Below are 57,671 nucleotides of genomic sequence, written 5' to 3'. Positions count from 1 at the left end.
ATCTAAAAAATATTTGTCCGCCTCCCGATTTCATAAGCCTTTTTTAATGTTTATGCGTTATGCTGAGTGTAACGAAACGTATTGAAAAAGGACGTGGGATCATGGATGACAAAAGAGGCTGGCTGAAGCAGTCATTCGGCAAACGGCTCAATCGGATTCACAGCTGGAACGCGTGGGTTTTGCTGCTGCTGACGATTACGGGCGTCGTGCTCAGCATCGGCGCGATTCGCGGGGATCTCGGCGGCTTCCGGGTGACGCTCAAGCAGCTGCATATTGTGCTTGGCGTCGCTTCGATTCTGCTCATCGCGCTGTATGCGCCGATGATCCGCAAGCACTGGCGGCAAATCCGCGGGCGCAGGGGCCAGCGCGGCAATTTGCTGCTCGTGCTCGCGCTCCTGCTCGGCTGGAGCGCGTCGGGCGTCGTCCTGTGGCAGTTCCGCCACCTGCCGCCGGCCTGGAACAACACGGCACTCCTCATCCATGATCTGCTGACCTGGTTCGGAGTGCCGTATGCCCTCTACCACGCCATCTCGCGCAGCAGATGGCTGAAGCGCNCGCCACCTGCCGCCGGCCTGGAACAACACGGCACTCCTCATCCATGATCTGCTGACCTGGTTCGGAGTGCCGTATGCCCTCTACCACGCCATCTCGCGCAGCAGATGGCTGAAGCGCCGCCAGCGCGCGGAGCAAGCCGCCGCTGCCGCGGCACGGCCCGCCGAGGCCCAGCCATCGGCGGCCGAGCCCGAACCTGCCGCCGCCGAGGCTCAGCCGTCGGCGGCGCACAAGGCAGCGCAGGCGGTCATCGCCGCGCTGAAAGATTCGCCGATCACACGCGCATCGTTCCTGCGGCTTGCCGCAGGGCTGCTGCTCGTGATCGGGGTCGGCCCCGCCTTTTACCGCTGGCTGAAAGGCGCGCTCGACACCGGCGGCAGCGACATCGCCGAGGTGGCCTCGGCCGACGGCAACCGCATGCTTCCGCCGCCGGAGCCCTTGCCCGACTCCGCCGCTGTCATCGGCGGCGGGGCGCAGGGAAATTTCCGCGTGTACACGGTTACGGAAATTCCCGCCTTTTCCTCGGATACGTGGCAGTTCGCCGTATCAGGACTTGTCGAGCGCCCGGCGGTGTGGAACTGGGAGCAGTTCCTGAAGCTCGCGCGCACCGTGCAGGTGAGCAATTTTCACTGCGTGACCGGCTGGTCGGTTTACAATTGCACTTGGGAAGGCATTCCGCTGAAGCAGCTGCTGGCAGCGGCCGGAGTTAAGCCGGACGCCAAATTCGTCAAATTTTATTCCGGCGATAAAGTGTATACGGATGCTTTGTCGCTGGAGCAGGCGGAGATGGACGACGTGATGGTCGCCGTCATGATGGACGGCAAGCCGATCCCGCAAAAGCTGGGCGGTCCGGTGCGCCTGATCGTGCCGAAAATGTACGCCTACAAATCGGTCAAATGGCTGCAGGCTATCGAATTGATCGACAAGGAGCACATCGGATATTGGGAAGTGAGAGGCTACGATAACGATGCGTGGGTGAACCGAGGGTAATATCAAGGGTAAAATCAGGGGAATACCTGACTGACTTTCCCGGCGTTTTTTGATATAGTTATGAAAACGGGCGCTGATCGGAAATGAGGGTATGGTTTATGGAAATTTTGTCTGTTAATGTCGGGATGCCGCAGACGTTTGAGTTTGGCGGAAAAGAGCTGGTTACGGGGATTTATAAATCTCCGGTCAGCTCTCCTTTGCATGTGTCCAAAACCCAGCTTGACGGAGACGGCCAGGCCGACCTGGTCTATCACGGCGGCGAGGATAAAGCGCTATGCGTTTACTGCGTGGAGCATTACGCTTACTGGGAGAGCACGTTGGAAAAGGAAATGACGTACGGAGCGTTCGGTGAAAATTTGACGGTGCGCGGGCTTCTGGAAGAGGAAGTGGGCATCGGCGACACGTATGAGATCGGAGATGCGGTCGTGCAGGTGTCTCAGCCGAGACAGCCTTGTTTTAAGCTGGCGAAGCGGTACGATGTCGTCGATTTGCCCGTCCGGGTGCAGGATAGCGGTTTTACCGGGTATTATTTTCGGGTTTTGCAGGAAGGCGCGATTCCTGTCTCTCCCAAGGTGAAGCTGCTCGCCAAAGATCCCGCAGGAGTAACGGTCGCTTATGCCAACCGGATTAAATATCATGACAAGGACAATGTCGAGGGCATCCGCCGTATTTTGGCCGTAGAGGCTTTGTCCGGCAGCTGGCGGCAGTCGTTTCAGAAGCGGCTTGCCGAGCTGGAGCCATGATCGCCGGCGTCATTTTGGCCGGAGGGCTGAACCGCCGCATGGGCGGCCGGATGAAGGCGCTCCTGCCTTACGGAGGCAGGCCGATGCTGCTCGTACAGCTCGCCGAAATGGCGAAGCTTTGCCGCCGGACGCTCGTCGTTACGAACAGCCCGGAAGCGGTGGAGCCGGTCCTTGCCGGATTTGCGGATACGGCAGTCGGCTGCATCCCCGACCTGTATGTGCAGGCGGGGCCGCTCGGGGGCATACACGCCGCGTGCGTGGCGGCGGAGGCGGAGCATGAGCTGCTGTGGATCGTCGGCTGCGACATGCCGTTCATCTCAGCGGAAGCGGCGCGGGCGATGAGCGAACTGGCTGCACAAGCGGGCTGCGATGCGGTCGTGCCCGTGATCGGCGGGCGCAGGCATCCGCTGCACGGCGTCTACGCCAGGCGGATCGGCGCGGCAGCGGATACTATGCTGCGGCAGAAGCAGCACCGGCTGATGGATTTGCTCGACCGGATCGACTGGTTGGCGGCGGACGATGACTTTTTTCTGGAGCGGGGCATACCGCCGCGGTTTGCGGCGAATCTCAACACGCCGGAGGAGTACGAGTCTGTATTTAATGGAATGAAATCTCACATTGAAGAGTGAGGACAGCTAGTTTCTTTATTTTGACAAGTTTAATTATGAGGATATCTCATTGAATCACTGTGCTTTTGTGAGGAAATATGCCATAATTGACATAGAGAGAAGGTGAACTCTTATGCCAAAACAGCTCATAGACCGATTCGGGCGTGTGCATGATTATTTGCGCATATCCGTTACGGATCGCTGCAATTTACGCTGCGTTTACTGTATGCCTGAAGAGGGAATGGAATTTGAGCCCGAAAGCAGACTGATGACTTTTGAAGAAATTGCGGAAGTAGTGCGCGTGCTCGCAGGTCTCGGCGTCCGCAAGCTGAGATTGACCGGCGGAGAGCCTCTTGTGCGCAAAAATTTGGATCAATTGATCAGGATGCTGTCGGCAATCCCCGGAATTGAAGATATCGCTTTAACGACGAACGGCATTTATTTTGCCTCGCGCGCCGAAAAGCTTCGTGCGGCCGGGCTGACCCGGATCAATATTAGTCTGGATTCGCTGAAAGCGGACCGCTTTTCTTTCATTACCCGCGGCGGCGACATCCGGCGCGTGCTGGAAAGCATCGAAGCGGCCTACCGCTTGGGGATTGTGCCCATCAAGCTGAATGTAGTGCTCATGAAAGGCATCAACGATGATGAAATCGAGGATTTTTTGCAGATGACCATCGACCGCGCCATTCAGGTGAGGTTTATTGAATATATGCCGATCGGGCATCAGGACGATGAATGGAAAAGCCGCTACATTCCGCTAAGCACTGTGCTCGACCGCTGCGCGGCCAAAGGCTGGAGCGCCATGCCGGCTGAAGCGGTGTACGGAAACGGTCCTTCACGGGATTACCGGATCGAGGGGGCGCAGGGCTCTTTCGGGCTCATTCATCCGATCAGCGACCATTTTTGCGAAACATGCAACCGTCTGAGAATGACTGCGGACGGCAACATCAAGCCCTGCTTATATTGGTCGGATGAATTCAACGTCAGAAAATATGTCGGGGATGACGCGGCCGTTGAACAACTGTTTTTCCGCGCTCTGGACATCAAACCGCAAAATCATGAGATGGCTCTGGCGCTGATGAATCAGGAGCAATCCCACATGCCTACTATGCGGCGGATGTCCCAGATCGGCGGCTGAGGACTGGAGGAAGCTATTCGTGAGCAGCAATATGAACTTGAAATTCGGGCGCACGGCGATTTCCGTCGAGCAAGCCCGGGAGCGGCTTCACAGCCACTTGGTCCGCACCGCTATCGAGACGGTCCCGCTGGCTTCCGCATACGGCAGAAGGCTGGCCGGCCCGGTGCATGCGGATCACCCGGTTCCGCACTTTCGCAGATCGGGCGTTGACGGCTACGCCGTGCGGGCGGAAGATATTCGCGGGGCGTCTCCCGAACAGCCTGTCAGGCTCGCCGTCACCGAGCATATTCCAAGCGGTACGATGCCGCGGGAGACGCTTATGTCCGGGGCGGCGGCCCGCATCATGACCGGAGCGCCGGTGCCGGACGGGGCCGACGCTATCGTCATGCTGGAGATGACCGACAGCCTCGCTCATCCCGATCACGGACAAGCTTCGTCCGTGCTTATAAAAAAAGCGCTTCCCGAAGGAAGCAACATAACGCAGGTGGCCGGAGAAATCCGCTCCGGCGAGCTGCTGCTTCGGCAGGGGGCGCGGATCGGCCCGGGGGAAGCCGCTATTCTCGCTTCCTTCGGCTGCAGCCAAGTGAGCGTGTACAAGAAGCCCGTAGCGGCTATCTTTTCCACAGGCTCCGAGCTGCTGAACGTCGAAGAAGCTTTGCAGCCGGGGCGCATCCGCAACAGCAACAGCTACATGCTTGCCGCTCAGGTGGAAGCCGCCGGCGGCGTACCTGTGATCATGCCCGCTTTGGCGGATGAACCGGCGCTCGTCCAGGCGGCGTTGGCCGAAGCTTTTGCCGCTGCGGATCTCGTCATTACGTCGGGGGGCGTATCGGTCGGCGACTACGACGTGCTGGTTGACGTATTCGGGCGCTGGGACGGCAAGCTTTTATTCAACAAAGTGGCGATGCGGCCCGGGACGCCGACCAGCGCTGCGGTATGGCAGGACAAGCTGCTGTTCGCTTTGTCCGGCAATCCGGGAGCGGCCTTCGTCGGATTCGAATTGTTCGTCAGGCCGAGCCTGCTGGCGATGCAGGGCTGCGAATCCCCATATCCGGAAGCGGTCGGCGCTTTTCTCGATGTCGATTATGAGAAAGGCTCGGCCTATCCCCGCTATATAAGAGGTACGACCCGCGTGGAGGACGGCAGCCTACGGGTGAAGCCGGCGGGCATCGATAAATCGAGCATTATGGTATCGATCAAAGAGGCGGATTGCCTCATCTGGCTCCCGGCGGGAGGGAGCGGCAGACGGCAAGGCGATGCGGTACTCATTTATCCGTTATCATGAAAAAAAGCAGCATCGGAGCGGGAGGCTCCAATGCTGCTTTTTTGCATTTTTTTGACCGCATAAAAATGTTTAATTCTTTACAGCGCTAAAGCGCGTAGAACAGCATTCTTATCGGCGAATAAACCTACCTCTTAACGCGGCCCTCACATCCTCGAAAGACCTCGATAGAGGTTTATCTCAGTAGATAAGAAAGTATATGTTTTATACTTTTGCTTCGCATCTACCTTGATAAACGCGCTCGTCCCAAAAGGACGACGGAGTCGTTTATCCTTGACATATAAGAATTTATATATTCTCGGGTTTTGGCAAGCGTAGATTCAATGAACACCGCGGCCCGGCGTCATGAAAGAGGTACCGCGCACTTTTTTAACGCCATCAGGACGCTTTTGCAACACATGTTCTTTTGCCGTCCAAAGACTGTGGTGCTGGCGTTGTGCAATGGCTCTTTCCTAATGAGCGCCTCTCCCGGTGCAGGTTGCAGTACTGCACGGCGGGTGGTCATATGGCGGCTTGGCAGGTTGGTCTGGGGTGAAAAACCTAAGAAAGTCGAGACACTTTGTTAAGGTTAGGGGAATCAGTGGGGGCAGTGGGGCTCCAACGCGCGCCTCTCCCGGTGTAGGTCGTGGAACCGCATAATTGGACAGGAAGCGGCTTGGTAGGGAGAAAACCTGCAAAAGTGCAGGTATTTCCTGCGGAATTGGCTTATTATGGCGGAAAACCTGCAAAAGTGCAGGAATTTTTGCCGAAAGTGAGCCTGTGTCCATGTGTTCGGTGAAAAGCCTGCACTTTTGCAGGAATTGTTCGTGGCCAATGATCATGGACATAAATTCATGTATTTTTGCAGGTTTTCTTCGTGCAGGCAGGCTGTGGCAGGAATTTTCGATAATGGCAAAAAGCCTGCACAAATGCAGGAATGTTTCGTCTTCAGCGTATGAACGAAAGAAAACCTGCACTTTGCAGGCTTTCTTTCTCCGCGCAGCCAGACAGCAAGGCGTTCAGGCCATCCGGCTCTGCGCGAGTTCCACTGTCTGACTTTCGCAGATTTTACGTGCTCAACTGACAGTGGGCAAGTTTTTGGAAAGTCTCTTTTTTGCAGGTTATCTGCGAATGGCTGGTGATATTGGTCATTCATAGGTTTTTCATGCTATGCCGGCATCCTCGAAAGACTTCGATAGAGGTTTTTCTCATTAAACGGCCAATTCCCAAAAATCGATATCGCGAATGAACGTCGATCCGTTTTCCGAAAAAAAGCGGATATCCCTGCTCGTCGGCTCCGGGAATATATATCCGGACATCACATGGTCGCCTTCGTTAACGAACAGCTCCAGTGTCGACCGGTCCAAAAATAAATGCAAAGTCAAAATCCCGTTATCGGACTCCGCTATTTGACACGTTCTGATTCCCGCGACTCCGCCGCCGGAATGCGTTCTGTCGAAAACGACTTGCTTTGCGGCCGCATCGTATCGAATGACCGTTCTCTGCTCGCCGTCTTCCGACGCCCGAACCTGCAAGCCGAACCCGCTCGCATCCGTTTGCTGCAGATCGACCCGGATTCTCAGCTCGACGCATTCGCCGGAAATACCCCGGATGGTATGCAGCCGGCCGGGCGCAACACAGTAGTTGTGCTCGCCAATCGGATTGCGGCGGAGCAGCTTCATTTCGTCGACCGGTTGAATTTGCAGCCCGCGTTCTTCGGAATAGCGAAGCTCTCTCGGAATCGTCATGCAGCCTGCCCAAGTTTTGCCGGTACCTTCCTCCATAGGCATCCAGCCGAACAAAATCCGCCTACCGCGATCATCCGTCATCGTCTGCGGGGCGTAGAAGTTAAACCCCTCATCCAAAAGCCGGAATCGGCCATGCTCGTATGTTCCGCGCTCGTAATCGAGCTCGCCGACATAGTATCCCGATACGTTCGGCGCTCCCCAGCCTTCCACGCCTTGCGGGGAAAAGGCTAAAATATGTTTGCCCCCCAATTCGAACAGGTCCGGGCATTCGTGCATGTACCCCATCGTGCCGTCGCTTTCGGTCAGGACGCCGACAAAATCCCAGCGCGTCAAATCGCTCGACCGGTACAGGATCACTTTACCGCGTTCGTCTTTTTTCGTTCCGAGCACCATGTACCCAATTCCGTTATGTTTCCAAACTTTCGGGTCGCGGAAATGATTGGTTTGGCCGATATCGGCCGGAGGAGCGGAAATCAGCGGGTTCACGCCGGCTTTCGCAAATTCGATTCCGTCCGCCGACACCGCCATGCACTGCTGCTGGAACAAATCGTCGGGCAAACCTTGAGGCGAAGTAAATATATTTGCGGTATAAAATACGTATAACCGGTTCTCATGCTCTATTGCACTGCCGGAGAAACATCCGTCAATGTCATACTCTTCATTCGGGGCCAAAGCAATGGGAAGATGCTCCCAATGAATCAGATCTTTACTTTTCATGTGCGCCCAGTGAATGTTTCCCCAAGTCGGAGCATACGGATTATGCTGATAAAACAAATGATATTCGCCATTATAAAAAATCAAGCCGTTCGGGTCGTTCATCCAATAGACCGGCGGACTCGCGTGATAAAGCAGCCGGTGCGGGTCCGGAATGTCTTTGGCGAGCGCCGCTTCAATCGAAGCCTGGGCTTTTTCTATCGCTTCCTTATGCGTGAATTGCGTTAATCGTCCCACTTGACATACCTGCGCTTTCCGAAATTATTTGATCGCACCCTGCGTAACCCCTTGAATAATGTAGCGCTGGGCAAACATATAGACGATGAACAGCGGAAGCACAATCATCAAGACTGCCGGCAAAAACTGCTCGTAGTTGGTCGAGTAGGTGTCGCTGAACACTTTTACCGCGAGCAGTAAAGTCAGCTTGTCTTGCCCCGCATTTTGCAAAATCAAAACGGGAAGCAAATAGTCGTTCCAGATCCACAATATGTTCAAAATGCCAATCGTGACGGTAGTCGGCGTTAAGATCGGCAGCACGATTTTGAAAAACGTTTGCCGCCGGTTGCACCCGTCGATCAGCGTCGCTTCTTCCAGCTCAAGGGGAATCCCTTTCACAAAACCGTGGTAAATGAACACCGAGAGCGAACTGCCGAATCCGAGATACATGAAAATCAGCGTCAGCTGCGGCTGCGCTTGAATCCACCCGAGCTTTTGGCCGTATACGGAAACGAGCGGGATCATAATCGACTGGAACGGGATGATCATCGAGGAGACCATCATGAAAAAAAACGTGTTGTTCAGCTTCGTATTGTTCCGCACGAAATAATGAGCGGTCATGGAGGTCAGCAGCGAGATCAATACAACGCTCAGGAGCGTGATCACGACCGTATTCCACAGGCTGCCCCAATAATTCATTTTATCCATGGCAATGGCGAAGTTCGTAAAATGAAGCGAAGTCGGCAAAGAAACGATCGATTCGACGATTTGCGCGTTCGTTTTAAACGAATTCAGCAAAACCAGCAAAAAAGGGAAGCCAAAAACGATCAGCGCCACCGATAAAATGATATAAATAAGTGTTTGTTGAACGAGATGACTTGCTCTCATTAGGCTTCAACCTCCAATTTTTTGCTGAAATAAACTTGAAGGGTGGTTACGCCTGCGACCAGGAAGAACAAAATGAAAGCTTCCGCCTGACCCAATCCGTAATCGTGAGCCTGAAACGCTTTGTTATAAATGTGCATGGAAGCCATGATCGTGCTTCCGAACGGGCCGCCTTTCGTCAGCGCCAAATTCAAGTCGTAGATCATGAATCCGTTTCTCAGCGTCAGGAATATCGTCACGATAAACGCCGGCACCATCAGCGGCAGCACCATGCGGGTAAGCCGGGTCCAACTGCTTGCGCCGTCAATCGTCGCCGCTTCCAGTATATCTTTCGGCACGCTCATCAGACCGGCAATGAGAATAACCATCATGTAGCCGACATTTTGCCAAACCGTAACAAGGACAAGCGCCCAAAAAGCTTTATGTTCATCGCCCAACCAGGAGGTCGCGAATATTTCCAAAGCAAATTTTTGACCGATGGCAACAAAAAAGCTGTTGAATAAAAACTGCCAAATAAATCCAAGCACAAGCGCGCCGATCAAATTCGGCACAAAAAAGATGGTGCGGAAAAAATTTTGCCCCTTGTTTCCCGAAGTTACGAAATAAGCCAATAAGAAAGCTATTGCATTAACTAGAGCGACAGTGATAACGACGTATTTGAGGGTCAGCCAAATGGCGCCCCAAAATTTGGAATCATGAAAGACGGCGATATAGTTGTTCACGCCCACAAAAGGCATCTCGGTCGCGATTCCGTCCCATTGAAAAAAGGTCAAATAAATGCCGTATATAAATGGAACGACGACGACCGCCAAAAACGCGAAAAGCGTCGGGCCGGTAAAAAAAAGTTGATGGCCCGCTCTCTTGAATGCATTTTTTTCAGAGATCACGCGGTACTCCTCCGCTTCGATATGAATTGAGAGTCGATGGACAAGACCATGGGTCCCATCCATCGACATGAAATGTTACTTCACATTTTTCCAGTAATCTTCGATTTCAGCCGCTAGAGCAGCCCGGTCATCCTTGCCCACGAGATATTTTTGCATCGAAGCGCCAAGCACTTTCCAGTGGTCGCCAGGTACGTAGTTGCCTGCAAAAGGAATGGACTTGCCGGCATTGTTGTAAGCTTTGATCGATTTGGCAAGAGAATCTTTAGGCTCGAGCGTAATGTTTTTGAATGCCGGAATGATGCTCGCCTTGTTGACGAGGAAATCCTGGCCTGCCTTATCGTACACGATCCAGTTGAGGAACTTTTTGGCTGCGGCTTGCTGCTCCTCGGTATTTTTCGTTTTATCGATAAAAATTTGTTTGGTCGCGCCGATTGCGATGGCGGAATTTGCTTTGTCGCTTGCGTTGTTGCTCACCGGCACCGGAATGAAGCCGTATTCGCCGCTCGCGCTCGTTTTTTGCAATTCGCTGATCATCCAGTTGCCGTTAAACGTAATGCCGGCCTCGCCTTTGGCTACGGAAGCCGCGGTTTGCTCGTAAGTAACGGAAAGGGGATCGTTTTTCCCTTTGTTGTATTTTTTCATGACGTCGAAGGTGTCGATTAGCCCTTTGTACGCTGCGTTGTCGGCTATTTTGACACTGCCCGACTTTAAGCCGCTGAGGAACTTGTCCACGTTGCCGTCCGGCTGCGCCGCGTAAGCGAGAGCCAAGAAGTGGTTGCCGAGCGACCAATCCATGCTGCCGATCGTCAATGGAGCAGGGCCGGACGCTTGAATTTTTTTGAAAAGCTCTTCAAGAGCGGCAGTCGTGTTGATCGTAGCCGGGTCGAAAGTGCCGCCGACCGCTTTGTCAAGCACGGCTTTGTTGTAAATAAGGCCGTATCCTTCGACCGAGAACGGGAACGCCAACGTTTTGCCGTCAATCTGGTTAGGCTGCGCCAAATCGCTTACCCATTTTTCGCCGGAAAGATCGGCGGCTTTGTCTTTGAACTTGACGATGTCGCCGGCATCGAGCATGGCGAGCGTCGCAGGCGTGCCTGCCGCATAAAGCGTAGCGGCTCTCTCGTAAGGAGATTGACCGTCTCCGGTCGACATAACTTCAACGGTAATGTTCGGGTTCGCTTTTGTGAACTCTTTGCCGGCATCGGCTAGCAGCTTCGTAACTTCGCCGCCTTTCGATTCGAGAAGCGTGATTTTAACCGGTTTGTCGGCGGAGCCGCCGCTGCCGCCGGGCGTCGAAGAAGCTGTGCCGCCGGAACTGCTTTTCCCGCAAGCGGTTGCAATCATTGCAAATACAAGCATTACTGCCAGTGAAATAACAAGACCTGATTTTTTCATGTCGGTTTTCCCCCTAAAATAAAATTGTTCATGCATATACGGTTGCTGCTTTAAAACGATGTCCTTCAATAACTTCGCCCCGGATCACCTCCTTAAAATTTCCGAATAATGGGACATTATTCATATATAATTCAGGAAAAGGTTTTCCCGAATATCCAAAAAAATTTTACGGCTCCCCGTTGGCTTTCACGCTGTCTCTGATCACAAGGGTTGTCGGCACGATAATGCTGCTTTTCAAGTTTTTCGTATTGTCTTCCAGCATCTCGAGCAGCATATTCGCGGCTTGGGTGCCGAATTCCGCATAGTTAACCTGGACGGTAGTTAATTTGGGTTGTACCAGGGAGGCGATTTCGATGTCGTCAAAGCCGATAATCGAGCAATCCTGCGGAATTGTCCAGCCATGATCATACAAATAATTCATCGCCCCGAGCGCAAGTCTGTCTGTCGCGGCAAATATCGCGGTAGGTTTAAACGTATGCGCTAACATTGCTTTCGCCGCTTCGTATCCGCTGCTTATTTTGAAAGAATCGGCGTGAACTATGCTTTGTTTGGATACGGATATGTGCCGGTCCTTCATGGCCTGTTTGAAGCCTTTCAAACGGTCGACCCCGACAGCCAGGTCATAGAGCGGAGCTGAAATGAATCCGATTTTGGTATGCCCGTTATCGAGCAAATGCGTGGTTGCCTTATGAGCGCCCTCGACATTGTCGATGCCCACGGAAGGCAAGCCTTGAAGCTGAAATTGCTGGCCGATGACGACGGCAGGGATTTGCTTTTTGCTGAAAAATTGCTTATGGCTGGACGAATACTTCACGCCTGAAAGGATGATCCCGTCAATTTTTTTATCCTCGAACAATTGAAAATATTTCAATTCTTTTTCTTCGTTTCCGTTGGTGATGGCCAAAAAAATGCTGTAGCCTTCGGCATCCAAAATGCTTTCCAGGCCGTTGATCACCTGGGCGAATATTTCGTTGGATACTTCGGGAAGCATCACGCCGATTACATGAGTCCGCTTGTTCACGAGCCCGCGCGCCAATGCGTTGGGTCTGAAGCCGGTTAATTCGACGGCTCTCATCACTTTCTCCCGCGTTTCGGGATTCGCGCGTTTCGTTCCGTTCAGCACTCTGGAAACGGTCGCAATCGATACGTTTGCCATTCGGGCAACATCTTTAATCGTATAATCGGCCATTAGTTTATCTCCAATTTCTTAAAGCTAATGAAAACGGGTAAACGTTTTCACATAATGAGATTATCATAACCGCGTTGTTTCGTCAACATCGGACATGGAAGAAGAAGCAGATCATAACGGCCCGCGTTATTGCCTGCTTCCAATTTATAGTTCTATTGGCATATACGATTTGTTTCTTTACAGATTAAATATGAAATGTGCGGAGAATGATGACAAGCAGGATAAACAGGACAAGAATTGTTGCCGGCGAAGTCATAAAACCTCCTACAGGAGCTCCGCAGCCACAACCATGGCCACCATAGCCACCATAGCCACCATAGCCATATGAATACGACATATTATTCCCTCCCGGATTGTAAAGTAAAGGTTTCAAATTTCTTGTATAGTGTATGTGCGGAGCGGATGGGTTGATTGGACACGTGTCCCGTAGGCCTTGATCCGACGGTTCCGGATTTCGTCTCGTTCGAAGCCGGATTTTCACGCAGCCGCGAAATGCTGCCGCTCTTTGTGTTACTATGAAATTGCCGAAGGATACGGGCTAATAATCGAACGAAGAGGTGATCGCCATGGGCGAGATTCGCGCATTAAAGCGGGAAGAAGTGGCGGATAGCGTCGCGCTTTCCGAATTTGCTTTTCAATTGGAGCTTACCCCGGAGGAATTTCAGGATCGAATGGACTTGACCGATCCGGACGCCGTTCTGGGATATTTCGCGGACGGGCGTTTGGCGGCCAAACTGACCTTGCTGGATTTGGAAACGTGGCTGCACGGGCGCAGCTTTGCAATGGGCGGCATCTCGGGTGTAGCGACATGGCCGGAATACCGGCGGGGCGGCATGGTATCCGAGCTGCTCGTTCTCATATTGAAAAAGATGAAAGAGAAAGGTCAGACGCTCTCCTTTTTGCATCCGTTCAAGTTTGAGTTTTACCGCAAATTCGGCTGGGAAATGTATTCGGAATACTGCAAATACGAAATTACGCACGACAAGCTCCCCCGCTTTCAAGCGGCCGCAGGCAGCAGGGTGATGCGCATCGGGAAAGATCCGGAGATTTTGAATCCGATTTATGAAAAGCACGCGGTCCGCTATAACGGCATGCTGAAGCGGGACCTGAAATGGTGGAACAACCGCTGGTTCAAGTTTAAAAAAGGAACGGTTGCCGTCCATCTTAATGCCCGCAATGAGCATACCGGCTATGTATTTTATCAGGTTAAGGACAAAATCCTGACGATTCATGAGCTTGTGTTTCTGGACGAGGAGGCACGGCGCGGATTGTGGAAATTTATAGCGGATCACGATTCGATGATCGACAAGGTGCTTGTCCAAGCCCCCGTGAACGACGCGCTCCCGTTTTTGGTGCCTAATCCGGCATTCAAGCAGGAGAGAGTTCCTTACTTCATGGCCAGAATCGTCGATGTGGAATCGTTCCTGGCCCAGTACCCGTTCCGGACGGACGGAATCAAGGAGGCGCTGTACTTGCGGGTCGCTGACGAGCATGCGGAATGGAACAACGGCGTGTTTCAAGTGCGGGCGGATGCACAAACCGGCGCTGTGGAAGTAGTGAAGCTCTCCGGGAGCGTCCTGCCGAATGAGGAGCAATTGCTCAGTTGTTCGATACAAACGCTGACCACTTTGTTTATGGGTTATCAAAAAGCCGTCTTTTTGGCGGAGACGGAACGCCTGCAGGGCAGCCCTGTGACGGCTAGGCGGCTGGACTCGGCGATACCCGAACGGACTACATATTTGGCGGATTTCTTTTAAATAACGGAAAAAGGCGGCGCAGCGGACGATGAACCGTGAGGCCGTCTTTTTGCGCTGCTTATTTGTTCATTTTCGAAATCAGGTCGGTGACCGTTACGAATTGATAGCCCTGCTTTTTAAGCTCGGGCAGCACGATTTTGAGAGCTTCCACCGTTTGCGAGCAGTCTCCCTGCAAGTCGTGGAACAAAATAATATCGCCGTTGTGAATGTTATTGAGCACGGACCGGACGATTTTGTCGACGCCCGGCTTCCGCCAGTCTTTCGTATCCTGGTACCAGGACCACATCACAACCGTGAACCGGTCCTGCTTGGCCAATTCGATCAGCGATTGATCGTAAAAGCCGCCGGGCGGACGGAACACGTGAGGAATTTGCTCGGTAATGTCGAAAATAATTTCCTGCGTCTGTTCGATCTCCTCTTTCAATTTGTCCGGGCTGACATGTTTCAAATAATGATGATCGTACGTATGATTGGCAATCTCATGCCCTTCGTTCACTTCCCGGATGGCGATTTGCGGATACATCTGCACGCGCTTGCCGAGCACAAAAAAAGTCGCTTTCGCGTCGTACTGCTTAAGAACGTCCAGCAATTGGGGCGTATACACCGGATTGGGCCCGTCGTCAAACGTCAGCGCGACCAGCTTTTGATCGGTCTGCACATTCCAAACGACCTCGCTTTGCGGCACCGGCATGGCGGCGGTCGTCACATTCAAAACGACGGCAAGCTGCGCGGCGGCAATCATCATGCGATGGAGTTTTGGCATAAGTCTCCCCCTTAAAGTTTGAAGCAGGCTTGCTTCCAAACAGTCTGAGGTTATTGTCTGACCTGCCAACAGAACCTATGCGGAGGAAAAGAGGCAATATTTGTGAGGCAAATTCGCTCAAATACAAAAAGCAGGCCCATGGAGAATAGGATCTCCATGGACCTGCTTTGTCGAAATTAACTGGGCAAGCGGAACACTTTCACGTTTTGGATGCCGAATTGCTGCAGCGATTCTTTGGAGCCGGGGATAAAGATGTCCACATGATTGCCTTTTACGGAACCGCCTGTGTCGGTTGCATAGGCATACATGCCGCCTACCGGCAGTCCGTCGAAATTGTAGCCTTCGATGTAAAGCTTGGTGCCGAGCGGAATGACCGTCGGATCTACGGCGACTGTCCCCAGCGCCAGCGGATTTCCCATGTAGTCGACGGCGCCGAAGCCGCCGTTCTCGGAAGGATCGGCCGAGTAAGCGGTTGCTTTAAAGCTTTCAAACTTGGGCGCATATTGGCTTCCGTCTTTGCTTAAGATGGCCATTTTGCTGTCCGCATCCCATTGAATCGGAATTTTGGAAGCGTCGCAAATGAATCGCAGCGGAACGAACACTCTGCCGTCCTGAAACCCGGCATGGGTGCCCATGTCGACGGGGGTGTTGTCGATGACCGCTTTTTGATCGCCTGATGCCAATGCAATCGTATGTTTGCCGTTGTTTAAAGTTACTTTAATTTGATTGCCCTTTTTTTCCCATTGGACCGTATAGCCGAGTTTTTCGGTTACGAAGCGAATGGGGACCTGCGTGGAATGATTCGTGTCTAAATAAGGTTGTGCATCCGGAAAACCGACAAGGTCATTGTCTACCTGCACTTTTACTTCCATTTCGGCCGCTTTGGCATGGTGCGGCGAAAGAAAGCCTCCTGCCAGAACTGTAATAGATACAGCAAGGCCAGCGAGTCCTTTTATAGCCGTATTCAATTCGCTATTCCTCCTTCTTATTAAAGCCTCCGAGGTTAGTTGACGGGTTCGGGAAGAAGGTTCTCCCTAGTCTGCTTCGACAATCAGCAAATATTCACCCCAATTAAATCGTCCCCCGTACCGATGCTGGAACACACCGGATTCGGCTCCAATTATTTTAACATTGGTATTTTGCCTGAAACAACGGCCAAAATGTGGAAGGTCTGAGAAATACCTAGACTTTGGTCCAGGTCGAAAAACAGTCGCGGGTCCGTTTTGCTTCTTGTCTCTTTTGTATACGCTAGTAGCATAAGGAATGAGCGAAAGGCGGGAACGTGCATGTCCATGAAAGGCAATAGAGGATTAGCTTTGATTTTTATTGCGGTCGGCTTGATCATTGCATCCCATATAATCGGAATTCATCTTCATCTTATGGGGTACCTGCTGCCGCTTTCGATGGTTGGGCTCGGCTATGTCGGCATTTGCAACGGGAAGAAGATCGGCTGGCTGATCGCCGCCGCGGGAGCTTTGATCCTGGCCGTGAAATTGTCGGGCTTCATCGCGTTCGCATTGGCGATTGTGCTGATCGGCTATGGATTCAGGCTGCTGGGCAGACGCACGCATTCGGATCGGTTCGATCTGTAAACTTAAATAGGCCGGGGTGGGGTTAATGAAGGTATTGAACAGAATCGGTAAAATGGCTGAAACGGCTTGGCACGATACCGCCGAGCGCTTTTCGATGAATGAGCAAGGAGGGGGCTTCGGCTCGCAGACGGGAGCAAGCGGGCGGATCCGGGCGCTGGAGCAGCGCTACGAAGAGACTTTGCAGCGGACGTTCGAGCTGCGTCAGCACTTTGTGAACGCGGAGGAGCTCGCTCGGCTCCGCGCGGAGCAGGCCGAGCTGGCGATGCGCGCCGGCGAGGAAGAGCTTGCCCGGGCGGCGCTGCAGGAGAAGCTGCGCCTGGAAGCGGCGTGCGGGCACTACCGCACGCAGTACGCGAGCTCCCAGGACGAAGTCCTGGCGCTCGCGGAGGAACTGCAGCGGCTGCGCGCCGCCGCTGCGGACGATGTGCAGCCGCATGGCGGGCTGCACGGGGCCCAGGCCCGCGACACGCTGCGCGAGCTGGAAAACGCGGGCCGCGAGGCTTGGCAAGGGCTGCGCGAAGCGGGCCGCATGTCGGCCGAGACGCTGAAGGAGGCGGGCTGCAACGTCAAGCAGGAGCTGCGCACGATGCGCGTGAAGCTCCAGAAGGAGTGGCAGCAGAGCCGCAGCAGCGGCGAGAGAGGCGGCCCGCGCGCGAAGTAGCGCGGGGCCGTGCATTGGCTGGGCGCACGAGGAAAGCGGGAGGGGCCCCCTTGGCGTAACCGCGCGCAAATAAAGGCCGAGGCTGGGCGTGCCCGTCGACCGACCGCCGTCGTGCAGCGAAACACCGCGCGCTGGGAGCTGCGCTCGGTGCGACCTCTCCCGGTGCAGGTCGTGGAACTGTACAACTGGGCCAGGGACAGCTTGGTAGGGAGAAAACCTGCAAATGTACAGGTTTTATTCGCAGAATCGGCTTGTTTTGACGAAAAACCTGCAAAAGTGCAGGAATTTTCGCTGAAAGTGAATTTGAGTCCATGTGTTCGGTGAAAAACCTGCACTTTTGCAGGAATTCATCGTAACCAGCGGTCAAGGACGCAAATTCATGTATTTTTGCAGGTTTTTTTCGTGCAGACGGGCAGATTGTAGTTATCTCCTCTAACGTGGGGGTTTTACTAGCTTCTTGTTTGTTGATAGCGCGGCATTCCTGCAATTGTGCAGGCTTTTTGCCGGGTATAGGGGGGGATTCGTTCTGTAGGGTGACGTCTACGGCGTCATGGGGGTTCGCAGGTCCTGTCTCCGGCCCGGGTCGGCCAGTCGGGCCTGCCAAGCTCAGCTCAGCCCAGCGAAGCCCGGTCCGGTCTGCCGAGCCGCTTCATAACCGGCCACTGTACGGAGGGCGCGTCCCATACCGGGAAGGCAAGGAGCGGCAGCGCTAGCATCGTCAATTTGCTTTCTGAGCGTCGTCGCCGGCCCCTTGCATCTGCGTCAGCACCGGCCCGGCGCCGGCGGGTGCCCTGCCGCCTCAAGCATTTGCATCTTGGAGGCCGTACATTGTTATGGTATGCTAAGAAAATGTGGCCATAACCGGGTATCGGGCCGGCCGGCTTTCGTTTTGCTGTCATTCGCTTGCAAAACATACTTACTATCCGCGCAGCCAGAGGAGGTGCAACATGGGAGAAGAAACCAAAAACAACCGCAGCCGGAATACAGCGCTTTTGCTGATCGGAGCCGGTCTTTTTTTGCTTTTGGATCACCTGATCGGCTTTTTTCCCATACTTGCGGCTGTCCTCATCCTGCTCGGCATCCATAGGCTACGGTCGCACAGAGAGTATAAGGGCTACGTATTGATAGCAGTAGGCGCTATTATTTTGTTCGGCAATCATTTGTCGATCGTGCTTTCCGTCGTGTTGATTTCCTTGGGGCTGTACTTCATCCGTTCGAAGCGTCTGCACAAGGACGATACGTACATCCAGAAGCATAAGATTATAGACAGCATCCGGCTCGGCAGAGAGCCCTGGATTTTACGCAACAGCAGCATCTGGTACATGATCGGGGAGACGTATATCGACCTGTCGCTGGCCATTTTGGAGCAAAAGGAGACTACGGTCATTCTGCAGGGCGTCATCGGCGACGTTGACATCGTAGTGCCGGAAGATATAGGCGTTTCCGTAACTTCGTCGGTCATGCTGGGACAAATTATGGCGGACAGGGAAAGAGAAGCCGGCGTCATGAACAAGCTTGTTTGGAAGTCCCAGAATTTCGAGCATACGGACCATCGCGTGAAACTAGTTCTTTCTTACATCGTAGGAGATGTCGATATCAAAATTTTGTAATCGCTTTTTAACCGGTTTTGGGAGGGACAATCGCGCTTGGACGGCTATAAAAGAAAACTTACGAATATGATATGGCGCAGCATGGGCGAGTCGATTCTCTTCAGTCTGGTCATTTTCGGCGTCATTATATATTTTCTGAACTCGCGGAGTTTGATCCAGCCGTTCCGTTCCTGGCAGGAGGGCGTTCAATTCAGCCTTATGGCGTTCGGCATCGTGATCGGGATCGGGGCGGCGTACGGCTTCTGGAACAGCAACCGCATAACCCGCAGGCTGGGACCGCTGATGGAAACGATGGTGCAGCTCGAGAAAGGGAAGTTCATCCGGACCGGGTTCGAAATCGGCGAGGACGAAATCGGGCGGCTCGGCGAGCAGCTCGGGCGAGTTATGATAAAATGGGAGGAACAGGTGACTTCCCTGCAGCGTCTGTCCAACGATAATGCGGAGCTTGCGGAAAAAGCGAGATTTTCCGCCATTATCGAGGAGCGCCAGCGGCTGGCGCGCGAGCTTCACGATGCGGTCAGCCAGCAGCTGTTCGCCATCTCGATGACGGCTACGGCGGTCGGCCGGACGCTCGATAAAGATTTTGAGAAAGCGCAGCGGCAAATTTTTCTCATCGAGGAGATGGCGTCCGTTGCGCAATCGGAGATGAGAGCGCTGCTGCTGCATCTGCGCCCGGTTCATCTGGAGGGCAAGCGGCTGTCCGAAGGGCTTGTCGAGCTGCTGAAGGAACTGTCCGCCAAAGTGCCGATGGACATTTCGTGGGACATGGACGACGAAATCCGGCTGCCGAAAGGGATCGAGGACCACTTGTTCCGGATTGTGCAGGAAGCGCTCTCCAATGCGCTGCGCCATTCCAAGGCGAACAAGCTGGAGGTCAAGCTGCTGCACCGCTCCGACGGCATCCGTCTGGCGATTCGCGACGACGGGGTCGGGTTTGAACTGGACGCAAAGAAGCATACGTCGTACGGAATTGTGTCCATGAAAGAGCGAGTCAACGAAATCGGCGGCAATCTGCACATCATTACTGCGCCGGATCGGGGAACCCGGATCGAGATTCGTGTGCCGATCTTAGCCAATTCAGGAGGAGAAGCGAATGGACTCGAATATTAAAGTTTTGCTGGTGGACGATCACGAGATGGTGCGGATCGGACTGGCGGCCGTGCTCGGCACGGAAGAAGGCATCGAAGTGGTCGGAGAGGCCAGCAACGGCCTGGAAGGAATACGGCTTGCCCAGGAGTACAGGCCCGACGTCGTGCTGATGGATCTCGTCATGGAAGGGATGGACGGCATCGAGACGACGCGAAAGTTGCTTCAACTGTATCCGGAGTGTAAAGTAATTGTATTGACCAGTTTTTTGGATGACGAAAAAATGTATCCGGTTATCGAAGCGGGCGCGTTCAGCTATTTGCTCAAAACGTCGCGGGCTTCCGAAATCGCCCAGGCGATCCGCGCCGCGGTCAAAGGGCAGTCGATTTTGGAATCTCAGGTTGCGTCCAAAATCATGAACCGCTTTCGCCAGCCGAAGGCGGAGACGGCTCCCCATGAAGAATTGACCGAACGTGAGATGGAGGTGCTGCGCCTCATTGCCAAAGGCAAGTCGAATCAGGAATTGGCCGACGAACTGTTCATCGGCGTAAAAACCGTGAAGTTTCATGTCACGAATGTGCTTGCCAAATTGGGCGTTGAAGATCGAACGCAAGCGGCCATCTATGCTTTCAAGCATGGCTTGGCGGAATAACGGCCGAACAAGGGAGCGTTGCAATGGTGAAATTGTTGAAACAAATATGGAGCTGGTTCGGCTCCATCGCGATCTCATTCGTACTCGTCGTCATTTTAGGTGTTTTTGTGTTTCAATCGACCAAAGTAAGCGGACACTCCATGGACCCCACACTGCATGACAACCAGAGGGTGTTTGTGTCCAAGATCTCCCATACGTTCTCTTATGAGCCGAATTACGGAGATATCGTCATCATCGACAGCCGGGTTGACCTCAAGCGATCGCTCAAGAACGATTTGCTGGACAGTCCGCTGCTCAGCCTGTTCTCCCGTTCTGACGACAGGCACATTTGGATCAAACGCGTGATCGGGAAGCCCGGGGATGTGCTGGAATACAAGGATCATCAAATATACCGCAACGGCGAGCCGCTTGACGAACCTTACCTGAACGAGAAAATGCGGGAGGATTCGAGCAAAACGTGGACGGTTCCGGCGGATCACATCTTCGTCATGGGCGATAACCGCAACAACAGCATGGACAGCCGGGTCATCGGCTTTATTCCGCTGGATCATGTGCTTGGCAAAAAGATGTTCTAGTATTTCGTTAATAGCTATGAAAACCTTCCGGCCCCAGGCCGGAAGGTTTTTTCTTTTGGCCGAAACGGTTGAAGCGGCGCGAAGCGATGTGAGGAAAACTCCGTTTTGTAAGCGTTTGAGTGAATTTAAGCTTAAATCTTCAGTTATTTTTGTAATAAAACCTTACATTTTATATTGAAAATGAGCCTGCTTCTCTATATAATGAATTAAACGAAATATTCGCTATATATTCATTAATTAGTTTTAGAGGGGGACTAACATGGCAGCCATACAGCAAGCAAGCCCGGGATCGGAATTCGCACAAAAAGGAATTTTTCGATGGGTCGAGAAAATCGGCAATAAAATCCCGAATCCGTTTCTTTTGTTTGTGTATTTAATCGCTATTTTGATGGTCATCACGTTCTTGCTGTCTTATTTTCAAATTTCCGCTTTTGATCCCGTCAAGAAGGAAGCGGTTTATGTCAAAAGCCTGATCAGCGCCGAAGGCATTCAGTGGATTTTGCCTAATGTGATCAAAAACTTTACGGGCTTTACCCCTCTCGGCTACATTTTGGCGCTGGTCATCGGCGTCGGTTTGGCCGAAAAAACCGGTTTGCTGGATGCTGTCATGTACAAGATGGCTTCCATGGTGAACGCCAAATATGCCAGCTATTTTGTCGTCATTATCGCCTTCTTCAGCCATGTTTCCTCAGATGCCGCCGTCGTTATTATGCCGCCGCTCGGAGCTTTAATGTTTCTGGCCGTCGGGCGTCACCCGGTTGCAGGCTTTCTGGCTGCGCTGGCCGGGGTAGGGTCGGGGTTTACGGCCAATATGCTCATTGTGACCACGGATGTGCTGTTATCCGGGATCAGCACGGACATGGCCAAATCCATCAATCCGGCAGTTTCCGTATCCGTGCTGGACAACTGGTATTTTATGAGCGCCTCGGTCGTTGTCCTGACTTTGCTGACGGCTTTCATTACGGATAAATTCATCGAACCCAGACTGGGCAAATACCAGGGTGAGCACCAAGCGGAGCTGGAGCGGCTGACACCCCTGCAAAATAAAGCGCTGCGCATCACAGGCATTGTCGCCTTGGTTTATATCGCCGTCGTAGCCCTGCTTGTCGTGCCGAACGGGGCGCTCCTGCGCAATCCGGCTACAGGCGGCGTCGTGCCTTCGCCTTTTATGTCCGGCATCGTTCCCTTGATCATCATGTTCTTTTTTGTCATAGCGCTTGCTTACGGTATTGTCATAGGGGCTATCAAGCACCAAAATGATATTCCGAAGCTTTTGCAGGACCCGATGAAAAACATGGCTAATTTTATTATTATGGTATTTCCGCTTTCCCAGTTTGTCGCTTTTTTCAATTGGAGCAATATCGGCAAGTTTTTGGCCTTGAGCATCGTCGATGTATTGGAAAAGCTGAATTTGACCGGCGCGCCCGTCTTCATCGGTCTGGCCTTTCTGTCGGCGCTGCTAACGATGTTTATTGCCAGCGGTTCGGCGATCTGGTCCATTTTGGCGCCAGTGTTTGTGCCGATGTTTATGATGCTGGGCTTTCATCCGGCTTTCGCGCAAATCGTATTCCGGATCGCGGATTCCTCGGTTATCCCGCTTGCGCCTATATCGCCGTTCCTGCCTCTATGGCTGGGCTATTTGCAAAAGTATAAAAAAGACGCACAGCTTGGCACCTACTATTCGCTTATTCTTCCGTATCCGATCGCATTCTTCCTTGTATGGATAACGCTGCTGGTGATCTGGTATTTTGCGGGTCTTCCAATCGGGCCGGGCGTGTATCCGAAAATGTAATGCCGCTGTCATCCGAATGAAACTTGACCACAGATAAGAATACAGGAGTGATTTATATGGATATTATTGCACTGCGCCGCGATCTGCACGCTCATCCCGAGGTCGGATTCACTGAATTCCGCACGGCTTCGCATGTTGTTCGCCAGCTAACCGCATTAGGCTATGAAGTCATATATGGACAGGACGCTATGGACGGCGAATCGCGCCGTGGTCTGCCTGAGGAAGACGCGCTGGAGGAAGCTTATGCGCGAGCGCTGCGCGACGGCGCCGATCCGGATATTGTCAGCCGGATGAAGGGCGGCTACACCGCGGTTATCGGGACTTTGAAAGGCAAAGCTCCCGGCCCGGTCGTCGCGTTCCGCTTCGACATGGATGCGCTGCCGATCATTGAAAGCAGGGATGCGGGCCATGCGCCGCAGGCGGGAGGCTTTCGCTCCGCGTATGAGGGGAACATGCACGCCTGCGCGCACGACGGGCATACGGCGATCGGCCTGGGGCTCGCCGCAAAGCTGGCGGACGGTCAATTTCACGGTACCGTCAAGCTTATTTTCCAGCCGGCGGAGGAAGGCGTCCGAGGCGCCTATGCAATCGTACAAAAAGGCCACCTGGACGACGTAAATATGATTTTTTGCCACCATCTGGGAACCGGCGTGCCGAGCGGGGAGTTTCATGGCGGAGCTGAAGGATTTTTGGCGAGCACGAAGCTTGCGGCTCATTTTCACGGGGTAGCCTCCCATGCCGGGGCCAGTCCCGAGTTAGGGCGGAATGCGCTGCTTGGCGCGGCTACGGCGCTCCTTAACATTCATGCGATCCCAAGATTCAGTACGGGCTCGACGCGTGTAAACGTAGGCGTGCTGCAAGGCGGAACGGCCGCCAACATTATTCCCGACTATGCCAAAATGATTGTTGAAACAAGATCCGTTTCCCAGGAAGTGAATGACGAGCTGGAGCAGCGGGTCCGCCGCATTATTGCCCATAGCGCCGAGATGCACGGTCTGGAGCACCGTGTGGAAGTGATCGGCGCAGCGATTCCGATCGCCTGCGATCAAGAGCTTGTCGCGATTGCCGTTGAAGAAGCTGCGCATATCGAAGGCTTCACCGCCGTCAAAAATGGGGAAAGCAGCGCGATGGGCAGCGAAGACGCCAGTTTCATGATTCGCCGGGTTCAGGATTTGGGCGGCCGGGGAACCTACATGATTATCGGAGCCGATCTGCCTGCGCCGCATCATCATCCGCGTTTTGATATCGATGAATCCGTGCTGCCTCATGGCGTTCGGCTATTGGAACGAATTGCCAGAAGAATGCTCGCTTGATCGTCAGCTTGCTCCCGGCATAACACAATCACCATGGATCGCCGGATGCTGCCTGCCTTTCTTTCTGCCTCAAAGTAATCTTGCTATAATCATTAGAGTAGGAAAGTCTGGCGATGAAGGAGCAATTCGCGCATGGTTTACCGTTTCGGAGTTATCGGCCCCGTGCCGTCTGTTAATAAAATTTTGGAGGTAGCCCGCGAAGCTGCCTATCCGGTCACGTTTACCCCTTATCCGTATTATCATCCGCAAGAAACGAGAACGATTATCGAAACGCACCGACATGAAGTGGACGGCTGGTTTTTTTCGGGGCCTATCCCTTATTCGCATGCAAAAGACATGCTGCAAGCAAGCGCCAATGTCGTTTATTGCAAGCCGACCGGGGCCAGCCTTTACAAAGCTTTGCTGCAAATGCGCCAGGAACAGCGGGGCGATAAAAGCCGGTTTTCCATCGATATGATCGGGTCGGAGGAGTTGGATTTCAACGAATCGCTGCAGGAGGCCGGGGTGCCGGAAGCTTGTTTTGATTTGCAAATGTTCGATTACAACGACCCGCAGCTCATCGTCGATTTTCATTTAAAGCAGCTGAGGGAAGGGAAGACGCAGGGAGCGCTCACCTGCATGAATTACGTGTACACGCTCCTCAAAGAAGCGGGCGCGCCCGCATACCGGATCGAGATGACGAGGATGGATATCCGCCAGGCGATCAAGGTCATGGTGGAGCAGGCAAAAAGTTCGTATTTCAAGGATACGCAAATTGCGGTGGAAATCATTTTATTGGAGCAATATGACCTGATCGCGGAAAAAGCGGCTACACGCTACCATATCCAGTATCTGGAGCTGAAAGTTAAGCAGATGCTGCTGCAGTTTTGTGAAAAAATCGACGGCTCCCTGATGGAAATCGGGGACGGGAAGTATCAGATTTTCAGTTCCCGCGGAGCCATTGAACGCGAAATGAAGCTGTTGAACGATACGGTAAGCCAAATTTCGCTTGAGGCGGGCGTGCCGGTTTCAATCGGGATAGGCTTTGGGCAAACCGCTTTGTCCGCCGAGATTAATGCGCGCAAAGGATTGCAGTACGCCAAGGAGAAGGAAGGCAAGGGCATCGTTGTCGTGCAGGAAAACGGCCTGATTACGGAAGGCGTCGGCAGTGACGCCGAATTGACCTATACGTATCGCTCCAATGATAAAGCGCTGCTGGAAAAGCTGAACAAGGGCAACATCAGCATCAAAACGTATAAAAAAATCGAAGCGCTGGTGCAGCGGATGTCCTGGGACGGGTTTACGACCTCGGATCTTTCCGCGCACTTATCCATGACCAAGCGGAATGCGCAGCGAATTATGGTCAGCCTGTGCGAGCTTGGCCTGGCCGAATACGAAGGCGAAGAGCTGCAGTCGGTCAGAGGCAGGCCGCGCAAAATATACCGCTTAACGAAATGACGGCTGAAATGACTTAAAGCGGATCGCAAAAGGAGATGACGGAATGCTCATGAACGGTTTGCAAAAAATCGCCGAATTGATCGAGCGAAAACGGGACGTTTATTGCCAAATCAGCGATGCCGTCTGGGAATACGCGGAGACGCGCTTTGAAGAATTCCGCTCCGCCGAGCTTTTGAGCGGCATGCTGGAGAAAGAAGGCTTTGCAGTGGAGCGGGGTGTCGGCGGCATCCCGACGGCTTTTGTGGCGAACTGGGGCACAGGCGGGCCTGTTGCGGCTTTTCTCGGCGAATATGACGCGCTGTCGGGAATGAGCCAGAAGCCGGGCTCGCTGGCGGAAGAGCCGCTCATTCCCGGGGGCAGCGGCCACGGCTGCGGCCATCATTTACTGGGAACCGGTTCGCTTGCCGCTGCGGTTGCGCTTAAGGAATGGATGGAAGAACGGGGAATTGCCGGAACGGTCCGTTATTATGGCTGCCCTGCGGAAGAAGGCGGTTCCGGGAAAGCTTTTATGGCCCGCGAGGGGCTGTTCGACGATATTGATTTTGCGGTTTGCTGGCATCCGATGGATTACAACAGCGTGATGTCGGTCGATTCGCTGGCGAATTACCAGGTCAGCTATCGGTTCAAGGGCAGAAGCGCCCATGCCGCCGCCAGTCCGCACCTTGGGCGCAGCGCTCTGGATGCTGTGGAGCTGATGAATATAGGGGTCAACTATTTGCGGGAGCATATTGTGCCGGATGCGCGAGTTCACTACGCGGTAACCCATACAGGAGGGCTTTCTCCGAATGTCGTTCAGGCCCATGCTGAAGTGCTGTATTTGATCCGGGCTCCCCGCCTCGACCAGACGCAGGAAATTTACGAAAGAGTTTGCGATGTCGCCCGCGGTGCGGCGCTCATGACCGGTACGGAAGTGAGCATTGTATTTGACAAAGCTTGCTCCAATCTGGTGCCCAACAATACACTGGAGCGGGTGATGTTCGAGTGCTTTACACAGCTCGGATTACCGGATTTTGACCGGAACGAGCTGCAATGGGCCGGGCAATTGCGGGAAACGCTGACCGAGACGGAAAAAAACAGCGCCCCGAATATTCCCGCCGGGATGCGGGATAAGGCTCTGGCTGACCGGTTGAATCCGCACGACGGCCCCTCCATGCTTTACGGTTCGACGGATGTCGGCGACGTAAGCTGGATCGCGCCTACGGTTCAATGCACGACAGCCTGTTTCGTCGTCGGCTCGCCGCCGCATTCGTGGCAGTGGGTAACGCTCGGCACTTCTTCCATCGCCCATAAGGGAATGCTGCATGCAGCCAAGGTTATGGCGGCTGCGGCGCTGGACGTATTGCTGCAGCCGCAGGTTCTGGAGGATGCCAAGCGGGAGTTGAAGGAACGTCTGAACGGGCGAAGCTACGTTTGCCCCATCCCGAGGGATGTAAAGCCGTCCGCCAAGAAGCAGCCGGTTCTGCCGGTTTCATAGGAATTTGCGGAATGGCTGAAGGTTTTGCTACAATGGTAACTAACGGATTTATAATGAAAATACCTTCCACCTTCGAAGGTATTTTTCGTTTGAGCGGAAAAGCTTGCTGCTTGTTTCCGTACAGTATCGTTAGCTATATTGCCGACTAATTTAATGGGAAAAATAACAGTTTGAATCGGAGGAATGAATATGAGCAGACCCCCTATCGCCAAAAACTTGACGGAGCTGATCGGCAATACGCCTTTGCTTGAGCTTGCCGCATACGGAGCGAGCCACGGGCTTGAGGCGGACTTGATCGGCAAGCTGGAATATTTCAACCCGGCCGGGAGCGTCAAAGACCGTGCCGGCTATGCGATTATCCAGGATGCCGAGGAGAAAGGATTGCTGCACAAGGACTCGGTCATCATTGAAGCTACGAGCGGCAATATGGGAATTGCGCTTGCGTTTGTCGCGGCGGTCAAGGGATACCGCCTTATCATCGTTTTGCCGGAGACGTTCAGCGTGGAGCGCAGAAACGTGTTGCAGGCTCTGGGAGCGGAGCTGCTGCTTACCCCGGGAGCCGAGGGCATGCTCGGCGCTTTGAGGAAAGCGGAGGAACTGGCGAAGGAAATTCCGCACGCGTTCATCGCCCATCAGTTCGACAACCTGGCGAACCCGGACATTCACCGGCGTACGACGGCGGAGGAAATATGGAGGGATACGAACGGCGAGGTCGATATTTTTGTTGCCGGCGTCGGTACAGGCGGCACGATTACGGGCGTCGGCGAGGTGCTGAAACAGCGCAAGCCGTCTGTGCAGATCGTTGCGGTGGAACCGCACGATTCCCCGGTATTGTCGGGGGGCAAGCGGGGAACGCATCAGATTCAGGGCCTGGGACCGGGCTTCGTCCCGAGTATTTATGACAAATCGGTCGTAGATGAGATTTATTTGGTGAAAAACGAGGAGGCGTTCGAGACGGCGCGCGAACTGGGCAGAACGGAGGGACTGCTCGTCGGCATTTCGTCGGGTGCAGCCGTATATGCGGCGGCGCAAATTGCCCGAAGGCCCGGCAGCAAGGGCAAAAAAATCGTCGTGCTGCTGCCGGACACCGGGGAGCGCTATTTGTCGACACCGCTGTTCCAGGCGGAGCTTCCGGACCCTGCTCACATCCGCTCGTCGAGCAGCAGTCCGGTCATCGGCACCGGAAGATAAGTTTGCAGCTGCGGGCGGTATTGGCCGTAAGGCTGCAAAGACGAGCGCTGCATCTGAAAGAACGCATCCGTCGGAAGCTGTCCGAGCTTGTCGGCGGTGCTGCTGAGCAGCGAAGCGAAGCCGCTCAAGCTTTTCAGCTTCTTCGACACGTCGGCGAAGCGCCCGGATGCCTGCTTTTTAAACTCATCGACCTGAAGCAGCAGGCTTCCGTCCTCCTGCGGCGTAATGCCGAGGCTCTCCAGCTTGTAGGATTTGGCCGCCTGTTCCATCCCCAAGGCGAGCGTTTGGTTCAGCTGCCCCTGAGATTCGCTCAGGCTTTTTTGAAACTCGTTATAAGAAGCTACGAATTTCTCCAGGGGGGCGATTGCTTTTTCGCTGTCGGCTTCCGAACGAAGATCCAGGCGGGCGCTTTTGCTTAGCCAAGCTTGTGCGGACTGCTTGGCGTTCTGGGCGGACTGGACGAGCCCGGACAAGCTTTGCGCCGCCGACCGCGCCAACTGCTTGTAGGGCAATTGCTCGTACGGCAAATTCAGGAATTGCCGGGATGTGTACGCGCCGCTGCCGCTAACGCTGCGGACCGCGCTTACTTTATAGTAATCTTTGGTTGTCTGGTAGCTGTTCAGCATCGTAATAGGGTAGGCATTAATCATAGTTGATCACCTCTCTTCTCATCTTTTATCCGAATATTCCGCCTACTTCTACTATATCACCGCTTCCGTCTGGGGTAAATTGGCTAATTGACCGTCAAATAATCCGATCTACGGAACAAGAGGCTGGGTCAACGTGCGAATCGCGATCATAAGATAGCATTATTGCTTCTTGTGAGGGCGGTGCAGCATGATTCGTAAACGAATAGCTTCCTTGGATGATTCCGTCATTCATCGCTTGGTCGTCGATCAATTGGTTCCTTTTTCAAAAACGGCGAACGCCGGCGCTTCAGCTACAGTAGCGGAAATTCGCAAGAGGCTGAGCAAATGCGCCACGTTGGTCGCGGCGAAGGGCAACCGGTATCCTTTTGGCTTTATTTCACTGATCTGCAAGTCGAGTGTTTTGTATATAGACATGCTGGCGGTGGCCCCCAAAGACCAGAGCCGCGGCTGGGGGCAGAAGTTGATGAGCGCCGGCGAAGCATACGGCAAAGCCAAAGGGTGCCGAACCGCACGGCTTTTCGTAGATGACAGCAATCCGAGGGCATACCATTTTTATTTGCGGAGAGGATATGAAGTGCAGGAGTATTATCCGGAGTTGGGCTGTTATATGATGAGCAAGTCTATCCGCTGAATAGGACAATCGTGAAAAAACGCAGGGCCGTGGATTTCCCACAGCCCTGTTTCGGTTCTCGTATGAGTTTTGTGCGGTTCAGAAACCAAGCGCGAACAAAACGGCAATCGTCCCCAGCGGAACGGTTGTCGGGCGGCCGAAGCCTTCGAACGGGGGCACTTCGCCGAAAGGCTGCGGGAACGGTTCGGCCGGGAAAGCCTGGACGGACGCTTTGGCCGCCGATTTTTTGCCCTTGCCTTTGCTTTTGCTTTTACCGGACACGCGCTTCCCCTGATCGAAAGTGAAATTGGAGACGCCCGCCGAAAAATCGTTGAGAATGAACTTGCCTTTCTCCACGCGGCTCAGCAGGCCGGTAACTTCCGAACCGTCTTTTAAATAAACGAGCACCGGTCTGCCGTACAAGGCTGAACAGGTTTCCTCGGTTATGGGATACACTCGCTGCATGATCGTATTACACCTCCGGGTCAGTTGATTACTATAGCCTATTCGCCCGGCTTTGTTTCGGTATGGACAGATGTCTATTTATCAATAAAATTTAGTCGGGTTATTGAGAAAATTGATGAAAAGAAAAGTTGAATCCCTCACCTATTTTATGTATGCTATGCTTAATACCCAATCCCAATAAAGAAAGAATGATGCATAGATGAGTGGAGCTGTATTCTATATTTTCGGCGCTACAGGAGATTTGGCCAAAAGAAAGCTGTTCCCCGCCTTCTACAGCTTGTATCGCGAAGGCAAGCTGGGCGAAAACTTTGCGGTAGTAGGTCTGGCTCGAAGACCCCGCTCAAATGATCAGTTCCGCGACGACGTGCTGCATTCCATCAAGGAATTCGCCCGCTATCAAATCAAAGACGATGCCGAATGGGCGAACTTTGCACAGCATTTCGAATACATGTCGCTGGATATTAACAACGTGGCGGGTTTTCACGAGCTGAACAAATTGACGGCCAGGCTGGATGAGCAGTTCCAAACAGGCGGCAACCGTCTGTTCTATTTGGCGCTCGCGCCCGAGCTGTTCGGCAATGTGTCCTATAACCTCCGCGAAGGCGGTCTGCTGGAAACGCAAGGCTGGCACCGTCTGGTCATCGAGAAACCGTTCGGATACGACCTGGCTTCCGCCGAGCGTCTGAACGGCCAGCTGCGTCAAGTTTTCGAGGAAAAAGACATTTACCGCATCGACCACTACCTGGGCAAGGAAATGGTGCAAAATATCGAGTTTGTGCGCTTTGCCAATGCGTTTTTCGAACCGCTGTGGAACAATAAGTACATAGCCAACATCCAGATTACGCTGAGCGAGACGGTCGGCGTCGAGGAGCGGGGCGGGTACTACGATCACTCGGGAGCGCTGCGCGACATGGGGCAAAACCACATGCTGCAAATGCTCATGATGATGGCGATGGAGCCGCCGAGCCGTCTGCATCCGGAAGATATCCGGGATGAGAAGGTGAAGGTGCTTCGCTCGCTGCGCCTCTTCCAGTCCAGCGACGAAGTCCGCGAGAACGTCGTCCGCGGCCAGTATACGGACGGCACCGCCAAAGGCAAGGCGCTTCCCGCTTACCGCAGCGAAGATTCGGTGAATCCGCAGTCGACGACGGAGACGTATTTTGCCGCTCGCGTGTTTGTGGACAACTTCCGCTGGGCCGGAGTTCCGTTCTACATCCGTACGGGAAAACGGCTGCCGGTCAAAACGACCGAAGTTGTCGTAGAATTCAAAAACATTCCGAACAACGTCTATTTGGCGAAAAAGCACGATTTGCAGCCGAACCTGCTCGTATTCCGCGTCAACCCGATGGAAGGCATTTATTTGAAAATGAACGCCAAACAGCCGGGCTCCGAAGGCGTGATCGTGCCGGTCGCGATGGATTTCTGCCAAAGCTGCCAAGTCGGGTTCAACACGCCGGAAGCGTACGAGCGTCTGCTGTACGACGCGACCCGCGGAGATTCCACTTACTTTACCCGCTGGGACGAAGTGGCTCTCGCCTGGGAGTACGTGGACAAAATCGCCGCGGCATGGGCGGAGAGCCCGGGCGATTTGCGGCCGTATCCGGCAGGCTCCTGGGGACCGGAACAAGCGCAGGAGCTGCTGGCGCAGGACGGCTTCAAATGGTGGCCGATCAACGGGCAAAACGAAGGGGAAGTCGACTGGGTAACGGAACCGAAGACTTCGGTTTTGACATAATCGATGCCGCTGTAATCCGGCGGCTCTGCGCAGAGGGCGGCTCTCGATGGAGAGGCTGCCCTTTGCGGCTTTGTGTCCGATGGAAGGGGATCCATCACATTGCGCGGCAATTTTATGATATAATTAAGTTTGCTTAAATAGGCTTCGTTACGATAGAGGTGCGGAATGTCGCGGAGAGCGTTTCTCAGATGGCTCATGTTTATAGGGGCGGGTCTTATTGGCGCCAGTGCTTTTTTCAGCCAATTGGTGAAGAAGAAATTTCTCCCCGAGGAGGAAGCCGTTTCCGCCCATGCAGCGGATGGGGAGCCGATTCAGGGCGCTGCCGCTGCGGAACCGCCGCAGTCGGGGCTGCTTATGTCTTACTTTATTTTGAGCGATCTGCATGTCACGGCCGGCGATCCGCAGACCGTGCGCAAGCTGAGGCAGGCGCTTGACGATATTACTCATTACGATTCCCCCGTAGATGCGATCATCATTACCGGCGATTTGACGGATACGGGTACGGAACGGGACTACAAGGAGCTGAAATCCATTGTAAACGACTATAAGCTGCCGCCGGTACATGCGAACATGGGGAACCATGATTACTATACGATCTGGATCAACAAATCGAATAGTTGGGACCAGAAAGCGGTGCCCAACGGCAAGACCGACGCTCTTTCACGAGAGCAGTTTATGAAGTTTTTCGGATACGGCAAGCCGTACAATGAGTACACGGCAAAAGGGCACACAATGCTGCTGCTTTCACAGGAAGCGTACGTGCAGGAAAAACCGGACGTCGGCGAAGGCGCCTGGTATTCCGATGAGCAGATGGCCTGGTTCAAGGAGCGGCTCAAAGCTTCTTATGTGCCGGGGAAACCGCTTTTTGTGATGACACACCAGCCATTGCCGACGGGCGATACGAACGGGGCGTCGCATCAATTGATCCGCGCCAAGGCATTCAGGGAAGCGCTGAAGCCGTACAAAAACGTGTTTGTGTTCTGCGGGCACCGCCACATGGATTTTCAGAACGGCACCCCGCATTATGTGCAGGAACATTTTCACTATTTCCACAATTCCTCTGTCGGTCGGCCGCTCAATCGCGCCTATCAGCAGGAGGCCAAGAACAAATCGCAAGGTTTGTACGTGCAAGTATATGCGGATAAAGTGGTGCTGCGGGGCAGAGAATTCAGCAACCGCACCTATATCGGGGAAGCGAACTGGACGGTTCCGCTGCAGAAGGCGAATGTGTAGATTCGGATTGCAAGGCAAGGTAAGGGATTGCCGGCTTAGGCGATCCGGAAATGTCGAATGAAAGGACTAACCAGATGACGACGCAAGTCAATAAAGTTTTGGAATCGGAGGTCGCCAAACGGCGCACCTTCGCGATTATTTCCCACCCGGATGCCGGGAAAACGACGTTAACCGAGAAGCTGCTCCTGTTCGGGGGAGCTATCCGGCTGGCGGGTACGGTAAAAGGCCGCAAGGCCAGCAAGCACGCCACTTCGGACTGGATGGAAATCGAGAAGCAGCGCGGAATTTCCGTTACGTCCAGCGTGATGCAGTTCGACTACGAAGGCCACCGCGTGAACATTCTCGATACGCCCGGTCACCAGGACTTCAGTGAAGACACGTACAGGACTTTGACGGCGGCTGACAGCGCGGTGATGCTGATCGACGTAGCCAAAGGGGTCGAGGCGCAGACGAAGAAGCTGTTCCAGGTGTGCCGGATGCGCGGCATTCCGATTTTTACATTTATTAACAAATTGGACCGCGAAGGCCGCGATCCTTTCGATTTGCTGGAAGAGCTGGAGGAAGTGCTCGGCATCCGTTCTTATCCGATGAACTGGCCGATCGGCTCGGGCAAGCAGTTTTGCGGCGTCTACGACCGTGAGAAAACGCAGCTCGAACTGTTCCAGGGCGACGATCACAAGCAGATCGAGGTCCGCAAAGTCAGCGGTGTGGACGATCCGCTTGTCAAAGAGATTGCGGGAGAGTTCCTCCACAAGCAGCTGAGCCAGGATATCGAGCTGCTGGATGTGGCAGGCGATCCGTTCGATATGGAGAAGGTGCTCAAAGGTGAGCTGACTCCGGTGTTTTTCGGCAGTGCGATCAACAATTTCGGCGTGCAGACGTTTTTGGAAAACTTCCTGCAGCTGGCGCCGAAGCCGGAGCCGCGCAGCAGCACCGCGGGCGTCATTCAACCGACGAAGGAGAAGTTCTCGGGCTACGTTTTCAAAATTCAGGCGAACATGAATCCCGCTCATCGCGACCGCGTAGCTTTCCTGCGCATCGTATCGGGCAAATTTGAGCGCGGCATGACCGTGAAGCACATTCGCGCCGGCAAAGATATCAAGCTGTCGCAGCCGCAGCAGTTCCTTGCGCAGGACCGCGACATCGTCGAGGAAGCGTTCGCCGGCGACATCATCGGCCTGTTCGATCCGGGTATTTTCCGGATCGGCGATTCGCTCAGCCAGGGAGAGGAGATCGTTTTCGACGAACTGCCTACTTTCTCGCCGGAGCTGTTCAGCAAGGTGACGGTCAAAAATGCGCTGAAGCATAAGCAGTATCAAAAAGGAATCGACCAGCTGACGGAGGAAGGGACGATTCAGGTGTTCACGACGATCGGCTTCGAGGATACGATTCTGGGCGTCGTCGGGCAGCTGCAGTTCGAGGTGTTCGAACACCGCATGAAGAACGAATACGGCGTCGATATTCAGCTGCAGCGGCAAAACTTCCAGTTTGCCCGCTGGATTGTCGACGAGAAGATCGACCCGGGCAAGTTCCGCATCAATTCCCAGCTTGTCAAAGACAAGAAGGGCAACTATGTCGGCTTGTTCGAAAGCGAGTACGCGCTGCGTTCGGCGATGGAAAAAAATCCAACCGCCCAGTTTTTGACGAACGCGCCGTAAGCGAGAACCCGGTGATCAAAAAAGAAGCTGCACCCGAGCTTGGAGCTTGGGCGCAGCTTCTTTTTTGTGCCCGCGAGGGCGGGCGCCGCGGGAGGTGCGGAGGCCCCCGCCACGAGCAGAGCCGGGGCCCGCGCCGTGGGCAACGCCGAGGCTCCCGCCGCAGCCACTTGATAAAACCTGCAAAAGTGCAGGTTTTCTTCGCAAAAATGGTTCATTTTGGCAAAAAGCCTGCGATTGTGCAGGAATTTTCGGTGAAAATGAACCAGAGCCCCTGTTCGCGTCGAAAAGCCTGCACATTTGCAGGAATATGCCGCAGCCAGCGTATCATCCGGGCAAAAAACTGTATTTTTGCAGGTTTTTTCCTTGCATCGCCGGAGCCCCCGCCGCAGGCAACGTCGAGGCTCTCGACGCGAGCATAGCCGAGGCCACCACCGCATGCATCGCCGCAGCCACTTGATAAAACCTGCAAAAGTGCAGGTTTTCTTCGCGGGTTGTGCGACCGGCTCTGGCGTGTGGGTTTCTGAGCACACAGTTGACCTGATTAGGATGAAATCCACGGTGGTATGAGAGCGCGCTAAGCGCATGCGTAGTCGGCCGCCCGATTTTGGCCTCGAAAGAGGCTTATCCGATATGGACGGGATGAGTCGCCAAAACGGCCGGCGCTTCATACAATAGGTACAGGTTCAAAAAAGCGCAGGGCGAACCCTGCAAGGAAGTGGCTCCCTTCCGTGAACATTTTGATTGTCGCTCCCGAGAAATATCCGGTGCCGCCGCTGCTTGGAAACTCGGTGGAAATATGCATTTACGCCATTGCCCGCAAATTGGCTGAGCACCATCAGGTAACGGTTATCAGCAGACGGAATCCCCGTTACAAGCGTATTGCCAAGCAGGGCTCCTTGACGATCGTCAGGGTGCCGGGGGGCAGTCCGGATACGTATTTGCAAGCCGTACTGGACGCCATTCAAGGTCAAGCGTACGACCTGATTCAAGTGGACAACAGACCGCAGTACGCTGCCGCGATCAAAGAGCTTTTGCCGCATACGCCGGTGTCTTTATTCCTTCATTCCCTGACCTTCGTCCAGCCGCCGCACACCTCCGTCGAGCTTGCGGATGCCCAATTGTCCCGGGTGGACTGGATCGTTGCGAACAGCGGCTCGCTTCAAGATGAGCTGGCGGCCTTGTTTCCGAACCAGGAGAGCAAGCTTGCCAAAGTTCACCTTGGCACGGACGTCGCCCGTTTCCGCCCGGCGTCTCGGGCAAAGAAGGAACGGTTTCAAAAGAAATACCGGCTTCGCGGAAGCTTTCAAGTGCTTTTTATCGGCCGGATTATCGAGAGAAAAGGGATCTCCGTACTGATCAACGCTGTCCATTCAGCCAGAAAAAAAGTGCCCGGAGCCCGGCTGCTTATTGCCGGCAAAGCCCGGTGCAAGAGCTATAAAACCGAGCTGGGCAGGCAGGCCGGAAAACTCGGTGTACCTGTGAAGTTTTTGGGCCACATTCCTCACGCCAAGCTGCATGAAATTTACTGGCTCGCGGATTGTTTCGTATGCCCGTCGCAAGAGCATGAAGCTTTCGGGCTTGTCAACGTGGAAGCTATGGCTTCCGGCATCCCGGTTGTTGCTTCGGCGAACGGCGGCATCAACGAAATCATTCGCAGCGGCCATAACGGAATTACCGTCAAAGATTATAAAGATCCGGAATCATTTGCAAGAACGATCGTGGAAGTCGCAGCAAATCAAGCATGGGCGAAAAATCTGGCAAAACAGGCGCGCAAGGACGCCGTACAGCGCTTCAGCTGGCAGGCGGCGGCCCAGTCATTAGCCGAGTTTTACAGAACGCAGCTGGAGGAAGGACATGAAGCAGAAACTGCGAAGATATATTTACAGCAAATGGGCCAAAACGGTAGCGATTCAAGCTTCCGAGAAGCTGAGGCCGAGCATTCCCGCGACGAAGCGGATGACCGGCGAATCGCTGGAGCAGATGCTTGGCAGCCATAAAATGGTCTATGTCAAGCCCGACGTAGGTACGTTCGGGAACGGGGTGATGCGGGTAGATTGGCAGCCGGAGGCGGAGCATCCTTACTCGTATCAGTCCGGGGAAATCAAAAGACGCTTCAAGCATTTTGACAAGCTGTACGCTTCAATTGTTCAAAAAACGCGCAATCGTCCTTATCTCGTTCAAAAAGGCATACATTTGTTAACATATAAAGGGAGCCGTTTTGATCTAAGAGTCATGGTGCAGCAGTCCCCCCAGCGGAAATGGGAAGCGACCGGAATCATCGGGAGGGTGGCTCATCCCCGTAAAATCGTGACGAATTTCCATAACGGCGGAACGTTGAAACCGGCGGAAGCTCTGTTTGCCGGCTACATGAACGCAACCGAGCGGGAGCAGTTTATCGGCCGTCTGCGGACGTTGGGAGTCCAGGTTGCCAGAGCCATGCATGCCCGGCACCCGGGAGTTAAGGAAATCGGTCTCGACGTAGCGGTCGATAAAAAGCTGCACCCGTGGATTTTGGAGGTCAACACATCGCCCGATCCGTACATTTTTCGCAAGCTGAAAGACAAGCGCATTTTCGCCAAAGTGATCCGGTACGCCAGATGGCACGGCCTGTACACTCCGGTGAAGAAAAAAACGCCCCTGCGCAAGGGGCGATAAGGAACTGTCAGAGCTGCATCCTCCTTGGGGTGCAGCTTCGCTATTGCAGCGTTAAAGATTTGCAGGAAATCAGCGTCTCCAGCTCGACAGCCGAGACCGGCGGGCTTAGCAAATAGCCTTGAATCGTGTTGCATTTCGTTTCCCGCAATATTTCCAGCTGGCTGATTTCTTCGACACCCTCGGCGACGACCTGCAGATTGAGCGTATGGCCGAGATGGATAATCGCGTGCGTAATCGCCAGATCGTTGTGGTCTCGAGGACGAATAGCCGATGCCAAAATCGTCGATCGAAATGGAAATGCCCAGCGTGCTTAATTTTTCCAGAATCGACACGGTTTTGTCCAGGTTGTGCATGATCGAGCTTTCCGTAATTTCGAATTCCAGAAAACTGGGATCCAGGCGGGTCTGCTCAATAACGCGAATGACTTTATCGGCAAAATCCGGCTCCTGAAATTGGCACGGCGAAATGTTGACGGCCAACTGGTAGTTGATGATTCCGGCTTCCAGCCATTTTTTCTTTTGCAGGCATGCATGGCGCAGCACCCATTCGCCCAGCGGTATGATCAAACCGCTCTCTTCGGCGAGAGGAATGAATTCGCTTGGCTGAATGATCCCGTGAATCGGATGGTTCCATCTGACCGGCGCCTCCAGGCAAATGATTTCACCGCTCGAAAGATCGAGCCGGGGCTGGTAGTACAGCGTCAGTTGGTCCTTCTGGATCGCCCTGCGCAATTCGGTCTCCATGCGGACTTGCCGGATGGGATGCACCGCCATCATGCCGTCGAAGGCGACCTGCTTGTTTTTCCCCGTATGTTTGGCGGCAAAAAGAGCAAGATCGGCTTGCTTGAGCGCTTCTTCCAGCGTATCGGGACGGATATCGATCGTGCTGCTGCCGATGCTGGCATTGACGTAGCATTCTTCGCCCGCAATGTCGAACGGCTGTATAAAGACTTGCTGCACCTGTTCCAGGCCGGCGGCCAGCTGCCGTTCGGATGGCGCCTGCATAAGCAGCAAAAATTCGTCGTCACCGGAGCGGATCGCATGTATGCACGAAGGAACGGCGAGCAGCCGGCGGGCGACTTCCTTCAGCAGGAAATCGCCGGACAAGTATCCGAGCGAAATGTTCAGATCGCGAAAACGATCGATATCGAGCAGTATAATAGTCCGAAAAGAGGCCGCTTTTCCTTGCCGAAGGACGCGGACGGATGAATCCAGCAAAGCCAGCAGCTCTTTCCGGCGATGAATCCGGGGTACCGTTTGGAACGAATGTTGTGCGGCAGCAGGCCGTTTATCTCCCAGGACGGCTCCTAGCATTCTCGATGCGGCTTCACGCAACAGGCTACCGACTGATTTCAATAAGATCACTCATTCCACTTCATAATTAGTCATTCAATAATGATAAAACGAACTGCAAACGGATACAACATCACAATCAGGTGGTAATGGAAAAATATAGTCAATTAAACATACAATTTGTAATTGATTGGCGAAATCCGGCTGTCTGAAAAAAATATTGTGTTGCTTTCGCCTTGCATATTGACAAAATCGGGAACCGGATGAGAAAATGTACGCGTGTACATTTTAATGAACGGCTCCCTTTTTGAAGCAGGTTAGGGAATCGTCGTGGAGGCTTGACATGGTAACAAGAAAAGAGGTCGCCGAGCTGGCAGGGGTTTCTGAAGCGACTGTATCCCGGGTATTCAACGGTGTGGGGCCGATGAAGCCCAAGACGAGGGAGCGCGTGCTGCAAGCGGCCAAGGAGCTTGATTATCACCCGAATGCGATCGCGCAGAGCTTTGCCCGCAGGCGCAGCGGCAATTTGGGTGTCGTGCTGCCGTACGTGCCGAAGGTGCATCTTTTTTCCACGTATTATTTCTCGGAAATATTGAGCGGCATAGGCGAGGAAGTGAAACAGCAGGGCTATGACATGCTGCTTATGTTTCTGTCGCCGGACGATGAGATCGACTACACCCGGCTGCATCGTTCGCAGAAGGTGGATGCCTGCGTCATACTCGGCTCCCAGGATACGCCGGCCCAGCGCCAGTCGCTGCAGCAGCTTCATGAGCAGAGGTTCCCTTTTTGTCTCGTTAACCAGCGTTTTGAGGGGATGCCGCTGAGCGTTGTGGACGCGGATCATGTGCAGGGCAGCTACCTGGCGGTCCGCCATTTGCAGGAATCCGGCTTCCGCCGGATCGCTTTCCTGAACGGTTCGCCTCCTTATTCGAACAGCAAGGACCGGCTGGAGGGGTACTTGAAAGCGATGGACGCAGCGGGGCTGGACGTATCGCCGTCATGGCTGCTGGAGGGCAACTACAGCAGAAAGAGCGGCTACGAAGCCGCTGCGGCTTTATGGGAGCGGCGGCACGAGGTGGACGCCGTCTTCGCGGCCAACGACCGCATGGCGATCGGGCTGATGCAGGGGCTGCGCGAGCGGGGCTGGACGGCGGGGCGGGATTTTGCCGTTGTCGGCTGCGACGACTCCGATGCCGCGAAGCTGAGCGATCCGCCGCTGACCAGCGTGAGCGTGCCCTTTTTTGAAATGGGCAAGAGAGCGGCGCGCGGCGTGCTGGAGCAGGTGCCGGGCGGCGTCGAAGCGGCCGGGCCTTTTCAGATCAAGCTGCCCACCGGGCTTGTGGTGCGTCAATCTTCGCAGAACAACAACTGAGACATTTCCAGGGGACTATCCGGGGCCGCGGTTCGCCGGTTCAACGGACAGAATTCCGGGACATGCATGAATCCGATACCGAAGAGGAGGAAATGGGAATGAAGTCTTTTAACGTAGGTATGGTCGGTTACAAGTTTATGGGGAAGGCGCACAGTCATGCGTACCGGGATTTACATATGTTTTTCCCGCAAACGGCCGTACCGAAAATGAAGCTCATCTGCGGCCGTGATGAAAACGGTGTCAAAACTGCAGCCGAGCAGTTCGGCTGGGAAGGGCACGTCACCGATTGGCGCGAGCTGGTCACGCATCCGGATATCGACATCGTCGATATCAATGCGCCGAGTGACGCGCACAAGGAAATCGCGCTTGCTGCGGCCAAGGCCGGCAAGCATCTGTTCTGCGAGAAGCCGCTGGCGCTGACCCTTGCGGACGCAAGGGAAATGCTGCAGGCGGCTGAGACGGCCGGGGTGAAGCACATGGTCGGCTTCAACTACAGGTTCGCTCCGGCGGTGCAGCTGGCGAAAAAGCTGGTGGCCGACGGCCGGCTCGGCCAGATTTATCATTTCCGCGCCTGGTTCCTGCAGGACTGGATCGTCGATCCGGACTTCCCGCTCGTCTGGCGCTTGCAGAAGGAAGTCGCCGGTTCCGGCTCGCACGGCGACCTGGGCGCACACCTGATCGATCTGGCGCACTTCCTGATCGGGGAAATGACGGAGGTCATCGGCATGAGCGAGACGTTCATCAAAGAACGCCCGATGCCGGCCTCGATGACAGGTCTCAGCGCGAAGGGCAGCAAGGATGCCCCCCGCGGGCCTGTTACGGTCGACGACGCGACGCTGTTCATGGCGCGTTTTGCCGGCGGCGCTCTCGGCAGCTTCGAAGCGACGCGTTTCGCTCCCGGGCACCGCTGCACGAACGCTTTTGAAATCAACGGCAGCAAGGGCAGCGTGAAGTTCGACTTTGAGCGGATGAACGAGCTGCAGGTTTATTTTACGGACGATGCGGAGGATGTGCAGGGCTTCCGCCGCGTGCTGGCAACCGATCCTTCGCACGCCTACATGGATGCCTGGTGGCCTCCAGGCCATACGATCGGATACGAGCATACGTTCCTTCACGAGGTTGTGGAGCTGATGAACGCGCTGTCGGAAGACCGCCAGCCGGTTCCGAATTTTGTGGATGGCGTGAAATGTCAGGAAGTGCTGGAAGCCGTCGATCAATCGATCGCCGAGCGCCGGTGGGTGCGAATCAGCGAAGTTTAAAACAGATTGGCCAGAAACGAGAGGAGATTGCCGGATATGAGCAAACAAGCGTTAGTCGTATGGGGTGGATGGGACGGCCATCAGCCGGAGGAAGTAGCGGGCATTTTGGGCGGCGTATTGCGCGAAGAAGGCTTCCAGGTCGAAATTTCCGACACGCTGGACAGTTTCAAAGACGCCGAACGGCTGAAAAGCGTCGATCTGATCGTTCCCGTCTGGACGATGGGCAAGATCGAGAAGGAGCAGCTTGCTCCCATGATCGCCGCCGTTCAGGAAGGCGGTACGGGAATTGCCGGCTGCCACGGCGGAATGGGGGATTCGTTCCGCAACGAGGTGGAGTATCAGTACATGGTCGGCGGCCAGTGGGTAGCCCATCCCGGCAACGACGGCGTTACCTATACCGTGCGAATTAAGGACGCAGCGCATCCTTTGACCGAGGGGATCGAAGATTTTGTCGTTGTCTCGGAAAAATATTACATGCATATCGACCCGGCGATTCAGGTGCATGCCGTGACCGATTTCGGCGATGTGGAAATGCCGGTGGTCTGGACGAAAACGTACGGGCAAGGCAAGGTTTACTATTGCTCGCTCGGGCACCAGGCGAACATAGTAAGCATGCCGCAGACACTTGAATTGATGCGCCGCGGGATGCTTTGGGCGGTCAGATAAGCGACAGATCAGGAGGATGGAACTGGAATGAAGAAGATCAAGGTTGGCATCATCGGATGCGGCAATATCAGCGCGATATATATGACCAATATTCCGAAATTCGCTCATTTGGAGCTGGCTGCATGCGCGGATTTGGACCTCGCGCGGGCCAAAGCGAGAGCGGAAGAATTTGCGATCGCCAAAGCGTATTCCGTTAGCGAGATTTTGGCCGATCCGGACATAGACATCGTGATCAATTTGACGATTCCGGCGGCGCACGCGGAAGTGTGCCTGCAAGTGCTGGAAGCGGGCAAGCACGTATATGTGGAAAAGCCCTTGGCGGTAACCCGCGAGGACGGGCAGCGCATTCTGGAGAAGGCGCGCAGCAAAGGGCTGCTTGTCGGCAGCGCGCCGGACACGTTCCTCGGCGGCGGCATTCAGACGTGCCGCAAGCTGATCGAAGACGGCTGGATCGGCACGCCGGTGGCGGCGACAGCCTTCATGATGGCCAGGGGCCACGAGTTCTGGCACCCCGATCCCGAGTTTTATTATCAACTGGGCGGCGGGCCGATGTTCGATATGGGGCCGTATTATTTGACGGCGCTCGTTGCTTTGCTGGGACCGATCCGCCGCGTGACGGGTTCCGCGGGCATCAGTTACCCGGAGCGGACGATTACGAGCCAGAAGAAATACGGCCAAAAAATCCAGGTCGAAGTGCCTACGCACGTAGCCGGCGTGCTTGATTTCCACAGCGGAGCGATTGCCACGCTGGTCACGAGCTTCGATATTTCGGGAGGCACCAAGCTTCCGAATATCGAAATCTACGGCAGCCGCGGCACATTGCGCGTCCCTGATCCGAATACGTTCGGCGGGCCGGTTTATTTGCACAGGCACGGCGGCGACTGGGAGCCGATTCCGCTGACTCACGGCTATACGGACAACTCGCGCGGGCTGGGCGTAGCCGCGATGGCTCATGCGCTGCTGGACGGCGACACCGGGGCGCACCGCGCGAACGGCGAATTGGCGTACCATGTACTGGAAGCGATGCATGGGTTTCATGACGCATCTGCCGAAGGCAAGCACTACATCATGCAAAGCAGCTGTGAAAAGCCTGCACCCCTTCCGGTATTTTCCGGACTATAATAGTTTTACAACACTCCCCTCTCCTTCGTGCGAGGGGGTGTTTTTTTATGCGGAGCGATAGGCGGTGGCGAGGGATAAACCGGTGCCGGAGTAACACTGAATATACATGTATCAGTAGTAGTTATTTTTAAAAGTATTCAGGCTGTTGAACCCCCCCCGCGTTAGTGGCGATAACTACAATCTGCCCGGCTGTACGAAGAAAACCTGCAAAAATACATGAATTTGCGTCCTTGATCGCTGGCCACGAACAATTCCTGCAATTGTGCAGGCTTTTCAGCGCGGACAGGGGCTCAGGTTCACTTTCAGCAAAAATTCCTGCACTTTTGCAGGCTTTTCGCAAAAATAAGCTAATTTCGGAGGAAAAACCTGCACTTTCGCAGGTTTTTCCCTACGACGATGTCTACTGCCCATTTTGTTCAGTTCAGCGACTCACAAGAAGAGACTAACGCCCAGAAAAAGCGGCTGTCCCTCCAATTAGTGCCTCACTGTTTCCCATAGCCCTAACTGAGTGTCACGACTTTCCAGGGCAGCCTGAAAAACAGCAACTGGACAGAGCTAATAAAGAACGTGTCCGACGGTTAGATCAATTAGGCTTAAAGCTCGACAATATCCGGTCTGTGCAGAACGATACCAATTTGTATCATAAACGTTTCCCGTATAAATAAGATGTTCGGACAATGGCATGATGATGGACGATTTTTAGGGTATTAAACAGCGGCAGTTTAGGACTGATTGTCCCGTCCATGGCTGCCGCTTTATGCGCCCGGCCCCGGGGCTCGATTGGCGCGCGGATTATTCCAGATGTTCCTTAAGTGTGTCGACAAGCCCGTTCTGGATGTCTGCGTTGCTGTGCTGCCAAATAATTTCAAAAAGAACGCCCAGCCCCGGAAGCACGCGTTCTTCTCCGCCGATGGATTCCTCAATAATTTCCTGAAGCTCGTCGTTCGATTTATTTTGGACGCGCTGGATGATAGCCTGTCTTAAGGTGATGTTCATGCAAGAACCTCGCTTCCCTTTCGTTATCTTTTCTAATATGCTCAAGTTTGCGCGGCTTCATGCTTTATGCTTTTTTTCGAAAGTGAGATGCCGCCTGATGTATGTTATAATTGAACTTATGTCAAAAGCAGGGAAGGATGGACGCGAATGAAGAAACAGTTCGCCGTTATCGGCATAGGCAGGTTCGGTTCGAGTGTTGCCAAAACTTTGTCGCAGTTCGGATTTGAGGTTCTTGCCATCGATGACCGGGAAGCGGTCGTACAGGAAATTTCACCTCTAGTCACTCATGCGGTTCAAGCCGATTCGACGGACGAGGACGCGCTCCGGGCTCTAGGCATACGCAATTTTGACGTTGTTATCGTAGCGATCGGGGAGGACATCCAGGCCAGCATTTTGACTACGCTCATTTTAAAAGAAATGGGCATTGCTACGATCGTAGTGAAAGCTGTGAACGAACTGCACGGAAAAGTGCTGAAAAAAATCGGCGCGGATAAAGTCATTTTTCCGGAAAGAGATATGGGCCAGCGCGTCGCTCACCACCTGATTTCATCGAATATTTTGGACTATATCGAGCTTTCCGCCGATTACAGCATCGTGGAGGTTCAAGTTTCGCGGCAAATGATTGGCAAAAGCCTGCGGCATCTCGACATTCGCGCCAAATACGGCTGCAACGTCATCGCTATCAAGCAGGGCCAAAACCTGATCATCCCGCCGAGCGCTGAAGAGCCGCTTAAGGAGCATGATATTTTGGTCATCGTAGGGAAAAATACGGATCTTCAAACTTTTGAAGTGACTTTTGCGGAGTAGAGATCATGATACATATTGAAATTATGTCGGTACAAAACCCCCGCGTCAAAGAATGGGCGCAGCTGCTGGATCGCCGCGGCAGGGACAAGCAGGGGAAATATTTGATCGAAGGCTACCACTTGGTGGAGGAAGCGGTTCGGGCGGGAGCACCCGTGCTGAGCGTTATTTACAGCAAGGAAAAAGGTTTGCCCGGCAGCCTGGCGGAAGCGGTACCCGCTCATGTGGAGCGGATAGCGGTGAGCCAGGCTGTGCTGGAAAAATGCTCGGATACGCAGACGCCGCAGGGGGTTTTGGCCGTTGTAGCCAAGCAAGGCCTGACTGCGGAGGAGCTGCTTGCGGCCGGGCCGGATTTGGCGGTCGTCCTGGACGGCGTCCAGGACCCCGGCAATCTCGGCACGATCATACGCAGCGCGGATGCGGTCGGCGCCGGCGCCGTCGTGATCGGCCGCGGCACGGTCGATCTGTACAATCCCAAGGCGATCCGCTCGACGATGGGATCGCTTTATCATCTGCCGATCGTGGAGGCAGATTTGTTGGAGCTGCTGCCGCGCGCGCACGAACGCGGTGTGCGGCTTGTCACCACGAGCCTGCAAGCGCAGCGCTCGTGCTACGAAACGGACCTGCGCCGGCCAACATGGCTGGTCATGGGCAACGAGGCCAAGGGGGTCTCGCCGGAGGTGGCGGCGCTGTCGGATGTGCAGGTCATCATCCCGATGCAGGGTCAGGCCGAGTCGCTCAACGTCGCCATGGCCGCGACGGTGCTGCTGTTCGAGGCTTCGCGGCAGCGGCTTGTGTGACCAAACAATAATTCCTGTGTGTGTGAGTTATAACCTAAATTGAGACTGATTATAAGATAGTTTGAGACTGATTATAACATCAAAACGAGACAACCAGATGGCATCAAAACCCTTGTAATACAAGGATTTTGATGCCATCTGGTTTATATATGAAGATGATGCGGAAGCGACGCCGAAATCCAAAGCGAACGCGTATGGTTCATGAACCGCGCGCCTAATGTGCTGACGGTGACTTTGCCGGTCACCATACATCTGACTTAAGAACTTGAACCAAATATAGGACTGACTGTGAGTTGGTTTGACATACTTTTCCTTTTTTTGAATATATAATTATCGTTACGAGCAGCGGTACGATGTCTTGCCCTTAAGTTAACATAACTTTTGACTGCTGCATCATTTATAGGGGGGTGACCCGAAAAAAGGCTGCACCAAGCCAGTTGGTATTTATTCTACACTCCCACGGGGAGATCATCATCATGGTGGCGATGGGAGCGGATCGGGAAGAAGCGCTGTTGAGTGCCTTGCAGTCGAAAAGCTGGACGACCTTCCGCGATACCGCATTTGCCGCTTGGAAGGCCAAGCACGCCAGACTCCAGCCGAGCGCATCGGTTGTGGATGGATTTGGAGGGCAAGGATACTTTGACGCTTCGAAGCTTCGAAGCCTGGAACGAGAGGAACTGATTCGCCAAACGCTGTATTGGATCATCGGCGTGCAATTCGATCCCACGCCTTCGGAAGTCGGACAGATTGTGGAGAAGCTCGTCCGCATAGAGCAGGCGCAATTACCCGACATGTTCCGGCACCTCTCGAATGACGAATGGGAGACGGCAGGCAGTGATTTCCTCGCGTTTCTCCAACTGATTAAAAAAAGGAGTGAGGTTTTTATGGCGTTAGTATTTAATAATGCAAATGTTGAACATGGGAAGTCTTACACTTTCACGTTCAACCAGAAGGTTTCTGATGTAACCGTGGGAATTCAGGGCTATTCTGTGAGATATCCTAGTAGTGACAACCATGTCCGGAAAATCAATGTCAACGCAGAAATTGCAAGTATATCTGGACAACAGGTGACAGTAACCGCAACCTGTGTAATGCATGACGATTCCAATAACTATGCCTATGGAAGTGTTGATATCACATGTATAGCAGTTGTATGATACCTCCTGCATGTTTCTCGTTGATGTATAAAATCAGAAAAGGAGTGGAGTGAAATGGCTTTTAAGAGTCTGAGTCAAACAGTAGGACATGGTAAGACACATACCTTTACGTTTCCATCAAAGGTGGCAAGTGCTAGTACATTAGTGCAAGGATATACGATGGAATATTCTAATAGTGACAACCATGTCAGAGAACAGAAAGTCAAAGCATCAATTATTTCCGTATCGGGAAATAATGTATCGGTATCTGCTACATGTGAGATGTATGATGATTCCAACAATCGTGCACCTGGAAATGTTGATATTTTATGCCTGGCTGAGCTTGAATAAACTAGGACGGCCTAACCTGCTATAACTCAAGAAGTAAAGGAGTGGAATATGATGGCGATAGTATTTGTAAGTCAGGCTGTAAGCAACGGAGATTCCGCCACATTTATATTTCAACAAGAATTGTTAAGCGCAACGGCGTTTGTACAAGGGTATCAACTTTCATATCCTAGGAGCGACAACCACTTAAAAAAGGCAACTGTCAAATGTGAAACTACTGTTAAAGGTAAACAAGTAACAGTAAAGGCAATATGTCAGGGAAATGATAGCAGCGGCAACAATGCAACCGGTACTATTAATATAACGTGTGTCGTAGAGATGTAATTAATAAATAAGGTACACAGCGAATAATAATAGGGTTTCATATGTAATCAGCATATGGAGCCCTATAATATCGTATCCAAGCTAAGTGGGAGGCTTGACATGGGAGAAAAAAATAACACCATGAATCAAATTCAGATACCTGAAATACGAACATTCCAATTTGACAGCAAATCGGTCGGCGATATAAAAAACAGTGTCAACCTTTTTCGTGGAGATGTCAATTTCAGTGAGAATATCGTCAGCTTGAGCGGCAGAAACGGATTGGATGTCAATGTGACCGCTATTTATCTTAGCAATGTCCAATCACAGATAAACAAAACAAATGAACAAGCCCCTACCGGAATAATGGGGTTGGGCTGGGAGATGCCATATGACAGGATTTACAGGGAAAACAGCAATGCCTATGAGACTCCTGACATCAATTACACGCTGGAAACGGGCGGAAATGCTCTGGCGTTGGTCAGGACAACAGTAGAAATATCTTTGTTTGATTTGCCTTCTACTTCAAAATTACTTCTGGCAGAGGGAAAAATATCACATGAACTAGCCGGTCTATTTCATAAAAACGGGATACGTATAGGTACTAATGCCAAGGTATGTTATCGGCAGGCACATGAAAATTGGCTTGTAACCGACTATGCGAATGAGACGCAGTATAAAATCCTACCGAAGGATGAGAGGTTGCTGGTATACGATGGAGGACTGGGGTATGAAACGGTAGACTATCAATTCTGGAAAATATCCTACTATCCCGACTTTGAACGCTGGGTTGTAATAAAAGAGAATGGAATCACCTATTCCTTTGGCGGAGGGGTGTGCATAGACAATAATGGCAATAAGACCTGTGGACAGAACCAGATACAATGGGGGGTGCGCTGGGGCAACTGGATAGGAAGCAGCAGTCTTACAGATGGCCAGGAACAGTATCCCAGAGTATGGAATATGCATACTGCATCAAGCCTTTGGGGTGATACCATTCAATATGAGTACGAAACTGTAGAGCAAAAGGTTGGAAGCGAAAGTGGCAGGGTATATACAAAGGCGTGCTACTTGAAAAGTATAACTGACGTATTTGGGAGGAAGGTCATTTACTTTTATAGAGACAAGGAAATCACGGAGTATGCTGATCCTCATAAGGAAGTACCGGATAACAGTCCCAATCCCTATCAGGATTGCTATGAGACCAAGTATCTTGACAGCATCCAGGTTCATGGCGTAAACGGGCATCGTCTTTTCTCGGTGCAATTTGATTTCAGCATCAAAAATGTATCGGATGACAGCAGCAACCCTCACTTCAATAAGCGCTATTTGACAAATATGGTGAGAAAAAACCCTGATGGAAATTCACTGCCGGGCATCCTATTTGAGTATATCTGGACGAATGACCCCAATCAGCATAGAGGGGGCGTCAGGAAAATCACATATCCCGATGGAGGAAGTGTTACATACACATACGAAAAAAATGTACTGAAGCTGTGTGACAGGAGCATGCAGATTGATAACCCATGGCCGGGCAAAGGTTCTCCAAGAATATGGTATGGCAGCGATTATGCTGTAGTGATATGGTACAGTGAGGACAACAGCATCATGCGTTTGACGGTATATTCCTGGGTAGGGAAATGGTATGGATGGTCATGGGCTGTTAATGGCAGTGGAGATATTCAAGAAAACATAGATATTGAAAGCTTGAATGTGCAAACGGGAGATGATTTTTTTGCATTGCTGTACAAAACGGAAGGCACTTCGTTTCCAGTGAACAAGGTCTTTGTATTTCACAAAAACGAATGGTGCCAAGGACAGTGGCATCTGCCTTATGAAGCGAGTTTTAATTACAATAAATGGCTTCCGCAGTCTGTTGCGGGAGACAGCTTCGTTATTGTATATAACGCGTCAGAGAATGCCCCGGATAACAAAATGACAAGACTGAGTTGGGATATGTTGCAAAAAAAATGGATAGAGGAAGATTTGGGAGCATGCCCCAATCCTAATCGCAGTGATGTTTCTTTGACCGCAGGAAACGGGTATTACATTGTTATGGACTGCCCCCGAAATGATTCGCAAAACAACAGAATGCAAATGTTCTACCGGGATGGTAAAGGCGAGTGGCATAATGGTCCACAGTACTCTCCCACCCAGATAAAACTGGCCAGAAATTCATCGGGTAGTCCTTTTTACCAGTGGGCAGCAGGGCAGTCCATGGCAGCGTTTGCATATATAAGCTATTATTATACCACCGGTTGTGAATATAACCTGTTGATATTTCAATGGGACGAAGGATTCACAACGATCCGGCAGCAGACGCAAGCACAGAAATTTTACATGTACACCTCCATACTGCCTTGGATTTCGACGGGGATTATCGAGGACAGTCTTGTTGCCAGTGGCCCGTTCCTGTACCGCTATAATGGGGCTGAGTGGAAAGGGAAAAGCATGGATCAGGGCTCATCGGACAGCAAAATGGTATTTAATTGGTATGGCTATGCCGAGGATTTGATTTTGTCTTCAAGAGTGGATCAATCCTACCATACCGATCCGGTAGCTAAGTACCATTTGTACCAGCCTGCATCAGGCACCGGTTCATATGATATGCCCGGCGATATGCCGTGGCATGACAAATATAAATATAAGCTGCAATACTACCCCACAGCTGGTGCAGATTATGTGACTTTCGATAAGGAAATTTTTTATCGCGGTACAAACTGGGTTAAGCCGGACGGTAATAATCCCATACAGAATCCTGTTTATATCATGCCCAATATAGTGGATACCCGGGCGGTAATAAATGTTGCCCCTGAGATTATAATAGCCCTGAACTGTAACGATGAGGGTAATCCCATAAGCACTACGGCTTATTACTTGTCGGATGGCAAGGTAAGCAGAAGTGAGAATATCTATATCAACCGGAATGGCAGTATGAAAGATGCCGTGTATTACCAGATTGTCGGGAAAATAGCCGAAAGCATACAAACAGGTCTTGAAGTAAATTTAAATGGCAAAGCACCTTCAAGGGGGGGAATGCTTGCGCTATATGCCAAAGGTGAAAAGTTTGAAGAAGCCGGCAGCATACAGCTTAATAAATACATCAGCAATCATATTGCAGGAAGTATTGAGGATTATCCGGTAACCTCCATTGCGATCAATGACGGATATAACACTGACTATACAAGCTACCAGTATAATTTCCAGAGTGCTTTGGCAGACCCCTCATGTACGGTTGCAAAATACTATGAGGTAAAAGCTTTATACGGAAGCGGAACCGGCAAATATGGATATACGGTCTACAATTATTTCAATGGAATTATGCCTGATGTGAACACCCATGCATATCCATCCACTTTGGAAGGAAATGACGAGCAGAATTATTACAGCTTGTTAGATGGCATGCTATACAAGAAAAAGTCATACAACAATGAAGATAAGTGTGTGGAAGCTGTCACCACTTCGTGGAGGGCATATACAACAAGGTCGGATGGACAGAATCTATATACATTGGTTAACGGGTATGTCAGGATGCGTGGTGAAACGGCTATAACGGATGGGGTAGAGAACACTGCGGTATACCAGCAAAACCTTGTAAACGGTCAGGATTCACTTGTGCAAACAAGCAATTATAATGTAAATGGGCAAGAGGAAATCATCAGCACAGAAAACAAATACCTTTTTGAAGGATATGAAATTGCGACAGGTTTAAACTATCTTACTCCTGTGATCCAGGAGAAAAGCATGGTAGATGGAATTATAATCGGTGTGAAAGTGGAAACGTGGAAATTATGGGAACAGGATACAGGCGAAGAAATCCTTCAGATTCCTGCATCATGGAAACAGTATATGCTGAGTACATATACCGACACACCCGATTTCCCATTCCAAAGTGAAAGCATACCTACCCAATGGGTGCAGGTAGCTGAGACGGTAAAACGGACCAGTAAAGGCTTGCTTTGCGAAATGATTGATATTGACGGCATAAAACAGGTTGCAAAGTATGATGAGAAACAAATGCTGGCAATTGCAGGTTTTGTAAATGCAAATGCAGATGAGGTGCTGTTCGGCAGCTTCGAAGAATATGAGAATACGCATGATTGGCAGTTTGATGCCAATGCCCGATTGGTGATAGGTGAGGGCCACTGTGGCAAAAACAGTGTAGAAATAAGGCCGGGAGCAGCTTTAGATGGTCTCAAGACCAAGCTGGAGATAGCTAGGTGCAGCAATGCTTACCTTGTGAGCTTTTGGATAAAGACACCGGATGGCTTTGATGGCGACACAGGAGAAGCGGGCTGCCATGTCATACTGAAAAAAGATCAGCAGGAGATATCAAGACAGATATCGGTCATACCACCTACAAGTATGGAGTGGAGCTATATAAGCAGCAGGATTGCTGTTCCACAAACGGAGGAGGGGGGAAGACTTGAGATTGAAATCTACTTTGATAACAACAAAACAACCCAAAGTTACCTCTTGGATGATATAAGGTTTTCACCTTTCCTGTGCACGTACAACGGTATGGTGTATGATCCGGATTATTGCCTTACACTTGCCCAGTTGGGTTCAAACAGAGAAGTAATTCGCTATATATTTGATGAATATCAAAGGACGATAGGCATACAAGGGCCTGATGATAATATGGCGAAGGTTTCCAGTACAGCTTATTCAAGGCAAAGAAACCATTCATTTGATCCCTTGTATCCCAATAGCACCTTGGAAGTTCAGGCACGTTTGGGCGGTAGGTACATTGATTTCTACAGCTATCCTGACTGGCAGCAGTTTTTTGAAACTGATGTCCCTGGGCAGTTTGAAATAAATGAAGGTACACTTTGCTATCTCGGACATGAAAGCATAAGTCTTGATATGATAAGGCCAGACTATCAGAATAACTATTGTGTCTGTATTAGTATGGAAGGATTGTCACAAAAGGAAAGCATACAGATGGACGAAGATCGTATAGCACAAATGAACAGCGGTGGAATGCCGCCAAAGCTGATGGAGAAATTTGCTTCACTGGCAGCTAAAATCAGCATACATCCTGTGATCATGGACAGAAAATGGCAGATACAATTATCCGACCGTCCCGTCCTATGCATAGACTATGATGGAAAAGAATTTATCATCACCAGAGAAGCACCTATCATTACGGATGTAGGGGTACGTATAGGCGATAGTATGCAGGTATTATGGAATGCTGCCTCAGGACAGTGGGAGCTGTACGACTATTCTGTATCAAGCTCTGCTGTTATGACAAAGCTGCAGCCGGAAATGAAAATAACCAACTGGCTCGTCATTGTGTCTCAAAATACCTTATTGTTTTATGGAGACGGCATCCAGATATTTGGGTATAACGCGCAGCAGCAAATATCCGGAAGGTTTGGCCTTTTGCTGTCCCAACCTGTTGCGCTGAGCAATATCATGGCTGTAAAAGAGCCAATTACAGGTTTAGTATATACAGACGGATCAGGCAAGACAAGGCAAACCCAACAGCTAATAGATGGAAAATCTCTAGTATCGGGAGTCGTTTATGATGATATAGGGCAGGAGGCATGTACGACAAAAGAAGCACAGCTGGCACCGGAAGAGGCAATATCCGTATTAGCCTATCGCAAAGACTTTGCTGTCATGAACTGGGAAAATGGCACAATGGGAGGAGAAGTAGGCCTTTATTACAGCCCGGGTGGTGATGGCTACTCTGACGATGAAGGCTATCCATTTTCACGAAAAGTCTATGAGGCATCACCCTTGGGGCGTGAAATTGCTGTAGGAAAGCCGGGCAGCACCTATGCAGTCAACCTGGCGAGCAATCATTACAAGACCATTACCTATCATGCAAATACAGGGCAGGAACCGCTCCAATTGCCGGTTGGACAGTATCTTGTCCAGACAACAAAGGATGAAAATGGCAGGGTACAAATGCGTATAACAGATAAGCGCGGAACCCAAATTGCCGAGATTAAAAACGCGCAGCAGGCCGATAATGCCATAAGCACCTATGAAGAGCATTATTCCTACACAGCAGAGTTTTCTGGAGTTACAAGAACAATTTTGCCGCCTAACTGGTATCGTTCACCACAAGACGAGAGCAGCAAAACTGTCATGAAAATCCAAAACAAGTATAACCTGTTGGGTCAACTGGTAGAAAAAAGGATGCCGGATGCCGGTTCTGAGCCTGGAAACGGTATGTATAATTATGTATACACCACTTCCGGAAAGCTGCGATTTATGCAAAACCCGGAGGGCTATGCAGCAGCCAGGCCGTATATTTTATACTGGCTGTATGATACGATAGGCCGTGTTCTCGCTGTAGGAGTTTCATATTATAATGGCAGCCTTGATACACTTTGGCAGTATGCTGATGAAACGGGATGGCTTCCCCCAGATACAGAATACCTGCATTTCAAGCAATACGTATATGACAGCAATCCCGGCTGTCCCGATGGAAATCCAAATCCGGATCAAATAGGCAGGATGACCGAAGTTACTGTATATGAACAGGAAAGTAATGGTGAGATCATGTCAGTGGAAGAATTCATGTATGATATAAACGGCAATGTGACCGACTACTCCATATACGCTCCTTCCTTTGGCAATGAGAAGTATTTGACAAAATACCAATACGATAACCTTGGAGATGCAGTCGAAATACGGTATCCCGCAGGGGATATCAACATCTGCTACAGCTATGACAATATAGGCAGGTTGTGTGCGATAGGAACAGAAGAGCAACCGAATTGCCATGCTGAACTTGCCTATTCCGCTTATCAAATGCTCGGCTCTGAAACCATACACGGAGCTGGGGATATGAAAATTCAGAGGAATTACAGCTACAATTCTCCAGGGTGGATAACCGGTACGGAGGACAGGTATTTTAGGGAAAGAATCTATTATAGTGAAAATGGATACAATGGTGCGGCATACTACAATGGAAGGATTGCCTCAGTAGAAAGCCGGTATTTGATGCTCGATACCGAAGGATTATTTCCGCCATCCTATGAATACCGTTATGCCTATGATGGATTAGGGAGGCTGGGAACAGCACAAAACACAGCCGACGATGAATGGAGTATAGGGACTGTAACTCCTACAACTTATGATGCCAATAACAACATTCTGGCAATAAATGATGGAGTAACAGAGAATACTGAATATATATACCAGGCCGGAAGCAACAAAGTGATTGAAATGATTGGCAGTAACAGTCGGCGCTGTGAATATAATCTTGACGGAGCCATAGCAAGAGTACCGGGCAGATTTGAACAGCTTAATTATAATAAATTCAACAGTCAAGTGACCCGCATAACTGACGCCGATGGGGATACAGTTTCTTTTGGATATGCCGGAAGAGAACAGAGGGTATTGAAAACCACTGCTGCATGTAAAAAACTTTACATCCACGGCTTGAACAACTATCCACTGGTTGAATTGACCAAATTTGGGGACGGCAGCACAACAGTGACCAGTCATATATATGGTCCGAGAGGGCTTATTAAGCAGTACAAGGATGCGCGGGAGCTTTTATTTATTAATGACCATCAAGCTTCGGTAAGGGCTGTCGCAGATGGCTTATCCGGGCAGGTACTGGCAGCCTATGCATATAGTCCTTTTGGGGGTATGATGTGTACTCCATATGGGGAAGGCAGTATTTCGGATTACCTGTATACAGGACAGGAACTGGACAGACAAACAGGTCTTTACAACTACCGATCTAGGATGTATGACCCTTCAATTGGACGTTTCTATTCAATGGATTCTGCCGGGCAGTATTTCAGTCCCTATATATATGCAGGAAATGACCCCATATCTCTGGTTGATCCTGACGGACAAATGGCTTTTGCTACAATTGTTGCCATAACTGCGGCTACAGGGGCGGCATTAGGGGCTGTCGGAGGCGGAATATATGCAGGTGTAAGTGGACATTCAGGAGGGCAGATAGCCAAAGATATCTTTGCGGGACTTGGAATTGGTTTCCTTGCAGGGCTGCTGGCAGGCACAGGTGTGGGGGCTTATGCCGTTGCAGCAGGTGCTACAGCAGGTGCAGTTGCGTCTACCACTGTTACATCTATGCTGACAGGTTCGGTTATTGCTGCTGGTGTAAACGCGGGAACCTCTCTGATTAAGGCAGGTGTTAGCGGTGATTGGTCTGTGACGGATATATTTGCGTCAATAGGAGTTGGCGCAGTGTCAGGTGCAGTAGCATGGGGGGTCGGATCTGGTGTAAGCAGCAAGCTGACTTCAACAGCAGCATCCAGAGTTGGACAAATGTCCTCGAAACAGCTTTATGCCCTGGGCAGCGGTATAGGCGCCGTATCTGATGGGGTAGGAACTGTAGTGGGGCAAACTGTGGCAAATTTGATGGATATGGCACAGGGAAACGATGTAAATTGGGGTAAAAGCCTTGGTATAGCGGGAGGAGTAGGCGGTTTCTTTGGGGGTATAAACGGCGCAGCGGGAGCAAGATTCATGTCCACCAAGCAAACCAGCATAACAACAAGGGTTTTCTTACCTGATGATACCATATACTACACTTTTGAAGGGAGCGGCTTTTTGCAATTTACAACCAGCTATGAGAACTTTGCCGAAAAATATGGGACAGCAATATCTAGAGCTATAGGAGTTTTTGCTGGCTCTACACAAAACGGAGTGTCTGAAGCCACCTGATGATTATGCTGAGCCGTAAAAAATAGAAAATATTTTTCACCGCCTAATTGAAGAGCTAGGAAGCAGAGGGGCTGTTTCCTAGCTCTTTATGTTGTACGTCCGGCAATCCAACCGGGGATGAGCATTATTCTGTAATATTGTGTTCCTTATAGGTTTTGCCATTGTCTACATACAGTTGGGTGTAGGCGTCAAATAAATTCCTGTTCTCAATCGGCGATTTTCTATGACTGGGGGCATTACACATGGTTTTTTTTAATTGAAAAACGTGATCAAGGCTTAAAGACAATGTTTTTTTGATTGTTTGTCTGAGCTTATCTTATAAAAATATAAGGTTTGTCCAATCGTATGTTATAAACAGTCTCAGGCAATCTTATAAAAACAGCCCTAAACGTGTTGGTTTTGTCTCAAATGATCTTATAACTCACACCAGCCCACGTCCCCAAATAACTGTCCAGGAATACTGCTGAATACATGTAAATGTGCGATTTTACGAGGGTTAAGCAATTAAAAGCATGTTAAAGACGGAGAAAACCGCCCATCAAAAGGACGGTTAATTAAACTATCATTCTCAATATCTGAAAGAATCAGATTACTGATAAAATTTGATTTTTGTGATGAATGTCATGTTCGATAAATTCGTGGATGATGTAGAGCAAGGAGTAGGGCGTGTTTGTATGTGGGCAATATTCTACGCCGTTTGCGGGCACATGTTTAGTAGCGATATCTGGCTCAGTTAGCAGTATGTCAACCAACTGACGACGGGTTTGCTTAAATTCGTCAAGCATACTTATTTTGGAAATTCCCGAACGGGCATATTCATAAGCTTTTTTGTTAAACGAATCGAAATTTGGAAAGAACATTCCTTCGCCATTTTTAATTGCTGGGATAATCGTATAGATGAGGTAATTATCCCAATTTTTAAGATGTGAAACAATTTCCGCTACTGATGCTTTTCCTTCAGCAATTGGAATTAACCAAATGTTTTCGTCCAAATCACGTGGCATAGAGAAGTAAAGTGATGGATGATTATGTATCGGGTGAAAACGTGTCTTCTCGGAAGTGAGTAGTATTTATGAAAAGGAAAGGCCTAGCGTGAAAGGGAATTCAATGAAAAAAGTAAATGAAAAGCTTATAGAAGAACTCTGTCGTTATGAAGATGACTTTCCAGAGGGGGTGTTTGCAGTTCCACCTTCATCGGATGCCCCAAAAGTAAAGGTTCGGGCTTTGATTGTGGTTCTGAAGAAAACAGTATTGAGTACTATTTTTAAAACGTGATTTCAGCTTTTCAATTTCTGAGATCGAAAGAAGATTTTACCTTACCATATCAATTGTTTCATTTTCCATTCCCAGTCCTATCCAGAAGTCTATCTCGTCTTTGGATTCGCATATGCAACTTTGCTGTCATTTGGGACCCCTCAAAAGAATTTTTTTCAGAGCAGAAGTTTTGTATCGTGTAATCGGCGGTTGTGTGTGCGTAAAAATAAAGTTCAGATACGAGCAATAACTTGCCGTAGCTTACCTTCGAGCATCTGCTCCAGTTCAAGTAATTGCTCATTTTTTAGAGCATTTTCGGTTCTTCCCAGTTTAGCATGACAATAAGCCGTCAATCCTTGTAATAGAACCCCGAAGGGAGATATCTGGGATGACGGAAAACGATATTTTTAATAGAGCTTT

At 51.9% G+C, this 57,671-nt stretch carries 48 protein-coding genes, 1 pseudogene and 1 riboswitch; of the genes and pseudogenes, 34 read left to right on the top strand and 15 right to left on the bottom strand.

All coding sequences use genetic code 11. From position 1 onward, the window contains the following. Positions 1-621: 621 nt before the first annotated feature. From AC6RNO_RS31560 to AC6RNO_RS31540, 5 genes are all read left to right on the top strand, one after another. Entirely contained in the window at positions 622-1,542 is a 921-nt protein-coding gene (locus tag AC6RNO_RS31560) for a molybdopterin-dependent oxidoreductase (RefSeq protein WP_497107875.1), read from the top strand. A 98-nt stretch (positions 1,543-1,640) separates the two neighbouring features. After that, positions 1,641-2,285, top strand: coding sequence for an MOSC domain-containing protein (locus tag AC6RNO_RS31555; RefSeq protein WP_474679878.1), 645 nt, complete (start codon positions 1,641-1,643; stop codon positions 2,283-2,285). Beyond that, a complete protein-coding gene (gene mobA / locus AC6RNO_RS31550) occupies positions 2,282-2,914 on the top strand; it encodes an NTP transferase domain-containing protein (protein WP_497107874.1) in 633 nt (210 codons plus the stop codon). Before AC6RNO_RS31555 ends, mobA begins: the two co-directional genes overlap by 4 nt. A 112-nt stretch (positions 2,915-3,026) precedes the next feature. Beyond that, positions 3,027-4,031: a GTP 3',8-cyclase MoaA gene (gene moaA / locus AC6RNO_RS31545; protein ID WP_497107873.1), complete on the top strand. Its 1,005-nt coding sequence runs from the start codon at positions 3,027-3,029 to the stop codon at positions 4,029-4,031. A gap of 19 nt (positions 4,032-4,050) precedes the next feature. After that, positions 4,051-5,316, top strand: a complete 1,266-nt coding sequence (locus AC6RNO_RS31540) for a molybdopterin-binding protein (protein ID WP_497107872.1) — start codon at positions 4,051-4,053, stop codon at positions 5,314-5,316. 1,187 nt (positions 5,317-6,503) lie between these two features. Here AC6RNO_RS31540 and AC6RNO_RS31535 read toward each other — a convergent pair. The 6 genes from AC6RNO_RS31535 to AC6RNO_RS31510 all read right to left on the bottom strand — a co-directional run bounded on the left by AC6RNO_RS31535 (position 6,504) and on the right by AC6RNO_RS31510 (position 12,663). Then, positions 6,504-7,991, bottom strand: coding sequence for a glycoside hydrolase family 32 protein (locus tag AC6RNO_RS31535; RefSeq protein ID WP_488435349.1), 1,488 nt, complete (start codon positions 7,989-7,991; stop codon positions 6,504-6,506). 24 nt (positions 7,992-8,015) lie between these two features. After that, the gene (locus AC6RNO_RS31530; protein WP_474679883.1) at positions 8,016-8,858 is read right to left on the bottom strand and encodes a carbohydrate ABC transporter permease; all 843 of its coding nucleotides are present in this window, start codon (positions 8,856-8,858) and stop codon (positions 8,016-8,018) included. Beyond that, on the bottom strand, positions 8,858-9,742 hold the full coding sequence (locus AC6RNO_RS31525; protein ID WP_474679884.1) for a carbohydrate ABC transporter permease: 885 nt from the start codon (positions 9,740-9,742) through the stop codon (positions 8,858-8,860). The genes AC6RNO_RS31530 and AC6RNO_RS31525 overlap by 1 nt, the downstream gene beginning before the upstream one ends. A gap of 75 nt (positions 9,743-9,817) precedes the next feature. After that, entirely contained in the window at positions 9,818-11,137 is a 1,320-nt protein-coding gene (locus AC6RNO_RS31520; RefSeq protein ID WP_488435347.1) for an ABC transporter substrate-binding protein, read from the bottom strand. 166 nt (positions 11,138-11,303) lie between these two features. Next, positions 11,304-12,326, bottom strand: coding sequence for a substrate-binding domain-containing protein (locus AC6RNO_RS31515; protein WP_497107871.1), 1,023 nt, complete (start codon positions 12,324-12,326; stop codon positions 11,304-11,306). A gap of 184 nt (positions 12,327-12,510) precedes the next feature. Beyond that, positions 12,511-12,663: a sporulation protein YjcZ gene (locus AC6RNO_RS31510; RefSeq protein WP_497107870.1), complete on the bottom strand. Its 153-nt coding sequence runs from the start codon at positions 12,661-12,663 to the stop codon at positions 12,511-12,513. A 229-nt stretch (positions 12,664-12,892) separates the two neighbouring features. Between AC6RNO_RS31510 and AC6RNO_RS31505 the strand changes: the two genes are divergently transcribed. Next, positions 12,893-14,083, top strand: coding sequence for a GNAT family N-acetyltransferase (locus AC6RNO_RS31505; protein WP_497107869.1), 1,191 nt, complete (start codon positions 12,893-12,895; stop codon positions 14,081-14,083). Positions 14,084-14,141: 58 nt separating this feature from the next. Here AC6RNO_RS31505 and AC6RNO_RS31500 read toward each other — a convergent pair whose 3' ends face one another. Both AC6RNO_RS31500 and AC6RNO_RS31495 read right to left on the bottom strand, forming a co-directional pair. After that, a complete protein-coding gene (locus tag AC6RNO_RS31500; RefSeq protein WP_488435344.1) occupies positions 14,142-14,846 on the bottom strand; it encodes a polysaccharide deacetylase family protein in 705 nt (234 codons plus the stop codon). Positions 14,847-15,022: 176 nt separating this feature from the next. Further along, positions 15,023-15,814 carry a stalk domain-containing protein gene (locus tag AC6RNO_RS31495; protein ID WP_474679890.1) on the bottom strand — a complete coding sequence of 264 codons (792 nt, stop codon included), beginning with the start codon at positions 15,812-15,814 and terminating at the stop codon, positions 15,023-15,025. Between the two features lie 9 nt (positions 15,815-15,823). Continuing rightward, positions 15,824-15,972: riboswitch (cyclic di-AMP (ydaO/yuaA leader) on the bottom strand. Between the two features lie 160 nt (positions 15,973-16,132). Here AC6RNO_RS31495 and AC6RNO_RS31490 point away from each other — a divergent pair. The 11 genes from AC6RNO_RS31490 (at position 16,133) to cysK (ending at position 28,229) form a co-directional block, all read left to right on the top strand. Continuing rightward, positions 16,133-16,438 (top strand): LiaF transmembrane domain-containing protein, encoded by a 306-nt coding sequence (locus tag AC6RNO_RS31490; protein ID WP_474679891.1) that lies wholly within the window; start codon positions 16,133-16,135, stop codon positions 16,436-16,438. A 25-nt stretch (positions 16,439-16,463) separates the two neighbouring features. Then, positions 16,464-17,099 carry a PspA/IM30 family protein gene (locus AC6RNO_RS31485; protein WP_488435343.1) on the top strand — a complete coding sequence of 212 codons (636 nt, stop codon included), beginning with the start codon at positions 16,464-16,466 and terminating at the stop codon, positions 17,097-17,099. A 947-nt stretch (positions 17,100-18,046) separates the two neighbouring features. Then, positions 18,047-18,709 (top strand): cell wall-active antibiotics response protein LiaF, encoded by a 663-nt coding sequence (gene liaF / locus AC6RNO_RS31480; RefSeq protein WP_474679893.1) that lies wholly within the window; start codon positions 18,047-18,049, stop codon positions 18,707-18,709. 36 nt (positions 18,710-18,745) lie between these two features. Beyond that, positions 18,746-19,819 (top strand): sensor histidine kinase, encoded by a 1,074-nt coding sequence (locus AC6RNO_RS31475; RefSeq protein ID WP_474679894.1) that lies wholly within the window; start codon positions 18,746-18,748, stop codon positions 19,817-19,819. Continuing rightward, positions 19,803-20,447, top strand: coding sequence for a response regulator transcription factor (locus tag AC6RNO_RS31470; protein WP_474679895.1), 645 nt, complete (start codon positions 19,803-19,805; stop codon positions 20,445-20,447). Before AC6RNO_RS31475 ends, AC6RNO_RS31470 begins: the two co-directional genes overlap by 17 nt. 23 nt (positions 20,448-20,470) lie before the next feature. Then, positions 20,471-21,022 (top strand): signal peptidase I, encoded by a 552-nt coding sequence (lepB, locus tag AC6RNO_RS31465; RefSeq protein ID WP_474679896.1) that lies wholly within the window; start codon positions 20,471-20,473, stop codon positions 21,020-21,022. A gap of 259 nt (positions 21,023-21,281) precedes the next feature. Further along, positions 21,282-22,814 (top strand): AbgT family transporter, encoded by a 1,533-nt coding sequence (locus AC6RNO_RS31460; protein ID WP_474679897.1) that lies wholly within the window; start codon positions 21,282-21,284, stop codon positions 22,812-22,814. 56 nt (positions 22,815-22,870) lie between these two features. Next, the gene (locus AC6RNO_RS31455) at positions 22,871-24,127 is read left to right on the top strand and encodes an amidohydrolase (RefSeq protein WP_474679898.1); all 1,257 of its coding nucleotides are present in this window, start codon (positions 22,871-22,873) and stop codon (positions 24,125-24,127) included. A 132-nt stretch (positions 24,128-24,259) separates the two neighbouring features. Then, positions 24,260-25,564, top strand: coding sequence for a helix-turn-helix domain-containing protein (locus AC6RNO_RS31450; RefSeq protein WP_474679899.1), 1,305 nt, complete (start codon positions 24,260-24,262; stop codon positions 25,562-25,564). A 49-nt stretch (positions 25,565-25,613) separates the two neighbouring features. Continuing rightward, the gene (locus AC6RNO_RS31445; protein ID WP_497107881.1) at positions 25,614-27,038 is read left to right on the top strand and encodes an amidohydrolase; all 1,425 of its coding nucleotides are present in this window, start codon (positions 25,614-25,616) and stop codon (positions 27,036-27,038) included. A gap of 189 nt (positions 27,039-27,227) precedes the next feature. Continuing rightward, on the top strand, positions 27,228-28,229 hold the full coding sequence (gene cysK, locus AC6RNO_RS31440) for a cysteine synthase A (protein WP_497107868.1): 1,002 nt from the start codon (positions 27,228-27,230) through the stop codon (positions 28,227-28,229). On the opposite strand, the gene AC6RNO_RS31435 is transcribed toward cysK, so the two are convergent. Next, complete coding sequence (locus tag AC6RNO_RS31435; RefSeq protein WP_474679901.1) at positions 28,181-28,879, bottom strand: hypothetical protein; 699 nt, start codon at positions 28,877-28,879, stop codon at positions 28,181-28,183. The two genes, cysK and AC6RNO_RS31435, sit on opposite strands and share 49 nt — an antisense overlap. Before the next feature lie 187 nt (positions 28,880-29,066). Here AC6RNO_RS31435 and AC6RNO_RS31430 point away from each other — a divergent pair, with 187 nt between their 5' ends. Beyond that, positions 29,067-29,510: a GNAT family N-acetyltransferase gene (locus AC6RNO_RS31430; protein WP_474679902.1), complete on the top strand. Its 444-nt coding sequence runs from the start codon at positions 29,067-29,069 to the stop codon at positions 29,508-29,510. A 78-nt stretch (positions 29,511-29,588) separates the two neighbouring features. Here AC6RNO_RS31430 and AC6RNO_RS31425 read toward each other — a convergent pair whose 3' ends face one another. Beyond that, on the bottom strand, positions 29,589-29,954 hold the full coding sequence (locus AC6RNO_RS31425) for a hypothetical protein (protein ID WP_474679903.1): 366 nt from the start codon (positions 29,952-29,954) through the stop codon (positions 29,589-29,591). Positions 29,955-30,153: 199 nt separating this feature from the next. Between AC6RNO_RS31425 and zwf the strand changes: the two genes are divergently transcribed. The 3 genes from zwf to AC6RNO_RS31410 all read left to right on the top strand — a co-directional run bounded on the left by zwf (position 30,154) and on the right by AC6RNO_RS31410 (position 34,580). After that, positions 30,154-31,689 (top strand): glucose-6-phosphate dehydrogenase, encoded by a 1,536-nt coding sequence (gene zwf / locus AC6RNO_RS31420; protein ID WP_497107867.1) that lies wholly within the window; start codon positions 30,154-30,156, stop codon positions 31,687-31,689. Between the two features lie 165 nt (positions 31,690-31,854). Continuing rightward, the gene (locus AC6RNO_RS31415) at positions 31,855-32,922 is read left to right on the top strand and encodes a metallophosphoesterase (protein ID WP_497107866.1); all 1,068 of its coding nucleotides are present in this window, start codon (positions 31,855-31,857) and stop codon (positions 32,920-32,922) included. Positions 32,923-32,996: 74 nt separating this feature from the next. Next, positions 32,997-34,580: a peptide chain release factor 3 gene (locus AC6RNO_RS31410; protein WP_474680245.1), complete on the top strand. Its 1,584-nt coding sequence runs from the start codon at positions 32,997-32,999 to the stop codon at positions 34,578-34,580. Between the two features lie 211 nt (positions 34,581-34,791). Here AC6RNO_RS31410 and AC6RNO_RS31405 read toward each other — a convergent pair whose 3' ends face one another. Continuing rightward, positions 34,792-35,049, bottom strand: a complete 258-nt coding sequence (locus AC6RNO_RS31405) for a hypothetical protein (RefSeq protein ID WP_497107865.1) — start codon at positions 35,047-35,049, stop codon at positions 34,792-34,794. Positions 35,050-35,308: 259 nt separating this feature from the next. Here AC6RNO_RS31405 and AC6RNO_RS31400 point away from each other — a divergent pair, with 259 nt between their 5' ends. Both AC6RNO_RS31400 and AC6RNO_RS31395 read left to right on the top strand, forming a co-directional pair. Then, on the top strand, positions 35,309-36,577 hold the full coding sequence (locus AC6RNO_RS31400; RefSeq protein ID WP_497107864.1) for a glycosyltransferase: 1,269 nt from the start codon (positions 35,309-35,311) through the stop codon (positions 36,575-36,577). Then, a complete protein-coding gene (locus AC6RNO_RS31395) occupies positions 36,459-37,235 on the top strand; it encodes a YheC/YheD family protein (RefSeq protein WP_497107880.1) in 777 nt (258 codons plus the stop codon). Before AC6RNO_RS31400 ends, AC6RNO_RS31395 begins: the two co-directional genes overlap by 119 nt. Positions 37,236-37,275: 40 nt before the next feature. On the opposite strand, the gene AC6RNO_RS31390 is transcribed toward AC6RNO_RS31395, so the two are convergent. After that, positions 37,276-37,512: an EAL domain-containing protein gene (locus tag AC6RNO_RS31390; protein ID WP_474679907.1), complete on the bottom strand. Its 237-nt coding sequence runs from the start codon at positions 37,510-37,512 to the stop codon at positions 37,276-37,278. A 40-nt stretch (positions 37,513-37,552) separates the two neighbouring features. Then, a pseudogene (locus tag AC6RNO_RS31385) lies at positions 37,553-38,548 on the bottom strand (putative bifunctional diguanylate cyclase/phosphodiesterase); the annotation flags it as partial. A gap of 322 nt (positions 38,549-38,870) precedes the next feature. Between AC6RNO_RS31385 and AC6RNO_RS31380 the strand changes: the two are divergent. The 4 genes from AC6RNO_RS31380 to AC6RNO_RS31365 all read left to right on the top strand — a co-directional run bounded on the left by AC6RNO_RS31380 (position 38,871) and on the right by AC6RNO_RS31365 (position 42,946). Then, positions 38,871-39,899 (top strand): substrate-binding domain-containing protein, encoded by a 1,029-nt coding sequence (locus AC6RNO_RS31380; RefSeq protein WP_497107863.1) that lies wholly within the window; start codon positions 38,871-38,873, stop codon positions 39,897-39,899. Between the two features lie 98 nt (positions 39,900-39,997). After that, complete coding sequence (locus AC6RNO_RS31375) at positions 39,998-41,158, top strand: Gfo/Idh/MocA family protein (protein ID WP_474679910.1); 1,161 nt, start codon at positions 39,998-40,000, stop codon at positions 41,156-41,158. 36 nt (positions 41,159-41,194) lie between these two features. Then, positions 41,195-41,824 carry a ThuA domain-containing protein gene (locus AC6RNO_RS31370; RefSeq protein ID WP_474679911.1) on the top strand — a complete coding sequence of 210 codons (630 nt, stop codon included), beginning with the start codon at positions 41,195-41,197 and terminating at the stop codon, positions 41,822-41,824. Positions 41,825-41,851: 27 nt separating this feature from the next. Further along, a complete protein-coding gene (locus AC6RNO_RS31365; protein WP_474679912.1) occupies positions 41,852-42,946 on the top strand; it encodes a Gfo/Idh/MocA family protein in 1,095 nt (364 codons plus the stop codon). Between the two features lie 792 nt (positions 42,947-43,738). On the opposite strand, the gene sspI is transcribed toward AC6RNO_RS31365, so the two are convergent. Beyond that, a complete protein-coding gene (sspI, locus tag AC6RNO_RS31360) occupies positions 43,739-43,942 on the bottom strand; it encodes a small acid-soluble spore protein SspI (RefSeq protein ID WP_488435331.1) in 204 nt (67 codons plus the stop codon). 147 nt (positions 43,943-44,089) lie between these two features. On the opposite strand from sspI, the gene AC6RNO_RS31355 reads away from it, so the two are divergent. From AC6RNO_RS31355 to AC6RNO_RS31330, 6 genes are all read left to right on the top strand, one after another. Next, complete coding sequence (locus AC6RNO_RS31355) at positions 44,090-44,749, top strand: potassium channel family protein (RefSeq protein WP_474679914.1); 660 nt, start codon at positions 44,090-44,092, stop codon at positions 44,747-44,749. A gap of 5 nt (positions 44,750-44,754) precedes the next feature. Continuing rightward, positions 44,755-45,546 carry a TrmH family RNA methyltransferase gene (locus tag AC6RNO_RS31350; RefSeq protein WP_497107862.1) on the top strand — a complete coding sequence of 264 codons (792 nt, stop codon included), beginning with the start codon at positions 44,755-44,757 and terminating at the stop codon, positions 45,544-45,546. A gap of 476 nt (positions 45,547-46,022) precedes the next feature. Further along, positions 46,023-46,703 (top strand): hypothetical protein, encoded by a 681-nt coding sequence (locus AC6RNO_RS31345; RefSeq protein ID WP_474679916.1) that lies wholly within the window; start codon positions 46,023-46,025, stop codon positions 46,701-46,703. 54 nt (positions 46,704-46,757) lie between these two features. After that, entirely contained in the window at positions 46,758-47,033 is a 276-nt protein-coding gene (locus tag AC6RNO_RS31340; RefSeq protein WP_474679917.1) for a hypothetical protein, read from the top strand. A gap of 48 nt (positions 47,034-47,081) precedes the next feature. Beyond that, on the top strand, positions 47,082-47,354 hold the full coding sequence (locus tag AC6RNO_RS31335; RefSeq protein ID WP_474679918.1) for a hypothetical protein: 273 nt from the start codon (positions 47,082-47,084) through the stop codon (positions 47,352-47,354). A 99-nt stretch (positions 47,355-47,453) separates the two neighbouring features. Further along, complete coding sequence (locus tag AC6RNO_RS31330) at positions 47,454-55,997, top strand: RHS repeat-associated core domain-containing protein (RefSeq protein WP_497107861.1); 8,544 nt, start codon at positions 47,454-47,456, stop codon at positions 55,995-55,997. A gap of 584 nt (positions 55,998-56,581) precedes the next feature. On the opposite strand, the gene AC6RNO_RS31325 is transcribed toward AC6RNO_RS31330, so the two are convergent. Beyond that, positions 56,582-56,989 carry a DinB family protein gene (locus AC6RNO_RS31325; protein WP_474679920.1) on the bottom strand — a complete coding sequence of 136 codons (408 nt, stop codon included), beginning with the start codon at positions 56,987-56,989 and terminating at the stop codon, positions 56,582-56,584. Positions 56,990-57,089: 100 nt separating this feature from the next. Between AC6RNO_RS31325 and AC6RNO_RS31320 the strand changes: the two genes are divergently transcribed. Then, positions 57,090-57,272 carry a hypothetical protein gene (locus AC6RNO_RS31320; RefSeq protein ID WP_474679921.1) on the top strand — a complete coding sequence of 61 codons (183 nt, stop codon included), beginning with the start codon at positions 57,090-57,092 and terminating at the stop codon, positions 57,270-57,272. Positions 57,273-57,671 lie beyond the last annotated feature (399 nt).

Source organism: Paenibacillus sp. sgz302190, from assembly GCF_059820445.1.
This window is presented reverse-complemented; position numbering and strand designations above follow the sequence as displayed.

Excerpts from the sequence above, each read along its gene's own strand:
- cysK (WP_497107868.1), top strand. The coding sequence starts at position 27,228 with ATGAGCAGACCCCCTATCGCCAAAAACTTGACGGAGCTGATCGGCAAT.
- AC6RNO_RS31490 (WP_474679891.1), top strand. The coding sequence starts at position 16,133 with ATGTCCATGAAAGGCAATAGAGGATTAGCTTTGATTTTTATTGCGGTC.
- AC6RNO_RS31365 (WP_474679912.1), top strand. The coding sequence starts at position 41,852 with ATGAAGAAGATCAAGGTTGGCATCATCGGATGCGGCAATATCAGCGCG.
- AC6RNO_RS31460 (WP_474679897.1), top strand. The coding sequence starts at position 21,282 with ATGGCAGCCATACAGCAAGCAAGCCCGGGATCGGAATTCGCACAAAAA.
- sspI (WP_488435331.1), bottom strand. The coding sequence starts at position 43,942 with ATGAACATCACCTTAAGACAGGCTATCATCCAGCGCGTCCAAAATAAA.
- AC6RNO_RS31375 (WP_474679910.1), top strand. The coding sequence starts at position 39,998 with ATGAAGTCTTTTAACGTAGGTATGGTCGGTTACAAGTTTATGGGGAAG.
- liaF (WP_474679893.1), top strand. The coding sequence starts at position 18,047 with ATGGGAGAAGAAACCAAAAACAACCGCAGCCGGAATACAGCGCTTTTG.
- AC6RNO_RS31555 (WP_474679878.1), top strand. The coding sequence starts at position 1,641 with ATGGAAATTTTGTCTGTTAATGTCGGGATGCCGCAGACGTTTGAGTTT.
- AC6RNO_RS31335 (WP_474679918.1), top strand. The coding sequence starts at position 47,082 with ATGATGGCGATAGTATTTGTAAGTCAGGCTGTAAGCAACGGAGATTCC.
- moaA (WP_497107873.1), top strand. The coding sequence starts at position 3,027 with ATGCCAAAACAGCTCATAGACCGATTCGGGCGTGTGCATGATTATTTG.
- AC6RNO_RS31430 (WP_474679902.1), top strand. The coding sequence starts at position 29,067 with ATGATTCGTAAACGAATAGCTTCCTTGGATGATTCCGTCATTCATCGC.
- AC6RNO_RS31520 (WP_488435347.1), bottom strand. The coding sequence starts at position 11,137 with ATGAAAAAATCAGGTCTTGTTATTTCACTGGCAGTAATGCTTGTATTT.
- AC6RNO_RS31370 (WP_474679911.1), top strand. The coding sequence starts at position 41,195 with ATGAGCAAACAAGCGTTAGTCGTATGGGGTGGATGGGACGGCCATCAG.
- AC6RNO_RS31340 (WP_474679917.1), top strand. The coding sequence starts at position 46,758 with ATGGCTTTTAAGAGTCTGAGTCAAACAGTAGGACATGGTAAGACACAT.
- AC6RNO_RS31330 (WP_497107861.1), top strand. The coding sequence starts at position 47,454 with ATGGGAGAAAAAAATAACACCATGAATCAAATTCAGATACCTGAAATA.
- mobA (WP_497107874.1), top strand. The coding sequence starts at position 2,282 with ATGATCGCCGGCGTCATTTTGGCCGGAGGGCTGAACCGCCGCATGGGC.
- AC6RNO_RS31530 (WP_474679883.1), bottom strand. The coding sequence starts at position 8,858 with ATGAGAGCAAGTCATCTCGTTCAACAAACACTTATTTATATCATTTTA.
- AC6RNO_RS31355 (WP_474679914.1), top strand. The coding sequence starts at position 44,090 with ATGAAGAAACAGTTCGCCGTTATCGGCATAGGCAGGTTCGGTTCGAGT.
- AC6RNO_RS31510 (WP_497107870.1), bottom strand. The coding sequence starts at position 12,663 with ATGTCGTATTCATATGGCTATGGTGGCTATGGTGGCTATGGTGGCCAT.
- AC6RNO_RS31425 (WP_474679903.1), bottom strand. The coding sequence starts at position 29,954 with ATGCAGCGAGTGTATCCCATAACCGAGGAAACCTGTTCAGCCTTGTAC.
- AC6RNO_RS31380 (WP_497107863.1), top strand. The coding sequence starts at position 38,871 with ATGGTAACAAGAAAAGAGGTCGCCGAGCTGGCAGGGGTTTCTGAAGCG.
- AC6RNO_RS31505 (WP_497107869.1), top strand. The coding sequence starts at position 12,893 with ATGGGCGAGATTCGCGCATTAAAGCGGGAAGAAGTGGCGGATAGCGTC.
- AC6RNO_RS31455 (WP_474679898.1), top strand. The coding sequence starts at position 22,871 with ATGGATATTATTGCACTGCGCCGCGATCTGCACGCTCATCCCGAGGTC.
- AC6RNO_RS31470 (WP_474679895.1), top strand. The coding sequence starts at position 19,803 with ATGGACTCGAATATTAAAGTTTTGCTGGTGGACGATCACGAGATGGTG.
- lepB (WP_474679896.1), top strand. The coding sequence starts at position 20,471 with ATGGTGAAATTGTTGAAACAAATATGGAGCTGGTTCGGCTCCATCGCG.
- AC6RNO_RS31345 (WP_474679916.1), top strand. The coding sequence starts at position 46,023 with ATGGTGGCGATGGGAGCGGATCGGGAAGAAGCGCTGTTGAGTGCCTTG.
- AC6RNO_RS31445 (WP_497107881.1), top strand. The coding sequence starts at position 25,614 with ATGAACGGTTTGCAAAAAATCGCCGAATTGATCGAGCGAAAACGGGAC.
- AC6RNO_RS31415 (WP_497107866.1), top strand. The coding sequence starts at position 31,855 with ATGTCGCGGAGAGCGTTTCTCAGATGGCTCATGTTTATAGGGGCGGGT.
- AC6RNO_RS31515 (WP_497107871.1), bottom strand. The coding sequence starts at position 12,326 with ATGGCCGATTATACGATTAAAGATGTTGCCCGAATGGCAAACGTATCG.
- AC6RNO_RS31410 (WP_474680245.1), top strand. The coding sequence starts at position 32,997 with ATGACGACGCAAGTCAATAAAGTTTTGGAATCGGAGGTCGCCAAACGG.
- AC6RNO_RS31485 (WP_488435343.1), top strand. The coding sequence starts at position 16,464 with ATGAAGGTATTGAACAGAATCGGTAAAATGGCTGAAACGGCTTGGCAC.
- AC6RNO_RS31500 (WP_488435344.1), bottom strand. The coding sequence starts at position 14,846 with ATGCCAAAACTCCATCGCATGATGATTGCCGCCGCGCAGCTTGCCGTC.
- AC6RNO_RS31450 (WP_474679899.1), top strand. The coding sequence starts at position 24,260 with ATGGTTTACCGTTTCGGAGTTATCGGCCCCGTGCCGTCTGTTAATAAA.
- zwf (WP_497107867.1), top strand. The coding sequence starts at position 30,154 with ATGAGTGGAGCTGTATTCTATATTTTCGGCGCTACAGGAGATTTGGCC.
- AC6RNO_RS31435 (WP_474679901.1), bottom strand. The coding sequence starts at position 28,879 with ATGATTAATGCCTACCCTATTACGATGCTGAACAGCTACCAGACAACC.
- AC6RNO_RS31350 (WP_497107862.1), top strand. The coding sequence starts at position 44,755 with ATGATACATATTGAAATTATGTCGGTACAAAACCCCCGCGTCAAAGAA.